Below are 57,107 nucleotides of genomic sequence, written 5' to 3' on the forward strand. Positions count from 1 at the left end.
GACGATTTTGCCCAGCGCGGTCTTGCCGCCAGCGCCCAGACGACCTTGCCTTTTGAGGTCAACGGGGCCGACATCTTGCTGCTCGACGATGTGCTTTACACCGGCCGCACCGTGCGCGCCGTGCTCAACGAACTGTACGACTATGGCCGGCCGGCGCGGGTTCGTCTGGCGGTGCTGGTAGACCGCGGCGGGCGCGAGCTGCCGGTGCAGGCCGACTATGCCGCGGCGCGCATTTCCCTGCCCGCCACCCAGGCGCTGGCGCTCGCGCGCAGCCCGGATGGTGCGTTTGACTTCGAACTGCGGGAGGTGGCGCCGTGCTGAATCCGCGCAACCCGCAACTCAACCAGAACGGCGAGCTGGTGCACCTGCTCTCGGTCGAGGGCCTGCCGCGCGACATCGTCACGCACATCCTCGATACGGCGGCCAGCTTCGTCTCGGTCAACGACCGCGAGGTCAAGAAGGTGCCGCTGCTGCGCGGCAAGAGCGTCTTCAACCTGTTTTTCGAGAACAGCACGCGCACCCGCACCACCTTCGAGATCGCCGCCAAGCGCCTGTCGGCCGATGTGTTCAATCTGGACATCGCGCGCTCGTCAGCCAGCAAGGGGGAATCCTTGCTCGACACCATCGCCAACCTCTCGGCCATGGCGGCCGATCTGTTCGTGGTGCGGCACAGTGAATCGGGCGCGCCGTACCTGATCGCGCAACACGTGGCGCCCCATGTGCATGTGGTGAATGCCGGCGACGGGCGGCATTCGCACCCCACGCAGGGGCTGCTGGATATGCTGACGATCCGGCACTACAAGAAAGACTTCACCAACCTCACCGTCGCCATCGTCGGTGACGTGCTGCATTCACGCGTGGCGCGCTCGGATATCCACGGCCTCACCACGCTGGGATGCCCGGAGGTGCGTGTGGTCGGCCCGCGAACGCTGGTGCCGACCGACATGGCGCCCATGGGCGTGCGCGTGTGCCATACGCTGGAAGAGGGTCTGAAGGACGCCGACGTGGTCATTACCCTGCGCCTGCAAAACGAGCGCATGAGTGGCGCCTTGCTACCGTCGAGTCAAGAGTATTTCAAGAGCTTTGGTCTCACACCCGAGCGCCTGCGGCTGGCCAAACCGGATGCCATCGTGATGCATCCCGGGCCCATCAACCGGGGCGTGGAAATCCATTCGGCGGTGGTCGACGGCCCGCAGAGCGTGATCCTGAAGCAGGTGAGCTTTGGCATCGCAGTGCGCATGGCGGTGATGTCCATCGTGGCCGGAAACACGGCCTAAGGTGGTGCGGACTCTTATTTTTATAGCTGCTAGCGCTTATGGGATAAGCGTTAGAGGCCAATTTTGCTTCAAATCATGAAGATTCTCATCCAGAACGGCCGCGTGATCGACCCTGCCAGTGGCTTTGATCAGAAGGGTGACGTAGCGCTGGCTGCGGGACGGATCGTCGGTGTGGGGCGCGTTCCGTCTGGCTTTGCCCCGGCGCGCGTGATCGACGCCACCGGGTGTCTGGTCATTCCCGGCTTGGTGGACCTTGCCGCCCGGCTGCGTGAGCCTGGTTACGAGCATGAGGGCATGCTCGAATCTGAGATCGCCGCAGCCGTGGCTGGGGGCGTGACCAGCCTCGTCTGTCCGCCCGATACCGACCCTGTGCTCGACGAGCCCGGCTTGGTCGAAATGCTCAAGTTTCGGGCCGAGAAATTGCACCAGTCGCGCCTTTTTCCTTTGGGGGCTCTCACGCGCGGCCTTGCCGGCGAGGTGCTGACCGAGATGGCTGCGCTGACCGACTCAGGCTGTGTCGGCTTTGGCCAGGCGGATGTCGGTTTGGCGAGCAACCAGGTTTTGCAGCGCGCGCTGCAATATGCGGCGACCTTTGGCTACGCCGTGTGGCTGCGGCCGCAGGATGCGAGCCTCGGAAAAGGCGTGGCTGCCAGTGGCGCTCTGGCCACCCGACTGGGGCTTGTTGGCATCCCGGTGGCCGCCGAAACCATTGCGCTGCACTCCATTTTCGAATTGATGCGCGGCACCGAGGCGCGTGTGCACCTGTGCCGCATCAGCAGTGCGGCAGGCATCGCCTTGGTGCGCCGGGCCAAGGCGGAAGGCCTGGCCGTCAGTTGCGACATCAGCATCAACAGCCTGCACCTGACCGAGAACGATATTGGCTTCTTTGACAGCCGCGCCCGGCTCTCGCCCCCGCTGCGCCAGCAGCGCGACCGCGACGCCCTGGCCGAGGCATTGCGCGATGGCACGGTGGATGCGCTGGTGTCGGACCACAACCCTGTCGATGAAGATGCCAAGACGCTGCCTTTTGCGGAGGCCGAGTCGGGCGCAACGGGCCTGGAGCTCCTGCTGAGTCTTGCCCTCAAGTGGTCGCAAGACGGGAACGTGCCCCTCGCCCGTGCGTTGGCCGTGGTCACCAGCGAGCCGGCGCGTGTGCTCGGCAGCGCCTTGGGCACCCTGGCCGCAAGCGTGGGCCAACTGGTGGAGGGCGGCGTGGGGGACCTGTGCATCGTCGATGAGACCGCGCGCTGGACCGTTGCGCCAGCGACCCTGCGCAGCCAGGGAAAGTACACGCCCTTTGGTGGCTACGAGCTTCCAGGCATGGTGCGGTGGACGCTGGTGGGCGGTCAGGTGGCGTTCGAGCGCGACTGAGAACACCTCGAACCACTCCTTGCGGCGTGCGAGAAGTGGGACAGGACCTCCTTGAGCGCTGGATGAATCGCCGAGAGCCAGAAGGCCGATCAGAGCGTAGGTGGCAGAGCCCGAAGCGGACATATTCCACGCTTTGGCCGCACAAAGGCAGCCGGGACTTGCCCCGCAGGATGTCCGCGTTTATGGTTCGCCCTGTCGCTGGTCCGCCGTTGGCGGGCCGCTATGACTGGGAGGACACCATGAACATCGTCGAGCGCGCCAAATCCATCCTGCTTGCCCCCCGGCCGACATGGCAGGTGATTGACACCGAACCAGCCGATACCGCAAGCCTCTACACCGGCTACCTCATGCTGCTGGCCGCCATTCCAGCGGTCTGCGGGTTTATCGGCATGTCTCTCATCGGCATGGGAATGTTTGGCGTGTCGATGCGCGTCCCTTTCCTCTGGGGCCTGGTCAACATGGTGGTGTCGTACGTGCTGAGCCTGGTGGGTGTGTACGTGCTGGCGCTGATCATCGACCTGCTCGCGCCACGCTTTGGCGGCGCGAGCAGCCGCATTCAGGCGCTGAAAGTGGCGGTGTATGCCAGCACTGCCGCCATGTTGGGAGGGGTGTTTGCGCTGCTTCCCATGCTGTCAATGCTGGGCCTGCTGGCAGGGCTGTACTCCATTTACCTGCTCTACACCGGCCTGCCGATCCTGATGAAAAGTGCCCAGGAGAAGTCGGCCGCCTATACGGCGGTAGTCATCGTCGCTGCCATTGTGCTGGGCCTGGTCGTAGGCGCCGCCAATGCGCTGTTCATGCCGCGCGGTGCCAGCCACTGGGCGGGCGGAGACGCCGCGACGGTCTCGGTGCGCACACCGGGTGGCGAAGTCACCATTGACAGTGCCGGCATTGCGGCAGCGCAGAAAAAAATGGAGCAGGCGGCGCGCAGCATGGAGCGGGCGCGCAGCCAGAACGACCCGACGGCCATGGCCGCTGCCACGCGCGAGGCTACCGCCGCGGCGGCCGGCATGCTGGGCGGTGGCCAGGCACTGGAAGCCCAAACGCTCAAGGCGGCGCTGCCCGAGCAGCTTGGCGGCTTGGCACGCACTGCGTTCGAGGTGCAGGACGGCGCGGCCCTCGGCCTGCCCACCAGCCAGGCGAGTGCCAAGTACGGTAGCGGTGCGCGCGCGGTGCGCGTGGAAATCATGGACCTGGGTGGGCTTGGTGCAATGGCGGCTGCGGCCATTGGCATGGTGCAAGGCGAAAAGGAAGACCAGACGCACGCCGAGAAGACATGGCAGGAAGGTGGGCGTACCCTGCACGAGAGCTATGCCAAAGACGGCAGCTCGGCGGAGCGCAAGGTGGCGCTCAAGAATGGTGTGTTGGTGAGCGTATCGGCCGACCATATGGACATTGCCGTTCTGCGCAGCATGGCAGACCAGCTTGATTTGACATCGCTGGAACGTCTTGAGCGCAAGAACCCGTGAACGTTTGCACAGCCCGGGCTGCTGCAATCACTTCGGCCGATAAAATCGGCGGCTGTCTTCCCACCGGGCTCCTGCCATGAATAGCACTCTTTCCCCGCCTGTCGGCGCCGCGTTTTCAGGCATGGCGGTAGAGGCGCAAGTGGTGCAGGACACGGGGCGCTGGCTGGAGCGCGCCGTCATCGGTCTCAATCTGTGTCCGTTTGCCAAGAGCGTGTATGGCAAGGGGCAGATTCACTACGTGGTGTGCAGCGCTACGGGTATCGCCGAGGTGCTGAGGTGCTTGGAAACTGAGTTGCTTGCGCTTGCTGCACTGCCCGCTGCAGAACGCGATACCACCTTGATCATGCTCCGAGCGTGTCTCGGTAATTTTCTCGATTTCAACGATTTTCTTGACGAGAGCGATGCACTGCTCGAATCGCTGGAGCTTGCGGGCGTTCTGCAGATCGCCAGTTTTCACCCGCAGTTCCGGTTTGCCGGAACGGGCGATGACGACGTCTCGAATTGCACCAACCGCGCCCCATGGCCCACCTTGCATCTTTTGCGTGAAGAAAGCCTGAACCGCGCCGTCGAGGCTTTCCCCGATGCCGAGGCTATTTTCGGCCGCAACGTAGAACGGCTTGAGGCGCTGGGCGCAGCTGGCTGGACGGCCCTGGATGTGGGTGCGCGGGCGCTGCCTCAAGGTGGTTTACCCGGCGAAGTGGCGCTGGCAACCGGTGAAGACGCATGAAGCCGCGCGAGCGCGCAGCTGGCCAGGACAAAGGCGCCGTGGCCGATCTGCCCGAGCTGCGGCCTGGGCAGTCAGTGGAGTTGCTGAAGGAACTGCACATCCTGACCCGCGATGGCCGGCTCAATCAGGATTCGCGCCGCAAACTCAAGCAGGTCAGCCATCTGTTCCAGTTCATCGAGCCTTTGCTGGAAGAGATGGCGGCCGATGGTCACGCACCGTTGCTGGCCGACCATGGCGCGGGCAAGTCCTATCTCGGCTTCATCCTCTACGACCTGTATTTCAAGGCGCTGGGGCGTGGGCACATCTACGGCATCGAAACGCGCGCCGAGCTGGTGGAAAAATCGCGTGCGCTGGCCAAACGGCTTGGGTTCGAGCGCATGTCCTTCCTGAACCTGTCGGTTGCGCAATCGCAAGACGCTGCAGAGCTGCCTGAGCGTATCGACCTTGTGACCGCATTGCACGCCTGTGACACCGCGACGGATGACGCCATTGCCTTTGGGCTGCAAAAGCATGCCCGTGCCATGGTGCTGGTGCCCTGCTGTCAGGCGGAGGTCGCTGCCTGCCTGCGTGCCGGCAAGGCGTTGCAACTCTCCCGCACCCCATTGGCCGAGTTGTGGCGCCACCCCTTGCACACCCGCGAGCTGGGCAGCCAGATCACCAACGTGCTGCGTTGCCTGCATCTGGAAGCCAGTGGCTACCAGGTGACTGTCACCGAGCTCGTGGGTTGGGAGCACAGCATGAAGAACGAACTCATCATCGCGCGCTACACCGGCCAGAAAAAGCACAGCGCCACGGAGCGCCTGCGCGCCATCCTCCAGCAATTCGGACTGGAATCCAGTCTGGGCCCCCGTTTCGGGCTCACAGCATAATTGGGGTCAGACCCCTTTTCTGCCTTTGGAGGATCGCCATGGCCCGGTTGCCACGTCTCACGGTTCCGCACTATGCCCACCACGTGATCCAGCGGGGCAACAACCGGCAGGCCATCTTTCACGACCAGCGTGATTACGAGCGCATGCTGGACACCCTGGCCGAATATGCGGAGAAGTTCCAGGTCGCCGTGCACGGTTACGTGCTCATGCCTAACCATTTGCACCTGTTGGCAACACCTGTGACTGTCGACGGCTTGCCGCAGATGATGCAGGCGGTGGGGCGCAGTTACGTGCGGTGGTTCAACCAACGCCACACACGCACCGGCACCTTGTGGGAAGGGCGGTACCGCTCAACCCTGATCGAGACCGAACGCTATCTGCTGGCGTGCATGGTCTATATCGACCTGAATCCGGAGCGGGCGGGGTTGGTGCGCAGCCCAGCGGAATGGGCCTGGTCGAGTTGTGCGAGCCATCTTGGTCTGCACACCGACCGCTTGGTGACGCCGCATGCCTTGCAGTGGGCCATGGGCAATACACCTTTCGCACGAGAGGCCGCGTACCGTGAGCTCTTGCAAGTGGGGATCGACCGCAAGCAACGCGAAGCGCTGACGGAGGCCACGCTTCGCGGATGGGCGCTTGGCGGGCCTGAATTTGTTGCTGGTTTGCACGCGCATACCGATCGCCGGGCTATCAAGTCGGCTGCCGGTCGGCCACGGCTTGAGCGGAAAAATAAGTAAATAAAACCCCATTTCCCTTAGGATGCAAATGAGATAAATGCTATCAATTTTGATATGTCCCTAAATTAATTCAAGAACCTGGTTTTTAAAAATAATTGGAATCTGACCCCAATTATTTAACTTGCACAAAGTTGCTGCAATGCACTAATCTTGGCGTCCCTGCGAAAACAATGAGGAATGCGCCATGACCACGGCCGCCGAAATCGAGCATCTGAAACAACATGGTCTGTACTCGTCTTCGAACGAGCACGACGCCTGCGGCCTGGGCTTTGTGGCCCATATCAAAGGGGCCAAGCGCCACGATATCGTCACCCAGTCGCTCAAGATTCTGGAGAACATCGACCACCGTGGCGCTGTCGGTGCCGACAAGCTCATGGGCGATGGCGCGGGCATCCTGATCCAGATCCCTGATGCGCTGTACCGTGAGGAAATGGCGCGGGCTGGGGCTGCCCCAGACGGTTCTGTCGGCGTCACCCTGCCTCCGGCAGGTGAATACGGCGTGGGCATGATCTTCTTGCCCAAGGAGCATGCTTCGCGCCTGGCCTGCGAGCAGGAGATGGAGCGCGCCATCAAGGCCGAGGGCCAGGTGTTGCTGGGCTGGCGCGATGTGCCGGTGAACCGCGATATGCCCATGTCGCCCACGGTGCGCGCCAAGGAGCCCATTCTTCGGCAGGTGTTCATTGGCCGTGGCAATGACGTCATCGTGCAGGATGCCCTGGAGCGCAAGCTCTACGTCATCCGCAAGACCGCCAGCGCTGCCATTCAGGCGCTGGGGCTCAAGCACAGCAAAGAGTATTACGTGCCGAGCATGAGCAGCCGCACGGTCATCTACAAGGGTCTGCTGCTGGCTGCCCAGGTGGGCACTTATTACCTCGATTTGCAGGATGCACGCTGCGTCTCAGCCATTGGTCTCGTGCACCAGCGCTTTTCGACCAACACCTTCCCTGAGTGGCCGTTGGCCCACCCGTACCGTTACGTCGCCCACAACGGCGAAATCAACACCGTCAAGGGCAACTACAACTGGATGAAGGCGCGCGAGGGCGTGATGGCCTCGCCCGTGCTGGCGGCCGACCTGCAAAAGCTCTACCCCATCAGCTTCGCCGACCAGTCCGACACCGCAACGTTCGACAATTGCCTGGAACTGCTGACCATGGCGGGCTACCCGATCAGCCAGGCCGTGATGATGATGATCCCCGAACCCTGGGAGCAGCACACCACCATGGACCCGCGCCGGCGCGCGTTCTATGAATACCACGCTGCGATGCTCGAGCCCTGGGACGGTCCCGCTTCCATCGTATTTACCGATGGCCGCCAGATTGGCGCCACGCTGGACCGCAACGGCCTGCGGCCCTCGCGCTACTGCGTTACCGACGACGATCTGGTGATCCTGGCGTCCGAGTCCGGCGTGCTGCCGGTGCCGGAAAACCGCATCGTGCGCAAGTGGCGTTTGCAGCCCGGCAAGATGCTGCTGATCGACCTGGAGCAGGGTCGCATGATCGACGACGACGAGCTCAAGGCCAACATCGTCAACACCAAGCCGTATCAACAGTGGATCGAGAACCTGCGCATCAAGCTCGACAGCATTGGGAACGGCGAGGCGTCGGTTCCGCCACTTTCGACGAGCGAGGGCACAGATGGCGCGCAGCAGGTATCGCTGCTCGATCGCCAGCAGGCCTTTGGCTACACCAAGGAAGACATCAAGTTCCTGCTGGCGCCCATGTCGCGAAATGGGGAGGAAGCCATCGGCTCCATGGGCAACGACAGCCCTTTGGCCGTGCTCTCGGGCCGCAACAAGCCGCTGTACAACTACTTCAAGCAGTTGTTCGCCCAGGTGACCAACCCGCCGATCGACCCGATCCGCGAGGCCATCGTGATGTCACTCAACAGCTTCATCGGCCCCAAGCCGAACCTGCTGGACATCAACCAGGTCAACCCACCGATGCGGCTCGAAGTGAGCCAGCCCATACTCAATGGGGCCGATATGGCCAAGTTGCGCGACATTGCACGGCACACGCAGGGCAAGTTTCGCAGCAGCGTGATCGATGTCACCTACCCGCTGGCCTGGGGCCGTGCGGGTGTGGAGGCCAAGCTGGCCTCGCTGTGCGCGCAGGCGGTGGATGCGATCAAGAGCGGCGCCAACATCCTCATCATCAGCGATCGGGCGATGAACGCCGAACAGGTGGCGATCCCCTCGCTGCTGGCGCTCTCGGCCATCCACCAGCACCTGGTGCACGAGGGCCTGCGCACCACGACTGGCCTGGTGGTCGAGACCGGGACAGCGCGCGAAGTGCACCACTTTGCCGTGCTCGCGGGTTACGGCGCCGAGGCCGTGCACCCCTGGCTGGCCATGGAAACCCTGGCCGACATGCACAAGGACTTGAGCGGTGATTTGTCCGCCGACAAGGCCATCTACAACTACGTCAAGGCCATTGGCAAGGGCCTGTCGAAGATCATGTCGAAGATGGGTGTCTCGACCTACATGAGCTATTGCGGCGCCCAACTGTTCGAAGCCATTGGCATTTCGAGCGCCACGGTGGCCAAATATTTCACCGGCACCGCCAGCCGCGTTGAAGGCATCAGCGTGTTCGAGATCGCCGAGGAAGCCATCCGCATGCACGAAGCTGCGTTCGGCGACAACCCGGTGCTGGAGAACATGCTTGACGCTGGCGGCGAATACGCCTGGCGCACCCGCGGCGAAGAGCATATGTGGACGCCGGACGCCGTCGCCAAGCTCCAGCACAGCACGCGCTCCAACAACTGGAACACCTACAAGGAATACGCCCAGATCATCAACGACCAGAGCAAGCGCCATATGACGCTGCGCGGCCTGTTCGAGTTCAAGTTCGATCCGGCCAAGGCGATCCCGGTGGACGAGGTCGAGCCCGCCAAGGAGATCGTGAAGCGCTTTGCCAGCGGCGCCATGTCGCTTGGCTCCATTTCCACCGAGGCACATGCCACGCTGGCGGTGGCCATGAACCGCCTGGGCGGCAAGAGCAACACCGGCGAGGGCGGTGAAGACTCCGCGCGCTACCGGCAGGAACTCAAGGGCATTCCGATCAAGCAGGGCGACAGCCTGAAAAGCGTGATCGGTGACGAGAACGTCGAAGTCGATTTGCCCCTGAGGGACGGCGATTCGCTCAGGAGCCGTATCAAGCAAGTGGCCTCAGGGCGCTTTGGCGTCACGGCGGAATACCTCTCCAGCGCCGACCAGATTCAGATCAAGATGGCGCAGGGTGCCAAGCCGGGGGAGGGCGGCCAACTGCCCGGCGGTAAGGTCAGCAATTACATCGGCAAGCTGCGCCACAGCGTACCGGGCGTGGGGCTGATCTCGCCCCCACCGCACCACGACATCTACTCTATCGAAGACTTGGCGCAGCTCATTCACGACCTGAAGAACGTCGCGCCGCATGCCAGCATCAGCGTCAAGCTGGTCTCCGAAGTGGGTGTGGGCACAGTGGCCGCGGGCGTCGCCAAGTGCAAGAGCGACCACGTGGTGATTGCCGGGCACGACGGCGGCACGGGCGCGTCGCCCTGGTCGTCCATCAAGCATGCGGGTGGCCCCTGGGAGATTGGTCTTGCAGAAACCCAGCAAACCCTGGTGCTCAACCGCCTGCGCGGTCGCATTCGCGTGCAGGCCGATGGCCAGATGAAGACCGGCCGCGATGTCGCCATCGGGGCGCTGCTGGGCGCCGACGAGTTCGGCTTCGCCACCGCCCCGCTCGTCGTCGAGGGCTGCGTGATGATGCGCAAGTGCCACCTCAACACCTGTCCGGTGGGCGTGGCCACGCAGGACCCGGTGCTGCGCAAGAAGTTCTCGGGCAAGCCCGAGCACGTGGTGAACTACTTTTTCTTCGTCGCCGAGGAACTGCGGCAAATCATGGCGCAGCTGGGTATCCGCAAGTTCGACGATCTGGTGGGCCGCAGCGACCTGCTCGACATGCGCAAAGGCCTGGAGCACTGGAAGGCCAGCGGGCTCGATTTTTCACGCCTGTTCGCACAGCCCCAGGTGCCGGCCGACGTGCCGCGTTTCCATGTCGAGGCGCAAGACCACAACATCGAGCACACCCTGGACCGCAGGCTCATCGAACGCAGCCGCCCCGCCATTGAAAAGGGCGAACGCGTGCGTTTCATCGAGGTGGCGCGCAACGTCAACCGCTCGGTGGGCGCCATGCTCTCGGGCGCGGTCACGCGCGTGCACCCCGAAGGCTTGCCCGACGACAGCATTCACATCCAGCTCGAAGGCACGGGCGGCCAATCGTTTGGCGCATTCCTGTGCCGTGGCATCACGCTGTACCTGATTGGCGACGCCAACGACTACACCGGCAAGGGCCTCTCGGGCGGTCGTATCGTGGTGCGCCCCAGCCTCGATTTCCGCGGCGAGGCGGCGCGCAACACCATCGTCGGCAATACCGTGATGTATGGCGCCACCAGCGGCTCGGCTTACTTCGCCGGTGTCGCGGGCGAGCGCTTTGCGGTACGCCTCTCGGGCGCCACGGCCGTGGTGGAAGGCACGGGCGACCATGGCTGCGAGTACATGACAGGCGGCACCGTGGTGGTGCTGGGCAAGACTGGTCGCAATTTTGCCGCTGGCATGAGCGGCGGTGTGGCCTATGTGTACGACGAGGACGGCCAATTCGACACGCGTTGCAACATGGCCATGGTGACGCTGGAGCGCATCCTGCCGCACGACGAGCAGCAAGCCAGCCATGCGCGCTCCACCTGGCACCAGGGCCAGAGCGATGAAGAGCAGCTCAAGCGCCTGCTCGAAGAGCACAACCGCTACACCGGCAGCAAGCGCGCCCGCGAGCTGCTGGACAACTGGGCGGCGTCGCGCAGCAAATTCGTCAAGGTGTTCCCCACCGAATACAAGCGCGCGCTCTCGGAAATGTACGAACGCCAGGTGCTGGAAGACCCTGCCACACCGTCCGTGGCAGAGCACGAGCCGACCGCCGTGGTTGCCAAGTAAGCCATTGAACCCTCACGAGGACAAGAACATGGGAAAGATCACTGGTTTCATGGAGTACGACCGCATCGAAGAGGGCTACCCGCCCCCGGCCGAGCGCGTCAAGAACTACAAGGAATTTGTCATCGGTATCACCGATGCGCAGGCCAAGGTGCAAGGTGCGCGCTGCATGGACTGCGGCACGCCGTTTTGCGTCAGCGGCTGCCCGGTCAACAATGTCATTCCGGATTTCAACGATCTGGTCTACCAGAGCGACTGGAAGAGCGCGTTCACGGTGCTCGACTCGACCAACAACTTCCCCGAGTTCACCGGCCGCATTTGCCCCGCCCCGTGCGAGGCGGCCTGCGTGCTCAACATTAACGACAATGCGGTAGGCATCAAGAGCATCGAGCACGCCATCATCGACCGCGCCTGGGAGCATGGCTGGGTCGTACCCAAAGTGCCAGAGCACAAGACCGGCAAGCGCATTGCCGTGGTGGGTGCAGGGCCAGCGGGCATGGCCGCAGCGCAGCAGCTTGCGCGTGTGGGCCATGACGTGACGCTGTTCGAAAAGAACGACCGCATCGGCGGCCTGCTGCGCTACGGCATTCCGGATTTCAAGCTCGACAAAGTGCACATCGACAAGCGCGTGGCGCAGATGGAGGCCGAGGGCGTGGTGTTTCGCACCGGCGTTTTTGTCGGCAGTGCGCAGGAGGGCCTTGGCAAGGACTCCAAGGTGAACAACTGGGCCAAGGAAACCATCACGCCCGAGCAACTGCGCCAGGACTTTGACGCCGTGCTGCTGACCGGTGGCGCCGAGCAGTCGCGCGACCTGCCAGTGCCAGGGCGCGACCTCGCCGGCATCCACTTCGCGATGGAATTCCTGCCGCAGCAGAACAAAGTCAACGCTGGCGACAAGCTCAAGGGCCAGATCCGCGCCGATGGCAAGCACGTCATCGTCATCGGTGGCGGCGATACCGGCAGCGACTGCGTGGGCACCAGCAACCGCCACGGCGCGGCCAGCGTCACGCAGTTCGAAGTCATGCCCATGCCGCCCGAGGTCGAGAACCGGCCGCTGACCTGGCCTTACTGGCCGATCAAGCTGCGCACCAGTTCCAGCCACGCTGAAGGCTGCACGCGCGAGTTCGCCATCTCCACCAAGGCGTTCACTGGCGAGAAAGGCAAGGTCAAGGGCCTGACCACCGTGCAGGTGGAATTCAAGGACGGCAAGCTGACCGAGGTGGAAGGCACGGAAAAACACTATACCGCCGACCTGGTTTTGCTCGCCATGGGCTTCGTCAACCCGGTCGCCGCGGTGCTCGACGCCTTTGGCATCGAGAAAGACGGCCGCGGCAACATCCGCGCCAGCACCGAGGAGGGAGGCTACGCTACCAACGTGCCGGGTGTGTTTGCGGCGGGCGATATTCGCCGCGGGCAAAGCCTGGTGGTGTGGGCGATTCGGGAAGGCCGGCAGGCCGCTCGCTCCGTGGACCAGTTCCTGATGGGATCGAGCGAACTGCCCCGCTAAGACGTTCCGGGTTCGGCCTTCTCGAACCGCCCAAGGCGGGAAGGTGTGGACGCGCGCGGCGCGAAGGCCGGCAGGCCGCTCGCTCGGTGGACCAGTTCCTGATGGGATCGAGCGACCTGCCCCGGTAGCATGAGAAATATGGTGAAAATGGCCTCTAGCGCTTATGGAGTAAGCGCTAGCAGCTATGGTTTGGATAGTAAATCCCACCAAACCCCCATAGGCAGCCAACCGTTTTTGGAGTTGCGGGCCGTCCTGTCTGGGACAATCTTGGGTTTTTCCAAGCAGATTCCCCTGACATGAACAAACGTTCCGCCCTGATCGCCCTCTCTCTCAGTGCCTTGCTGGTCGCCTGCGGCAAGCAAGAGGCTGCGCCAAGCGCCACGGCCGCTGCGCCAACGCCGGCAGTGGTGAGCAAAATCGTCGTCGGTTTGGACGACAACTTCCCACCCATGGGGTTTCGCGACGAGAAGAACGAACTGGTGGGGTTTGACATCGACATGGCACGCGAGGCGGCCAAGCGCATGGGCGTGGAAGTGGCGTTCAAGCCTATCGACTGGAGCGCCAAGGAGGCCGAGCTTTCGGCCAAGCGTGTCGATGTGCTCTGGAACGGCCTGACCATTACCGAAGAGCGCAAGAAGAACATTGCCTTCACGGCGCCCTACATGGAGAACCACCAGATCGTGGTGGTGGCCGCGGCCTCGCCCATCAAGACCAAGGCCGATCTGGCTGGCAAGGTGGTGGGCGCGCAGGACGGCAGCAGCGCGGTCGATGCCGTGAAGAAGGACGACGCGGTCTTCAAGTCGTTCAAGGAATTCAAGACCTTTGGCGACAACGTCACCGCGCTGATGGATTTGAGCACCGGTCGGCTTGACGCCGTAGTGGTGGACGAGGTGGTGGGCCGCTACTACGTCGCCAAGAAACCGCAGGACTACGCGGTGCTCGATGAAAACTTCGGCACCGAGGAATACGGTGTCGGCGTGCGCCAGGGCGACACCGACCTGCTCGCCAAGCTCAACCAGTCTCTTGCCGGCATGAAGCAGGACGGCACGGCGGCCCGAATCGCCACCCAGTGGTTCGGCAAGGACATCACCAAATAACCCCCCGCTTGCCCCACGCGCGCCTCGGCGCGTGCTGCGAAGGACTGCATGGATTACCTGCTCTCGATGCTGGCGCCGCTGTGGCAGGGCGCGCAGGTCACGCTCAAGCTCTTTTTCATCACACTGGCGCTGGCTTTGCCGCTGGGCCTGGTGCTGGCGCTGGCACGGCTCTCGCGCTGGGCGCTGCTGCGCACGGCGGTCAGTGGCTATCTGTGGCTGATGCGCGGCACGCCGCTGATGCTGCAGATGCTGTTCATCTACTTTGCGCTGCCTTTCGTGCCGGTGGTGGGCGTTCGCCTGCCCGATTTTCCGGCGGCGGTGCTGGCCTTTGCGCTGAACTACGCCGCCTACTTCGCCGAGATCTTTCGCGCCGGCATCGAGGCGGTGGACCGCGGCCAGTACGAAGCGGCGCGCGTGCTGGGCCTGAACTACCGCCAGACCATGCGCCGCATCGTGCTGCCGCAAATGGTGCGGCGCATCCTGCCGCCCATGAGCAACGAGACCATCACGCTGGTCAAGGACACCTCGCTCATCTACGTGCTGGCGCTCAACGACCTGCTGCGGGCCGCGCGCGGCATCGTGCAGCGCGACTTCACCACCACGCCCTTCATTGTGGCTGCCGCGTTCTATCTGGCCATGACGCTGCTGCTCACCTGGGGCTTTGCGCGCCTGGAAAATCGCTATGCACGGCAAGACGCCTGAGGTCATGATCGAGGCACGCGGCCTGCACAAGCGCTTTGGCAGCGTGCCGGTGCTGCGTGGCGTGTCGCTGGAGATCGCGCGCGGCGAGGTGGTGGCCATCATCGGCCCCTCGGGCTCGGGCAAGAGCACGCTGCTGCGCTGCCTGAACCACCTCGAAACCATCGACAGTGGCAGCATCGCCATCGAAGGCGAAACCCTGGTCAGCACCGACGCGGACGGCCGCTGCAGTTATGCGGCCGAACGCGATCTGCGCCGCATCGGCCGCAAGACCGGCATGGTGTTCCAGCACTTCAACCTGTTTCCGCACCTCACGGTGCTGGAGAACATCACGCTGGCACCAGTCGATGTGCTGGGTCTGGCGAGCGATGTGGCGCGTACGCGGGCTGAGGCGCTCTTGGCGAAGGTCGGGCTCAAGGACAAGGCAGGCAGCTACCCTGCGCGGCTCTCGGGCGGGCAAAAGCAGCGCGTGGCCATTGCCCGCGCGCTGGCGATGGAGCCCGACATCATGCTGTTCGATGAGCCGACCTCGGCGCTTGACCCGGAGCTGACCGGTGAGGTGCTGCGCACCATGCGCCAGCTCGCTGAAGAACGCATGACCATGCTGGTGGTCACGCACGAAATGGGGTTTGCGCGCGAGGTGGCCCACCGCGTGGTCTTCATGGACCAGGGCGAGCTGATCGAGGCGCAGCGCGCAGCTGACTTTTTTGCTCACCCGCAGCACGCACGCACGCGGGCATTTCTGCAGCACATGCTGTAGTCAAATGCTCTTGTTATTGTAGCTGCAGGCGCTTATTGGATAAGCGCTGGAGCCATATTTTGCTTGTGCTCCGGCGCTTTGAACAGACTCTTAGGCAGGAAGCACGGCAACCCTTGGCAGATCCTCTGGGTCCATGGCTTCGGGCAGGCTGCCGCCGCGGTGGATGGGCTGCGCTGGGCGCGCCAGCAAATGGCGCACGAAGTTGGGCTGGGCCAGCAGGGCCTGGTGCACGGCGCCGTTGTAGAGCTGCAAATCCGCCAGCCCACGCTCGGCGATGCGTGCATCGACTGCTGCCGCATCCAGCAGCGCGGGGGCGGTGCTCTCGGACGCCATGGCCATGCACCACAGCGTGCCGTACAGCGGCACGTACTGCAGATAGGGGCGCACGATGGGGAATGCCGCACGCAGCGATGCGGCGATGCGCGCCATCGAGCCAGGCAGGTGGATGGGTGAGCCAAGGTGCAGCGACAGCACGCCGCCGGGCGCAAGCCGCTTGCGGCAGGCCTGGTAGAACTCCACGGTATAAAGGTCCAGCGCCGGGCCAAAAGGGTCCGTCAGATCGAGCACGATCTGGTCGAACCGCTCGCCGCCTGCCTCGATCAACACGCGTGCATCGCCCAGACGAATGTCGACCCGTGGATCGTCCAGCGCGCCGTGGTGGATGCTGCCCAGCCAGGCCCGCGCCATGGCGATCACCTCGGCGTCGAGTTCGGCCAGGACGACACGCTGCATGCCCGGGTGCTTGAGCAGCTCTTCCACAGCGCCGCCGTCACCGCCGCCCACGACCAGCGCGCTGCGCGGCCCGCCGTGGGCGATGGCAGGCAGGTGCACCATGGGCTCGTGGTAGAAGAATTCGTCGCGCTCCGAGGTCATGAAGCAGCCGTCGATGCGCATCACGCGGCCAAACAGCGCGTTGTCGAAGACCTCGATGTGCTGCCACTGCGACTGCACGCGGGCGAGCAATTCACCTTCGCGCAAATAGAAACCGAAGTCGGGCGTCAGCCGCTCGGCTAGGTATCGCGGTTGGGTCATTGCTGTCTAAAAAGGCAAAACCGTTGAAACGAGCGCGCCCAAAAACCAGTGAACGCCGCGCAAGGGCCGCCCCGCCGCGCTGGCGTTGTCCCCCTTCCCGAAGCGCCAAGCGATTCGAAAGAAGGGGGAAGGCGACTCAGGGGGATGCCTCATGTTCACGCCCGCTCGACACGGTGCAGGTGCGGGTCGGCCGGGTTGAACGCGGCTTGGATGTCGTCAAACAACTGCTGCGCCTTGGGCCGGTTGTTGGCCGAATAGTTGCAGACGTATACGTCCAGCGTCACGTAGCCTGCCTCGGGCCAGGTGTGGATCGAGAGGTGCGATTCGGCCAGCACCACCACGCCGGTGACGCCGCCACCCTCGCCAAAACTGTGGAACAAGGCGCCCACTGCGGTCAGACCGGCGGCGGCCACGCGCTCCTTGCAAAATTGTTCAAGGTGCTGGGCGTCGCGCATCAGTTGGCTGTCACACAGGCAGCCATAGAGGTCGCCAATCAGATGCAGGCCACTCGCCTGGCGACCGAGCGGGCGCAGCGTATCCGCGGCAGTGGGTACAGATTGCATGGGGCGGAGGTCCTTATTCTTGCGGATGGCAAAAACCGGCGCGCCGACGAACGCTCGCGCCGTGCACATCGCGCTGGCAGCAGGGAAACGAGGGGGAAAGCGGAGCCTGCGCCCTCGGATCGGCGTGGCGCGCGGGGCGTCGGGGCAAAGACCACTGCGCGGCCCCCTGGGAGCTCGTGAACACGTTCTTGCATGCCTCTTGAATCCACCCAGCACCAGAACCAAAAAGTATAGCCCGCAGCAGTAGGCCTCAGGAAGGATATCCGTAATTCCCCTATGATGGGCGGTTTGCCGCAGCCTTCCATCCTGCCCATTTTTCCATGTCCATGCCGACCACTCCCACTGAAAATGCGCTCGTGGAGCTGCGCGGGGTGCATTTCGGCTATGGGGAGCGTGAGGTGCTCAGCGGCGTGTCGCTGTGCGTTCCACGCGGCAAGATCACGGCCATCATGGGAGCCTCGGGGGGCGGCAAGACGACCGTGCTGCGCCTCATAGGGGGCCAGCAGCGTGCCGGCCAGGGCGCTGTCCTGTTTGATGGCGAGGACGTGGGGGCCATGGACACCGCTGCGCTCTACCGTGCGCGCCGGCGCATGGGCATGCTGTTCCAGTACGGCGCGCTGTTCACCGACCTCACCGTGTTTGACAACGTGGCCTTCCCGCTGCGCGAGCACACCGATCTGTCCGAGGCGCTGGTGCGCGACATTGTGCTGATGAAGCTGCATGCCGTGGGCCTGCGCGGCGCGCGCGATCTCATGCCATCACAGATCTCCGGCGGCATGGCGCGTCGCGTCGCGCTGGCGCGCTCCATTGCCCTGGACCCCGAACTGGTGATGTACGACGAGCCCTTTGCCGGGCTGGACCCGATCTCGCTGGGCACGGCGGCCGAGCTCATTCGCCATCTGAACGACGCCATGGGGCTGACCACTATCCTGGTGTCCCATGATCTGGAGGCTACGTTTCGTTTGGCCGACCACATCGTCATCCTCGGCCCAGGCCGCGTGGCGGCAGAGGGTTCGCCCGACGAGGTGCGTGCCAGCACCGACCCTCTGGTGCACCAGTTCGTGCACGCGCTGCCCACGGGGCCGGTGCCGTTTCATTACCCGGGCCCCGGGATCGAGGAAGACTTTGGCGCGCGCGCCGGGAGGGGCGCATGAGCTGGTTCAAGCCCGCAGACGTAGGTTTTGCGACGCGCGGCCTGCTGGGCCGTATCGGCAGCGCTGCGCGCCTGTTCGTGCGCCTTGTGCTGCTGCTGCCGGCGGTGGCCCGGCGGCCGGCTCTGGTGCGCGACCAGATCCATTTTCTGGGCAACTTTTCACTCGGCATCATTGCCGTCTCGGGCCTGTTTGTGGGCTTTGTGCTGGCGCTGCAGGGCTACTACACCCTGGAAGGGTTCGGCTCCACCGAGGCGCTGGGTCAGTTGGTGGCGCTGAGCCTGCTGCGCGAGCTGGGGCCAGTGATCACCGCGTTGCTGTTTGCTGGCCGTGCCGGCACCTCGCTGACAGCCGAGATCGGCCTGATGCGCGCGGGCGAGCAGCTCAGCGCGATGGAGATGATGGCGGTGGACCCGGTGCGCCGCATTCTCGCGCCGCGTTTCTGGGCTGGCGTGGTCGCCATGCCGGTGCTCGCTGCCGTTTTTAGCGCCATCGGTGTGGTGGGTGGCTGGTGGGTGGCCGTGGGCATGATCGGTATTGACAACGGCTCGTTCTGGAGCCAGATGCAGGGCGGGGTGGATGTCTTCCGCGATGTCGGCAACGGGGTCGTGAAAAGCGTGGTGTTTGGCTTCATCGTCACCTTTGTCGCCCTCCTGCAGGGCTACACCGCAAAGCCGACGCCGGACGGCGTGGCGCGTGCTACCACGCGCACCGTGGTGGTGGCATCGCTCTCGGTGCTGGCGATGGATTTTGTGCTGACGGCGCTGATGTTCAGCCTCTAAAAGCCCCGCAAATCAAGGAATCTTCAATGCAAAAGTCGCGAACAGATGTTTGGGTTGGGCTTTTTGTCCTGCTCGGGGCAGCGGCGCTGGTGTTTCTGGCGCTGCAATCGGCCAATCTGCTGCAGCTCAATTTTCGCAGTGGCTACCAGGTGACCGCCCGTTTTGACAACATTGGCGGGCTCAAGCCCAACGCAGCGGTGCGCAGCGCCGGCGTGGTCGTTGGGCGTGTGGCGTCGATCACGTTTGACGACAAAATTTACCAGGCACGCGTCACGCTTGAGCTGCAGGACCGCTATGCTTTTCCCAAGGACAGTTCGGTCAAGATTCTCACCAGCGGCCTGCTGGGCGAGCAGTACCTGGGCATTGAGGCCGGCGCCGATGAAAAAATGCTGGCCGCAGGCGATCGCATCGTGGCGACGCAATCCGCCGTGGTGCTCGAAAACCTGATCAGCCAGTTCCTCTACAGCAAGGCCGCTGACGGAGCGCCTGCCACCGACAGCACAGCAAAAAAATGAAACACCCTTTTCTTCGCCCTTTGTCTACACCGACGTTGCTTTTGGCATTGTGTGGCAGCCTGATGGCTGGCTGTGCCAGCGGCCCCAACGTGAATCGGGACGATCCGCTGGAGCCCTACAACCGCAGCATGACGAAGTTCAACGACGCCGTCGACAACGCCGTGCTCAAGCCCGTGGCCACCACGTACCAGGAATTGACGCCGATGCTGGTGCGCACCGGGGTGAGCAACTTCTTTGCCAACATTGGTGACTCTTGGTCGTTCGTCAACAACTCGCTGCAGTTGCGCCTGGAGCCGGCTGTCTCCAGCTTCTTCCGTTTTGCCATCAACAGCACCATGGGTCTGGCCGGCATACTCGATGTGGCCAGCGAGATGGGTATTGACCGCTACAAGCAGGATTTCGGCCTCACGCTGGGCCGCTGGGGGGTGCCCACCGGGCCGTATTTCGTGCTGCCCGTTCTTGGTCCCTCGACGATTCGCGACACCGTGGCGCTGCCCGTGGACATGAGCGGCAACCTGCTCACCACCGTGGATCCGGTTTCCGCCCGCAACAGTCTGTATGCGCTGCGCGCAGTGGACGCGCGTGCCAACCTGCTGCGTGCGGGCAGCGTGCTGGACGATGCCGCGCTGGACAAGTACAGCTTTACCCGCGACGTCTACCTGCAGGTGCGCCGTGAAGAAAACGGTCGCCGCCGGCCCAGTGCCTCTCATCCCGTCAACGACGGCCGGCTCCCCCCTGAGCCGGATTGAGATCTGGCGCGTCAGGGCGCAGCCAGAACGCAGCCTGCCCCGCTTGCCTGCATTCGGGCCGTTGGCCGACGCGTTAAGGGTTTACCCGAGATAATCCGTGCCATAGCACCCGCCTGAAGCGGTTTGGAAGGAGTGATTCATGCAAAGACGTTTGATTGGCCGCCTTGCGGCTGTCGTGTTGGCAGCGCTGGCGTTCGGGCCCGCGTTCGCGGCCCAGGAGGCGCCCGATGCCTTGGTGGGCCGGATATCCAATGAGGTACTGGCCGAACTGCGTGCCGACCCTGCGCTGAAAAACGGCAACCTGGACCGCATCATTGCGTTGGTGGACAAGAGCGTGATGCCCAACGTGAACTTTCGCCGCATGACGGCCGCTGCCGTCGGGCCGGCCTGGCGCCGCGCCACAGCGCAGCAGCAACAGCAGCTGGAGCAAGGGTTCAAGACGCTGTTGATCCGGACCTACTCCGGCGCTCTGGCCCAGGTGGGCGACCAGACCGTGGTCGTCAAGCCGCTGCGCGCAGCGCCGGACGATACGGATGTACTGGTGCGCACCGAAGTGCGCGGCCGGGGCGACCCGGTGCAGTTGGATTACCGGCTGGAAAAAACGCCTGGTGAGGGCGCCGGCTGGAAAATCTACAACCTCAACGTGCTCGGCGTATGGCTGGTGGAGACCTACCGCAGCCAGTTTGCCCAGGAAATCAACGCCCACGGCATTGATGGCCTGATTGAAACGCTGGACGCGCGCAACAAGAGCAACGCGGCAAAAGGTTGAACGCCTTGGCCGATGCCCTTTCCCTGCCAAGCGAGCTGACGCTGCGCCAGGCCAGTGGCGCGCTCTTGCGCTTGCTCGCCGCCATTTCCACGCTGGCGTCGGGTGTCCCGGTGCGCATCCAGGCGCAGGGCATGCAGGTGTTTGATTCGTCTGCCCTCGCCGTGCTGCTTGAATGCCGCCGTGCTGCGCTTGCCAGCGGCCGGGCGTTTGCGGTCGCCGGGCTGCCGTCTGCCCTCAGGGGCCTGGCCGCTTTGTACGGCGTGGACACCTTGCTGACCGACGCAGACGGCCACGCCGCACCGGCCGGCTAAAATAGCCGGCTTCCATGGCAGCAGTCTCCTTTCAGTCCGTCACCAAGACCTATTCGACCCCTCAAGGCCCCTTCCGGGCGCTGGATGCGGTGTCACTGGACATTGAGGAAGGCGAGTTTTTCGGCCTTCTTGGCCCCAACGGCGCGGGGAAAACCACCCTTATCAGCATTCTCGCGGGCCTGGCGCGCGCGACTTCCGGGCGCGTGCTGGTGCAGGGCGCTGATGTGCAAAGCGACTACGCCAACGCGCGCCGCAAACTCGGCGTGGTGCCGCAAGAACTGGTGTTCGACCCATTTTTCAGCGTGCGGGAAGCACTGCGCTTTCAGTCGGGCTACTTCGGCGTGGAGCACAACGACGCCTGGATCGATGAATTGCTGCACAGCCTGGGCCTGGCCGACAAGGCGCAGGCCAACATGCGCCAGCTCTCCGGTGGCATGAAGCGGCGTGTGCTGGTGGCCCAGGCGCTGGTCCACAAACCGCCCATCATCGTGCTGGACGAGCCCACTGCCGGCGTCGACGTCGAGCTGCGCCAAACACTGTGGCAGTTCATCGCCAAACTGAACAAGCAGGGCCACACCGTGCTGCTGACCACGCACTATCTGGAAGAAGCCGAAGCCCTGTGCAACCGCATTGCCATGCTGCAACGCGGCCATGTGGTGGCCCTGGACCGCACCTCGAACTTGCTCAAATCGGCCTCGGGCAACGTGCTGGTGTTCAAAACCGACGCGCCCTTGCCGGCGGCGCTGGCGCCGCTTGCGCGCGTCACTGGGCGCGTGGTGCAAATGGTTGCGCAGGATGTCCAGGAGGTCGAACACTTTCTGGCGCAGTTGCGCCAGGCGGGCGTGGAGGTGCAGGACATCGAGATTCGCCGCGCCGATCTGGAGGATGTGTTCCTCAAGGTCATGGCCGGCAACGCGCCGGCGGACTGGGAGGCCAAGGTGCCCAGTTTTCCCAGGCCCGCCGAGGCAGCAGCATGAGCGCAGCCAGGCAAGCGCACGCCCTGGTGCGTGCTACGGAGGTTTTGCAGTGACTGGCTGGCACACGCTGTTCTACAAGGAAATTTTGCGTTTCTGGAAAGTGGGTTTCCAGACCGTGGCCGCGCCGGTGCTCACTTCCATGCTGTACCTGCTGATCTTCGGGCATGTGCTCGAAGACCATGTGAAGGTGTACGACCGCATCGGCTACACCGCGTTTCTGGTGCCCGGCTTGGTGATGATGAGCGTGCTGCAGAATGCATTTGCCAACAGTTCTTCTAGCTTGGTGCAGAGCAAGATCATGGGCAGCCTGGTGTTTCAGCTGTTGACGCCGCTGTCCCCCTTCGCCTGGTTTGTGGCCTATGTGGGCTCTTCGGTGGTGCGTGGGCTGGCTGTTGGACTGGGCGTATTGGTGGTTTCGTTGTACTTTGCCGTGCCGCAGTTCGCCGCACCCCTGTGGATTGTGGTGTTTGCCGTGCTGGGCGCCACGCTGCTCGCTTCACTGGGCATCGTTGCCGGCCTGTGGGCCGACAAGTTCGACCAGATGGCGTCGTTCCAGAACTTCATCATCGTGCCGATGACCTTTCTCTCGGGCGTGTTCTATTCGGTAGGCTCGCTGCCGCCGTTCTGGAGGGCGGTGAGTCTGTTCAACCCATTTTTCTACATGATCGACGGTTTCCGCCACGGCTTTTTTGGCCAGAGCGACGCCTCGCCCTGGCTGAGCCTGGCCATTGTCGGAAGTGCCTGCCTGTGCGTGAGCCTGCTGGCCCTGCACCTGCTGCGCATCGGGTACAAGATAAGGTCATGAAGAAGCACCCCCTGAGTCGCGGCGCGCCTTCCCCCTCAAGGGGGACGCCGCCCGTGCGGCGGGGCGGCCCTTGCACGGCGGCCGCTGGCCTGGGCTGCGTCAGTTTCATGGCCCGGCGCACGCTTATCAACCTCCTGGAATAAACCAAATGACTGCCGACCAAATCAAAGACCTCATCAGCGCCGGCCTGCCGTGCGAATACATCACGCTCGAAGGCGACGGCCGGCATTGGTATGCGACCATCGTCTCGCCGGCCTTCGAGGGCCTGCGCGCCATTCAGCGCCACCAGCGCGTGTACGGCACGCTGGGCGGCAAGATGCTGAGCGACGAAGTGCATGCGCTCTCGATGAAGACCTTCACCCCGGCAGAGTGGGCGCAGGCACAGGCGTAAGCCAAATAGAAACCAGATTGCTCACCAAATAATAGCTTTAAGCGCTTGATGCATAAGCGCTAGAGCCATATTTCTTCTAAATTCCTAACGCAAGACAGGCATGGACAAGCTCCTGATTCGCGGTGGCCGCAGCCTGCAGGGCGAGGTTGCCATCTCCGGCGCCAAAAACGCCGCACTGCCCGAGCTGTGCGCCGCGCTGCTGACGGCCGAGCCGGTGCTGCTCGGCAATGTGCCGCACTTGCAGGACGTGGCGACCATGCAGCGGCTGATCGCCAACATGGGCGTGGCCATCGAGCGTACCGAGCAAGGCGGCATGCGCATGGACGCCAGCGGCCTGAACTCGCCTGAAGCACCGTACGAACTGGTCAAGACCATGCGCGCCTCGGTGCTGGCGCTGGGGCCCCTGCTGGCGCGCTTTGGCGAAGCCACGGTATCGCTGCCCGGCGGCTGCGCCATCGGCTCGCGCCCGGTGGACCAGCACATCAAGGGGTTGCAGGCCATGGGGGCCGACATCGTTGTCGAGCACGGCTACATCCTTGCCAAGTTGCCGGCGGGGCGCACGCGGCTCAAGGGTGCGCGCATCACCACCGATATGGTGACCGTCACCGGCACCGAAAACTTCCTCATGGCGGCCACGCTGGCCGAGGGCGAGACGGTGCTGGAAAACGCTGCCCAGGAGCCCGAGATCACCGATCTGGCCGAAATGCTGATTGCCATGGGCGCGCAGATCGAGGGCCACGGCAGCAGCCGTATCCGCATCGTCGGCGTGCCGGCACTGCATGGCTGCACACATGCTGTGGTGGCCGATCGTATCGAAGCCGGCACTTTTCTCTGTGCCGTGGCCGCTGCTGGCGGCGACGTTTTCCTGCGCCATGCCCGCGCGGACCATCTGGACGCCGTGATCGACAAGCTGCGCGAGGCCGGCGTGCAGGTGCTGGCGGAGCGCGGCGGCATTCGCGTCTCCAGTCCCGGCGCGGCGCAACTGCGCGCACAGGGCTTTCGCACCACCGAATACCCCGGTTTCCCCACCGACATGCAGGCGCAGTTCATGGTGCTCAATTGCGTTGCACGGGGCACGGCCACGGTGACCGAGACGATTTTCGAAAACCGCTACATGCACGTCGACGAGCTGGCACGTCTGGGCGCGCGCATTCAGGTCGATGGCCGCGTGGCCGTGGTCGAAGGCTTGGCCGGCAGCAGCACACGCCTGTCGGGCGCGACGGTGATGGCGACCGACTTGCGCGCCTCCGCCAGCTTGGTCATTGCCGGCCTGGTGGCTGAGGGCGAGACCGTGGTGGACCGCATCTACCACCTCGACCGCGGCTACGACTGCATGGAAGCCAAGCTGCGCGGCCTGGGCGCCGACGTTGAAAGGATTTAGTGTGATCACCCTCGCCCTCTCCAAAGGCCGCATCTTCGAAGAAGTGATACCGCTGCTGGCCGCCGCCGGTATTCAGGTGCTGGAAGACCCGGAAAAGTCGCGCAAGCTGATTTTGCCGACCAACCAGCCGGACGTGCGCGTGGTCATCGTGCGCGCCACCGACGTGCCCACCTACGTGCAGTTTGGCGGTGCCGACATCGGCGTCTGCGGCAAGGACACGCTGATCGAGCACAGCGCCGAGTGGGGCGGTTCGGGCAGCGCTGGTTTGTACCTGCCGCTCGATTTGCGCATTGCGCGCTGCCGCGTCAGCGTGGCGGTGCGCGACGGCTTTGACTATGCCCGCGCCGTCCAGCCCGGCGGGCGCCTGAAGGTGGCGACCAAGTACCCCGCCATTGCGCGCGATTTTTTCGCCAGCAAGGGCGTGCATGTCGATTTGATCAAGCTCTACGGCAGCATGGAGCTCGCCCCGCTTACCGGCCTGGCCGACGCCATCGTCGATCTGGTCTCCACCGGCAACACGCTCAAGGCCAACCACCTGGTCGAGGTGGAGCGCATCATGGACATCAGCTCGCACCTGGTGGTGAACCAGTCGGCACTCAAGCTCAAGCAGGCGCCGCTGCGCCGCATCATTGACGCGTTTGCGGGCGCTATCGGCCCGAAGTGAAATGAACACCCCACTGCGTCGCTTCGCGCCTTCTCCCCGCTCTCGCATCGCTGCGCGATGCGGGCAGGGTGACGCCACCGGTGCTGCGGGGCGGCCCTTGCACGGTGGCCGCTGGCTTGTTGTGTGCCACTGCAACTGTCGCGGATGCTGCGACATTCCATGAGACGCTGATTTACTATGAATTTAGTAGCTATACCCGCACGCCTATCAAGCGCTAGCGCCACTTTTGAAGCGGATTTCGCAGCGCGTCTGCACTGGTCTGCCGACCAGGACGCCGCGATCGAGCAGCGCGTCGCCGACATCCTGGCCGACGTGCGCGCGCGCGGCGACGCGGCGCTGCTGGACTACACCGCGCGCTTCGATGGCCTGAATGCCAGCAGCGTGGCGGCGCTGGAGCTCACGCAGGCCGAGCTCAAAGCCGCGTTCGATGCGCTTCCCCCGCCGCAGCGCGAAGCCCTGCAGGCGGCGGCCGCCCGCGTGCGCAGCTACCACGAAGCGCAGAAAAAGGCCTGCGGCGAGAGCTGGAGCTACCACGATGCCGACGGCAGCCTGCTGGGCCAGAAGGTCACGCCGCTCGACCGCGTGGGCATTTACGTGCCCGGCGGCAAGGCCGCCTACCCGAGCAGTGTGCTGATGAACGCCATCCCCGCGCATGTCGCTGGCGTGGGCGAGATCATCATGGTCGTGCCCACGCCGGGCGGCGAGAAGAACCCGCTGGTGCTGGCCGCCGCCTACGTGGCCGGCGTTACCCGCGCCTTCACCCTGGGCGGCGCCCAGGCCGTGGCGGCGCTGGCCTACGGGACGCAAACCGTCCCCAAGGTGGACAAGATCACCGGCCCCGGCAACGCCTACGTGGCCAGCGCCAAGAAGCGCGTGTTCGGCCAAGTGGGCATCGACATGATCGCCGGCCCCAGCGAAATCCTGGTGCTGGCCGACGGCAGCACACCGCCCGACTGGGTAGCCATGGACCTTTTTTCACAGGCCGAGCACGACGAGCTGGCGCAGGCGATCCTGCTGAGCCCGGATGCGGCCTACATCGACGCCGTGCAGCGTGAAATGAACCGGCTGCTGCCCACCATGCCGCGCGCCGCGATCATCGCCAAGAGCCTTGCCGGCCGGGGCGCGCTGATCCATACGCGCAGCATGGAAGAGGCCTGCGAAATTTCCAACCGCATCGCGCCCGAGCACCTCGAAATATCGAGCCGCGAACCGCACCGCTGGGAGCCGTTGCTCAAGCACGCTGGCGCCATCTTTTTGGGCGCCTACACCTCGGAGAGCCTGGGCGACTACTGCGCCGGCCCCAACCACGTACTGCCCACCAGCGGCACGGCCCGCTTTTCATCGCCGCTGGGCGTGTACGACTTCCAGAAGCGCAGCAGCCTGATTGAAGTGAGCGAGGCGGGAGCGCAAATTCTGGGCCCGATTGCCGCCACTCTGGCCTATGGCGAGGGCCTGCAGGCGCACGCGCAGGCGGCTGAATTGCGACTCAAGCCGCGCTGAGGCGGGCGGGTCGTGCACGAAGGCTGCCTGCCTCCTGCATCCAGCGCAGGCGCAGGGGCGCAGCGCCGTCGGCCCCGGCATACAACACGGGAGGGCCTTGCAGGGTGAGGCGCTGGCCGGCCTCCAGAAACAGGTCGTCGCTGCACCCCTGCTGCGTCAGCCACAGCCGGCCTTCCAGCACTTCGAGCGAGGCGCGCTGCCCGGTACGGCAGCGCAGCGGCGTCACCGGTGCGCCGGGCTCCAGGGTGATCTGGAGCATGGGAGCGGTAGGAGAGAGATGGAGCAGGGTTTTCATGCCGCCCACTGTGCGTGCGACGCCGCCCCTGCAACAGCCACAGCGCGCGGCGATGTGGTGCAACACAGATGCCCGGCGCGGGCCATCTGTGTTGCTTGATCTGAAGGGTATCTGTACCGATGGCTCTGGCGTGAACCGATACAGAATGCCATATGGCTCTTGACGATTCACCGCCGCTGTATCTGCAGATCGCCACGCAGATGGCCGAACTCATTCGCAATGGCTCCCTGGGGCGCGGCTCGCGCATGCCCTCGGTACGCGAACTGGCCCGCCAGCGCGGCGTGGCGCAAAGCACGGTGGTGCAGGCCTACCACTGGCTGGAAGATGCGCGCCTGATCACGGCGCGGCCCCGCTCGGGCTATTTCGTCGCCGCGCGGCCAGTGGCGCTGCCCGAACCCAGCGTTTCGCGGGGCCTGCGCCGCCCGCGCGACGTATCGGTGGACTGGCTGGGCCAGCGCATTCTGGGCACGCCGCATCCCGCCGACGTGATTTCGTTCAGCAGTGGCACGCCGGGGCCGGACTTGCTGGACGTGGACCGCGTGCGCCGCGCCGTGACCCGTTCGGCCCAGCGGCACCGGCAACTGCTGTGCACCTATCCTTCATCGAACGGGCATGAAGATGCCCGCCGGGCCATCGCGCGCTATGCCGTGGGGTTGGGATGCAGCCTGAACCCCGAGCGCATCCTCATTACTGGCGGCTGCATGGACAGCATCAGCCTGTGCCTGCGTGCGGTGACGCAGCCGGGGGACGTGGTGGCGCTGGAGTCGCCCACGCATTTTTCGTTTCTGGAGGTGCTGCAGGGCCTGCACCTCAAGGCATTGGAAATCCCCACGCACCCACGGTACGGCATTTCGCTTGATGCCTTGCAGTTGGCGCTGGAGACGCAGCCCGTCAAAGCCCTGCTGGTCGTGCCCACGCTCAGCAACCCGCTGGGCGCCTGCATGCCGCAAGGTGAGCGCCGCCGCTTGGCGCAACTCGCTGCGCAGCATGGCCTGGCCGTGATCGAGGATGCCATTTACAGCGACCTGGCCGAGCAGGACGAGCACCGGCGCTCCGTCAAATCCTATGACGCCACGGGCCATGTGATGCTGTGCGACTCGTTCTCCAAGACGCTGGCCCCTGGTCTGCGCCTGGGCTGGGTCGAGGCAGGACGCTGGACCGAACCCCTGCGCCGCATCAAGGACCTGCAGGCCGGCGGCCAATCGCCGGTGCTGGAACTGGCGCTGGCCGACCTCATAGGGCAGACCGGCCATGCCGCCGCCATGCGCCAGCTGCGCACGGCCATTGCTGCGCGCATGGACGAGGTGCGCCGGGTGATCGCGAGCGCCTTCCCGCCCGGAACGCGGGTCAGCGATCCGCCCGGAGGCTTGCTGTTCTGGCTGGAGTTGCCCCGCGCCGTGGATACCGTGCAATTGCACCAGGCCTTTCTGGACGAACGCATCCTCGTGCCGCCCGGGACGGTATTCGGTACCGGTGGGCGCTTTCGCAATTGCCTGCGCATCGGCGTGGGTGGCGATTGGACGGCCGACCATGTGCGTGCGCTGCGCAGGGTGGGGGAGCTGGCCTGCGCCATGGCGGCGGTGCCGCGCAAGGCGGCTTGAGTTATTTTTATTTTGTCTTGAAGTGACACGAAGTTCGTGCAACACGAAGTTCGTGTAAACTGTGCCGTATGAAAAACGTCACCATCACCATGGACGATGCCGTTGCCGAATGGGTCCGCGTGGAAGCGGCCAAGCGCGGCAGTAGCGTCTCGCGCCTGTTGGGTGAGTGGATGGCCGAAAAGATGCGCCAGGAAGACGCTTACGCCCAGGCCATGCGCGAGGCGCTGGGCTTTGAGACGTGGGGTGCTTCGAGCGGCCCCTATGTGCCGCGCAACACCCTGTTCGAGCGCTGAGCCATGGCAATCGCTCCCATTTTTGTCGACACCGAAGTGCTGCTGGCCAGCGTGGACGAGCGCGATGGTGTGCGCCAGGCGCGCGCCCGCGAATGGCTGCGCTTTTGCTGGGAAACCCGCAGCGGGCGCATCAGCTCACAGGTGCTCAACGAGCTGTACAACCAGGCCATCCAGCGTTTTGACGGCCCCCGGGTGCTGCCGCAGGTGCGTGCCCAGGTGCGGCGCCTGCGCGTCTGGCTGCCGCCGCACCTCGACGCCTATACGGTTGATGGCGCCTGGGACCTGCAGGACCGCTACGGCCTGGGCTACTGGGACGCGCTCATCCTCTCGTCCGCCCACCAGCAGGGCTGCCGCTACCTGCTGACCGAGGCGCTGCCGCACGACCAGCCCCTCGATGCCGTGCGCCCTATCAACCCCTTCCTTGTGGCACCTACTGCACTGGACACCACCGAATGACAACGACTACTGACCAAGCCCTGAACCGCATCCGCCCCGACGTCCGTGCCATGCACGCCTACGTCGTGCAGCCGGCGGAAGGCATGCTGAAGATGGATGCGATGGAAAATCCCTTCACGTTGCCGCCCGAGCTGCAACGTGCGTTGGGCGAACGTCTTGGCGCGCTGGCCTTGAACCGCTATCCCGGCGCGCGCAGCGATGACCTCAAGGCCGCGCTGGCGCAGTATGCGGACATGCCGGCGGGCTGCAGCATGGCGCTGGGCAACGGTTCCGACGAACTCATCGGTCTGGTCACCCAGGCTTGCGCGCAGCCCTGGGACGCCGCCGCGAAGCGCCCGGTGGTGCTTGCGCCGATGCCGGGTTTTGTGATGTACGCGGTGTCGGCACAGCTGCTGGGCCTCGAATTCGTTGGTGTACCGCTGACCGCGGATTTCGAACTGGATGTGCCCGCCATGTTGGCCACCATTGCCGAGTACCGTCCGGCACTCACGCACATCGCCTACCCCAACAACCCCACGGCCACGCTGTGGAACGAAGCGGCGGTGCAGGCCGTGGTCGATGCGGTGGGCGCGCAGGGCGGCATCGTGCTCATCGACGAGGCCTACCAGCCGTTCGCCAGCCGCAGCTGGATAGCGCGCATGCGCGCCGAGCCCGAGCGCAACGCGCATGTGCTGCTCATGCGCACGCTTTCCAAGTTCGGCCTGGCGGGTGTGCGCCTCGGTTACCTGATGGGCCCGGCAGCGCTGGTGGCCGAGATGGACAAGCTGCGCCCGCCCTACAACGTCAGCGTGCTCAACTGCGAGGCGGCGCTGTTTGCGCTGGAACATGCCGACGTGTTTGCCGCGCAGGCCGCCGAACTGCGCGCCCAGCGCGACCCACTGGTGACGCGCCTGCGCGCCCTGCCGGGGGTGGAGCGCGTGTGGGACAGCGAAGCCAATATGGTGCTGGTGCGCGTGCAGGACGCGGCCAAAACCTTTGCCGGTATGCGCGAGCGCAAGGTTCTTATCAAGAACGTTTCTACAATGCATCCCTTGCTGGCCCAGTGCCTGCGGCTCACGGTGGGTACCGCCGACGAGAACGCATGCATGCTGGCCGCCCTTCAGGCTTCGCTATGACCTCTTCTGCCCTCGTTTCCTCCGCCAATGCGGACCGCACTGCGGAAGTCAGCCGCAACACCAGCGAGACGCGCATCACCGTGCGCATCAACCTCGACGGCAGCGGCCAATCGCAACTCTCGACCGGCATCGGGTTTTTTGACCACATGCTTGAGCAGATCGCCCGCCACGGCTTGATCGATCTCGAAGTGCGCGCCGACGGTGACCTGCACATCGACGGCCACCACACGGTCGAAGACGTGGGCATCACGCTTGGTCAGGCCGTGGCACGTGCCATAGGCGACAAAAAGGGCCTGCGCCGCTACGGCCACGCCTATGTGCCGCTGGACGAAGCCCTGACGCGGGTGGTGATTGACCTCTCCGGCCGGCCGGGGCTGGTGCAGAACATCGCTTTCACCAGCGGCATGATTGGTGGCTTCGACACCCAGCTCACACACGAATTTTTTCAGGGCTTTGTCAACCATGCTGGCGCCACGCTGCATATCGACAACCTGCGCGGTGTCAATGCGCACCACCAGTGCGAGACAGCCTTCAAGGCCTTCGGTCGCGCGCTGCGTGCGGCGGTCGAGCGCGATCCGCGCAATGCCGGCAGCGTTCCTTCCACCAAAGGTGTTTTGTAAGTAAAAAGTGCCTCTAGCGCTTATAGAGTAAGCGCTATCAGCTATGAATATAAAAGCAAAAACGGTCGCAGTGGTGGACTATGGCATGGGCAATTTGCGCTCTGTGTCGCAAGCCGTCCAGGCCGCAGCGCAGGACACGGGTTGGGACGTCGTGGTGACCTCCCGGCCCGATGACGTGCACGCTGCCGCGCGCATCGTGCTGCCAGGGCAGGGCGCCATGCCCGACTGCATGCGCGAGCTGCGCGAATCGGGGCTCAAGGAATCGGTGCTCGAAGCGGCTGCCAGCAAGCCTCTGTTTGGCGTGTGTGTCGGCATGCAGATGCTGCTGAGCCACAGCGCCGAGGGGGATACGCCCGGCCTGAACTTGATCCCTGGCGAGGTGCTGCGGTTTGACCTGGCCGGCCGCCTGCAGCAGGACGGCAGCCGTTTCAAGGTGCCGCAAATGGGCTGGAACCAGGTGCGCCAGGTGCCCCATGGCGGCGCCGTGCATGCGCTGTGGCATGGGGTGCCCGACAACAGTTATTTCTATTTCGTGCACAGCTTTTATGCGGCGCCGGCGAATGCCGCGCACTGCGCTGGCGAGGCCGACTACGGCGCGCCCTTTGCAGCGGCCATTGCGCGCGATAACATCTTTGCCACCCAGTTCCATCCCGAGAAGAGTGCCGATCAAGGGTTGCGGCTGTACCGAAATTTTCTGCGCTGGAATCCCTGACCGAGCCGTTTCTTGCTGCATCCTGGCGGATTTTCCCAGGCTGCAACTTTTTCTCCACCTGTCCGGGCCAAGTCTTCGAGCCCACTATCCTTACCCACTTGCCATGCTGCTCATCCCCGCCATTGACCTCAAAGACGGCCACTGTGTTCGCCTCAAGCAGGGCGACATGGACCAATCGACCACTTTTGGTGAAGACCCGGCGGCCATGGCCAGGCGCTGGGTGGATGCCGGCGCGCGCCGCTTGCACCTGGTGGACTTGAACGGTGCCTTCGCGGGCAAGCCCAAGAACTACGCCGCCGTCAAAAGCATCTTGCGCGAAGTGGGCGACGAGATCCCGGTGCAGCTCGGGGGCGGCATTCGGGACCTGGATACCATTGAAAAATACATTGATGGCGGCCTGCGCTACGTCATCATCGGCACTGCAGCCGTGAAAAACCCAGGGTTTTTGAAGGACGCCTGCTCGGCGTTTGGCGGTCACATCATCGTCGGGCTCGACGCCAAGGATGGCAAGGTGGCGACGGATGGCTGGAGCAAGCTCACCGGCCACGAGGTGGTCGATTTGGCCAAGAAATTCGAGGATTGGGGCGTTGAATCCATCGTCTACACCGACATTGGCCGCGACGGCATGCTCTCGGGCATCAACATCGAGGCCACCGTCAAGCTGGCCCAGGCGCTCACCATTCCGGTCATTGCTTCGGGCGGCCTGAGCAACATGCAGGACATCGAGCGGCTTTGCGCTGTCGAGGATGAAGGTGTGGAGGGGGTGATTTGCGGGCGCGCCATCTATTCGGGCGACCTCGATTTTGCCGCTGCACAGAGCCGGGCCGACGCGCTGGCCTGATCTGCGCGCGGGAGCGCGCTAAGGAGCCTCTGCACGAATCGTCGCGCCGTGTGCATCTGCGGCCTCGGGCGATCTGCAGCGTTGCAAATCCTCGCGATAGCTACGGCTATCGCTGCGGTTTGCGCCTTGCAGCTCATCCCGATCCGCAGCGCCCACTTGCCACGCGATTCGTGCGGAGGCTCTCTAAGCGATGGGTTGCCGCCTATTTGTCGGCAAAGTGTTAACGTTGTTGCAATTTGTTCACGATTTGAGGGACTCTTGCGCACGGTCAGATACATTTGTTAAGATATGTGCATCGAGGGTCAGACGGCGCAGATCGTTCCGCCCACGGGGTTCACGCAAGTGGCCCCATTTCATGTGGTGGTGGTCTTGCGCGCTGTCGCATCCCTCCGGGGAGCAGTCTGTGAGGCCCTAGCGACTGACTCCTCGAATGCGCGTTCTTTCAATTTTCGGTACCCGTCCCGAAGCCATCAAGATGGCTCCCCTTGTGGCAGCACTGGGTCGGGAGCCACAGTTACATAGCAGCGTTTGCGTTACTGGGCAGCACCGTGAGATGCTGGCGCAGGTCATGGCGCTGTTTGGTCTGCAGGCCCAGCACGAACTCGATGTCATGCGGCCGAATCAGACGCTCAATGGTCTGTATGCACGGCTGCTGACGGCTGTGGGTGCGGTGCTTGACGCCGAGCAGCCCGATTGCGTGCTGGTGCATGGCGATACCACAACAGCGGCAGCGGCAGCCATGGCTGCGTTTCATCGCCGCATTGCCGTGGGGCATGTGGAAGCCGGCCTGCGCAGCGGCAACATGCATTCGCCTTTTCCCGAGGAGATGAACCGCCGGCTCGTCGATTCGATGAGCACCTGGCTGTTCGCTCCCACGCCGGCGGCACGCGAGGCAGCGCTGCAAGAAAAGGTATCGGGCCATATCTGGGTGACGGGCAACACGGTCATCGATGCGCTCAATGCCACGCTGGCTCGGCTTGACGCCGATGCTGAGCGCCAGCGCGCTCTGGCGCAGCGCTACAGCTGGCTGGATGCCGAGCGAAAACTTGTGTTGGTGACGGGCCACCGCCGAGAAAATTTCGGTGAAGGATTTCGCAATATCTGCGCTGCTTTGGAGGCGCTTGCACAGCGGGACGATGTGCAAATCGTTTACCCGGTGCATTTGAATCCCAACGTGCGGGATGTTGTGCAGCAATCCCTGGCCAGTCAGGCCAATGTCCACTTGATTGAGCCGCTCGACTACGTGGATTTCGTCTGGCTGATGCGGCGCGCCTACCTCATCCTGACCGATTCTGGCGGCGTGCAGGAAGAAGCGCCTGCCCTTGGCAAGCCGGTGCTGGTCATGCGCGATGTGACCGAGCGCCCGGAAGCCGTGGCGGCAGGGACGGTGCGCCTGGTGGGGACCTCGCGCGAGCGCATTGCCGCCGAGGCGACGCGCCTGCTGGACGATGCCTCCCTGCATACCGAGTTTTGCCGCAAAGGCAACCCTTATGGCGACGGACACGCCTGCCAGCGCATCGTCGATGCCTTGTGCGGGCGCGCCTTTGCCGAATTCAGACCCGGGCCGATTGCCCAATCGCAGCCTCTCATGAACGCTTTTATTGCGGAGTCTCACCTATGACAGCCAGCGTCTCTCACCCACGGCGTCTTTCGCGCCTGCTTGCCTTGATCGGCTTGAGTGCGCCTCTTCTGGCATGGGCCAGCCCGGCCGGAGATGCGCTGCAGCGCTTGCAGGGCGACACCTGGGTCAACCGCAGTTTTGCCTTGTCCGATCTGGGTTTTGGTGAGGATGTCCTGCTCAGCGGTTATGACAGCCGACAGGAGTTTTACCTTCCCGTGCCACGCACGCTGCATCTGGCCGATGCCAGCGTCGATTTCCGCGGGCGCTATTACAAGGCTGAGGAGGGTCGCACCTCCATGCTTTTGTTTGTCAATGGCAAACCCGTGCATTCGCGCCGCATCGACACCTCTGAAGGCGATGCCAGCCAGCTCTTGAAGGTCGATGTCAGCAAGCCCGGCAATGGCTTCCTGCGGTTTCGTGTGGATTGGCTGAACAATGTCGGCCAGCGTATTTGCGACGTGGAGCGCTCCACGGGCAACGTGTTGTCTGTGTCGAGCGACACGCGATTCAACTACCGTTTCAGCAGTGCGGCCTTGACCAGTCTTGCGGATGCCTGGCTGACTCTACCTGCCCACCCGACCTTGCTGGTGGCCTCGCGCAGCCTGAACAAAACGGCCTACGACACGGCTTGGCGGCTTGGCGTTGCGCTGGAGCAGGCCAATCGCCGCGTCCAAGTGAAGTCTTTCCCGTCGCCTGGCGATATGGTCGATACGACGGGCTGGCAGTTGCCTTCTGGCCTGGCCAATGTGCCGGCGTTCGCGGCCCTGGGCCAAAATGAGGCCAAGCACGCGCTGAAGGACGAGGCCGAGGTCGGTGCCTTGGTGGTTCTTGGATCGTCGCTGGCAACGGGCGATATTGTTGTTGCCGATCCCGCCCTGCAAAAGCAGGTCGCTGCAGCGCTGGATGCGCTGGGCGCACAGCTTTCCGCCGATCCAGACGCCACTCGCGCATTGGCGACCTGGCGCAGTTTGCAAACGGCGCTGGGCGCAGCGGCGGTGCCCTCGCATAGCGTGCGTCTGGCCACATTGGGAGCGCATCCGGTCATCGTCGTGGCCGAAGACGCCGGAGCCAAAGCGGCAGGCGCCTTTGCAGATGTATGGCGCAACGCTTTGACGGCGCGCAATGTGGTGATCGCCGAGGCCAATGCTCCCGAGGTGATTGACCAGGCGGCACTGCGTCTGACGAACCTGGGCGGCAGTGATGCCAACTTTGACGTGCTGGCGCATGGCGACTGGACGGCCACTTTGCCTCTGGCCGCCGTAGCGGTCAACGGCCGCATGCCCACCGATTTGGTGGTGGATGTGGCTGCGGCACCCGGGGCTTCCTCCACGCGGCCGGTGGCCTCAGTGTTCTGGAACAACGTGTTGCTGTCTGCCAGGCGCTTGCAGGCCGATGGACATCCCGAGCGGCTGGATGCGCGCGTTCCTGGCTATGCCCTTGGCCTCAGTAATGTGGTGCGCGTGTCGTTCCAGCGCCAGCCCTATTCGAACGATTGCAATGAGACGCCGCAGGCCTTTCCCGTGAGTGTGCTGCCTACAAGTTATGTGCGTGGCGGTGATTCCGAGCCTGACGGTACTTTTGTTGGCTTGCTCCCGTTGATGTCCGGTACGCCGGAACTCATCATTCCGCAGGCGTATCTTGCCGATGCGCCGGCTAGCTTGATGCGGGTGGTGCGCATGGCGGTGGCCGCAGGCGTGACGCCCGTGCGGGCCGAGCTGGTCGTTGCTGCGCAAGGCGCCGCTACCACGCCAACCCGGCCCTTCCTCGCCATGGAGGCTCCAGTGGACGGTGCCAAGGCGCGGGTGGAGATCAAGGATGCCCATTTGCGCATCAACGGCAAAAAGACCTCTTGGCTGGATGTCAATGGTTTGGCGCACCTGAGTGCCGTCGAAGTCACACGCGCCCACGATCAGGATGGGCTGTATTGGCAGACGCTGGGCGGCCAGGCACCTGTTCAAGAGAAGCCCTTTGTGCTCAATCGTGGCGATATTGCTTTGATTGGTGCGCAAGGCCCTGTGAGCTGGGTGGACAGCAGCAACCCTTCAGCGAGCCAGCCGCCGCGTGCTGGGGAGGGGGCGTTCTACGAATGGCGTCGGTACTTCTCCTGGGGTGTGCCATTGGTGAGCGCGGCGCTCCTGGTGTTGCTGCTGCTGTTTGTGTGGGCTTATCGCCTCAAGCGGCGCCATTCCCAGCAAAAGAGCCAGTAACGACGCTCTACGTCCTGTCTGGACCGCATGTTCACGCTGTACTGGCCCTATCTGTTTGCCGACTACTACCGCGGTCTCGAAATCGTGACGGCGGTGGTAGGCGTCGTCATCCTGCTCTCTAGTCTGGATGACTTGTTTATTGACGCCTGGTACTGGGTGCGGCAGATCTACCGCACGGTCGTGGTGCGGCGTCGTCAGTACAAGCGGCTGACGGCCGAGCAACTGCGTTCGCATGCTGAGCAACCTATGGCGATCATGGTGCCGGCGTGGCTGGAATACGACGTGATCGCGCCCATGCTCAGCAACATGGTGTCGGTTCTGGACTATACGAACTACACCATCTTCGTGGGAACCTACCGCAACGACGAACGCACCATTGCCGAGGTGGAGCGCATGCGCCGGCGGTACCGGCAACTGGTGCGTGTCGAGGTCCCGCATGATGGGCCGACCTGCAAGGCCGATTGCCTCAACTGGATCGTGCAGGCGGCATTTCTGCACGAACGGGCGGTCTCGCAAGTTTTTGCCGGCTTCGTGTTGCACGACAGCGAAGATGTGCTGCACCCGCTGGAACTCAAGTACTACAACTATCTGCTGCCGCGCATGGATTTCATCCAACTGCCGGTGACATCGCTGGAACGCAGTTGGTTCGAGCTGATCGCGGGGACTTACATGGATGAGTTTGCGGAGTGGCACAGCAAAGATCTGGTGGTGCGCGAGAGCCTCTCCAGCATGGTCCCGTCGGCTGGCGTGGGCACCTGCTTTTCCCATAGCGCGATGCAGGTGCTGACGGCCACGACGAGCAACGAGCCGTTCAATGTAGAGAGCTTGACCGAGGATTACGACATTGGCACGCGCCTCAACCGCATGGGGATGAAGCAGATTTTTGGCAAATTCGACGTGGACTACGTGACGCGGCGCACTTCCTGGTTTGGGCTCGGGCGAGAAAAGATGGGTTCCATCCAGATGCCTTTGGGCGTCCGTGAATTTTTCCCCGACAACTTCCGGGCGGCCTATCGGCAAAAGGCGCGCTGGACCATTGGTATTGGTTTGCAAGGCTGGCAGCAAGTCGGCTGGGCCGGCCCGCTCTCGACCAAGTACCTGTTGTTCCGTGATCGCAAAGGCTTGGTCACTGCTTTCGTGGCCATCCTGGGCTATTTGCTGATGCTCAATTTCCTGGTGTTCTATGCCGCCGATCAACTGGGCTGGTGGACGGTGTACTACCCATCCGTGTTCCGTATCAATGGCTGGTTCATGACCATCATGGGGCTCAATGCCATCGCCCTCCTGCTGCGCGTGGTACAGCGCGCCTACTTTGTTGGCAGCATGTATGGGTGGGAGCATGGACTGCTGTCCATTCCTCGCATGGTGATAGGCAACTTCATCAACGCCATGGCCGCAGCCCGCGCCTGGCGCCTGTTCTTGTCGCACAAATTGCTGGGCACCCGACTGGTCTGGGACAAGACCATGCACGATTTCCCCTCGGCTGACCAACTTGACCGGCATCGCCAGCGTCTTGGCGAAGTGCTGCTGTCCTGGCGTGCCATTGATGCCAGTCACCTTCAGCAGGCACTGGTCATGCAGCGCGACTCGCGCCGTCCGTTAGGTGCCATTTTGTTGGAGCAGGGCTGGCTGGACGAAGGCACGCTGGAAGAAGCCATCTTATTTCAAGAAGCGGAAACCAAGCCCGTGGCCCCGCCGCACCCCGCCATGCAGGATATCGTCGCCGTATGAAGCCGCTGTGCAGCCGCACCCTTTTGGCCATGTCGCTGGCCCTTGCTTGGCCGCTTGCTTCTGCAGGGGCCGCCTCGCAGCACGGGGACACTGAGGCACAGGGCGACGAGATTCCCTTGCATCTCACGATGTCCATGGTGATGACGATGCCCGATCCATCGCGCCCAGCACCCAGGCCGAACGCTCCGCAAGAAGTGCCTCAAGTCGCGCAGTTGCTGCGTGACCCGCGCGAGGTCGTGACTGCACGCTTGAGGCTGGCCCGCGCGTTGACGCTGCATCCGGGTGCTCCAAGGGGGCAGCCAGTGCTGGCAGCAGCGCCACCCGCACCGCTGTCCACCAACCGGCTTGGGCCCGAGTTGATTGCGCATGCTTTGCAGGAGATTGAGCACATGCAGGACAGCTCCTGGAGCGCTGGCCCCGCAGATACCATCACGGACAACGTCTTCCAGCGCGCTTTGATGCGGTACGTCAGGCTGCAAATGCCCGCCTTGCCGGTTTGGCAAGCCCCGCGACCCGATGCGCCGGTGCAACCCGTTCAACCTGTGGCACCTTTCCCCGCGATTGCGCCTCCCGATCAGATCGAGCGTCCACAGCGCGCGGAACCCAACAGCAAGCCAGCAGCACGGGCCAGGCGCAGCAGTGGCGGCCTGCGCGGCCGGGCGTGGCACCTTTCGGATCAAGGCTACAAGGCCTACGCCCGCGGCGACTATGAAACTGCGCTGAAACGTGCAGATGCCGCTTTGGCACTGCGTCCGGATGTAATTCGTTTGTACCAATTGCGCGTGTATGCCTTGCAGAAATTGGGGCGCATTGACGACGCGGTGCATGCTGCCGAGCAGGCCATCACCAACGGTTACACCAGTCCCGAGCTGGAGGCGGCGCTTACGAACCTGAAGTCGGCGCCAGGGGCCGCCGGCACTGTGCCTACGACACCGGAATACCGCAAGGCCTTTCCTATCGCCACGCTCGCGTTCCAGCAGCTGGCCTCCGGAAAGTACGCGGAGGCCGCTTCCAATGCAGAAATTGCCGTGCGCACGGATCCCAGCCAGGGCGATTGGGCACTCCTTTGGCTCAATGCCCTGGAAGATCTACAGCGCTACGAGGACATGATTGCTGCAGGCCAACAAGCTATCGAGCTGGGCGCACCCAACCGCGATGCCATTGGAGCCTTGATGCGCGTGGCCAGTCAGACGATCGCTGTTCAGTACGCTCAGAAGGCTTTCGACGCGATCGCCGCGAACCGTCCCCAGGACGCTGTGCCAGAGGCGCGCGAAGCTGTGCGCCGGGCCCCGGATGTCGCCAGCCATCGTCTGTTGCTCATCAGTGCCTTGCAGGCAACGCAGGACATTGCAGGAGCAGAAGTGGCGGCAAGCGATGCGTTGAAAGACGATGATGAAAATACCACCATTCATCTCCAGCGAGCGTACCTGCGCCAACAATTGGGGCAGGGAGATGCTGCGCAGCAGGATATTGACGCTGTCCTTGCCCAGGACTGGATCGACGAGGCCCTGCGCCGCAACACCCGTTTGATTGGTGCCGACCTTGCGCTTGCCAACGGACAACGGGGGCGGGCGCTGGCGCTGCTGGAGCCGCTACCTGCCGGTGACAGCCAGGCGAAGACTCGCCGCGAGGCAGCGAAGGCTATCGGCAGCTTGTGGAGACCAGCAGACGTACTGCCTGTGACGGCCTATGCCCCATTGCAGCTGTGCCGGGACACGCCCTATGGAACGGTGTGCGAAATGGAGCCGTGGGATGCCCCTGGTACCGACAACCTAGCGGCGCGGGCCTATGCGGCTTACGGCCAGAAGCGCTATCCAGAGGCGATTGCCTTGGCGCGCAAGGCGGTGGCAGAAGACCCTAAAAATGCGGGCAATCAAACGCTGCTGACGACGGCGCTGGCGGCGGGAACTCCGGTGGAGCAGCAGGAGGCCATGGCACGGCTTGACCAGGCATTGGCCGCGCAAGCCAATGACGCCAACCTGCTGCGCCAGCGCGGCTATTTGCGATTGGCCAATGGGAAACCCCTGTTGGCCTTGGAGGATTTTGTCGCGGCGCGCAATACAGGAAACGCACCCGCCACCAACTTGCTCGACGAAGCGTATGCCATGGCCGCAACAGGCCGGCGGTTGCCGGCCGCTGCCATGTTGCGCCAAGCGATTGACGACGCCGATGAAGGCAAACTGCCGCTGGACAAACAGCAGCGCTTCGATACCCGCAGCGCCATTGCCAACTTTTCTCGCGAATGGGGGCTGACGGCGTCGGTCGGCTACCGTGGTGCCCGTGCCCCGTCGAACGGCCTGGTTGGGCAGCCTGTTTCCGTTCCGGGAAATTCCGAGTTCAGCACGGTGGAAGCGTATTGGCGACCGCCGGAGTTTCTTAATTCCAGCAGCAGCACTTTTGATGTCTACGGGCGCTTGTCGAATACGCTGCACAGCGGCACCGATGTCACGGGTGCGCAGAGCGTGCCAGACCCTTGTGGCGGCGGTGCGATAGCTGTCGCGGAGAGCCGCACGCACGCCCCATCGGGCTTTCCCACGACCACGGGCGCGCTTGGTGTCCGCTATACGCCGTGGGCCGAAAAGAACCTCACCTTTGGCCTGGAACGGCAATTCTTCCTCGGCAATGCAACCCGCACAGGGCTTCTCAACCCAAGTTCCAACGCCGTGCGCTGTTTGCTGAACCAGCAGGCCAGTGCGGTGGACTACCGAACCGATGCAGCCGCAGGCGCCTGGCAGGCCTATGTGCTCTACGGTTTCTATGAAGGCACGGGACTGCGCATCGATACCAAGAGCTGGTTCACCATGGAAGGCTACCTGCAGGCGGGCTACACGCTGCTGGATGCGCCTACCGCCTATACCCTGCGCGACAGCACTGGCCAGGTGCTGGGAAGCTCTAACGGCAAGCTCAAGCGTGGCCAGGGTTTTGCCGCTGGTGAGGTGCGTGTAGGCCGCAGTTTCCTCACGGATTACAGCGATCGCCTGGTGTTCTTTCCCCATGTCTCGGTGGCAGCCGACTGGTACTCCAACCGCAACCGCGTGACCGGCTCACCTGTCGCGGGCAATGCGAGCTTTGACCTTACAGGGAGCGGCAGCGACTGGTCGGTGGGTGCAGGCGTGGGCGTCAATGTGCGCTACTGGCTTCAAGGTGACCACTACCGCGCGCAAAGCTCCTATATCGATGGCACCTTGCAGTACCGAGGGCGCCTGGGCGGCGTGACCGACCGTGCCCGAGGGGTCTTTCTGAGTCTGACCTATTCCTATTGAGAGCGCTGGTCGCTGTTGTTGAACTCCCTTCGATCTGTCGATGAAACATTCCGCTCCCTTTTGCGTACTCACCCGCCGAACCCTGCTGGGTTGGCCTCTAGGACTGTGGTTGGCAGGTGCGGCCCACGCGCAGCCGGACATCCTGGCCATCATTGGCAAAGACAACTACCTGTTTCCTGCCTGGGGAACCACGGATGCACCCGATTGGGCGGCGATTGACGCCACCGTGGCGAGGGTGGCGGAGGTACGCCGACGCCTGGCCGCACGGGGCATTGCGCTGGTGGCGCCTGTGATTCCCAGCAAGAAGCTTTTTTATGCCGACAAGCTGGTGGGAGACGACGCGCTGACACCTGAAATGCTCGGCCGCTATGCCGGCATTCGCGACCGGCTGGCTGTGGCCAAGGTTCCGGGATTTGATGCCGAAGCATTGTTCCGTGCACTGCAGGCCAAGGGCGAACAGGTGTACTACCGTACGGATCAGCACTGGACACAGATCGCTGCCGATGCCACGGCGCAGGCCACGGCGGAGCTGATTCACCAATTGGTGCCCCAACTTGCAGGCAAGCCCGGAACCGGCCTTGCGCTGGGCGCTATTACCAAAGAGCGGCGCTACGGCGACCTGGCCGACCGTTTCCTGTCTCCTGAGCAGCGGCGTGCGGCGGGACGTGAAATCTTTACGGTGCGACGAGCGACGGAACAAACGGGGCTTCTCGATAGTGCGCCAGCTCCGGTGCACGTCACGGGAAACAGCATGGTGCAGCCGTATTTCGGTTTTCCGCAAAAATTGTCCAACCTGCTTGACCGGCCGGTGTCTGTCAATTGGAAACCGGGTGACGTAGGATTTTGGATCGTACTGATGGAGTACCTGGAATCCTCGGCATTTCGGACGCAGCCACCACAGGTCGTCGTCTGGCAGTTGTTCGAACCCAATTTGCATTTGGGTCCGAATGCAAAGGGTCTTTGGGACAGCGCATCGCTCATTTCCGAGCAGGATTGGAGCCAAAGGCTCGCAGCCGCGCTGCCGGCGTAGCTGCCATGGCAATGCCGCTACCGTCGGATGCACCGTACCGTGAAGGACACCGGCGTACTGCCTTCGCCGTAGCCATCGCTCTTGCCGCTGCGTTCGGCTGGGGCGCCCTGCGCCTGGCGCAGTTGCGTTTTGCTCCAAGCGAATGGCAGCCGTCCACCTGGGTGGATGGGCACGCGGGCAAACTCGTCAACACCGCCTTGGGGACGCTGCCTGGCCAGGCCCGCATGGACCGTTGGTCGGCTGCACTGCGCTACCGCCTGCTGGGCGACCTTGGGCGGCAGGTGCGTGAAGGCTGCCCTGGCTGGCTGTTTTACCGCGACGGTTTGCGCCCACCGCCGACTCGGGCGCACGTGCTGTCACAGCGGATCGACCTGATGCGCCGCTGGGCCTCGCGTCTTGAACAAGCCGGAGTGCGCCTGGTGGTTGCCACCGTACCCGATAAGTCGCGGATCGAGTCAAAACACTTGTGCGGCCTGCACCAGGCACCCCTCATGCACGCCCGCTGGAATACGTGGCAGGCCGCACTCGCGACAGCAGGCGTCCCGTTGATTGACTTGCGGCCCCCCTTGGTGTCGCTGCCCCAGGCCTTCTATCGCACCGACGTGCACATGGCACCCGCTGGCGCACAGGTGGCGGCGGATCGCATAGGCGATGCACTGCTTCCGCTGTTGGGTGGCAAAGGCGAGACGCAGTTCGTCGAAAGTGCAGGTCCCAAGCCTGAGGTGCGCATGGGTGATCTGCTAGTGCTGGCTGATCTGGCGCAGGCACCCATCGGTTGGCGCCCGCCTGTGGAGCAGTTCCTTCCCACGCACCTGGAAGCGCAGCGCCGCGGGGGCTTGCTGGACGATGTGGCGCCAGTCGAGGTGCTGTTGGTGGGCGATTCCAATGGCCTGCGCAGTGAATTTGCCGATCGCCTGGGCCGCAGTCTGGGTCGCGAGGTGTGGAATTTAAGCCAGGACGGCGGCTATTTCTCCGGTGCCATGCTTGACGCGCTGGCGCGCCAGGACCGCTGGCCCCACAGCCTCAAGGTGGCGGTGTGGGTGTTCTCGGAACTCTCGTTGTCACTACCGCTGTCCGCACAAGAGCAGCGCGCGTGGGCCGCCATGCACTGAGGCAGCCTTGCTTTTCAACTCTTACCTCTTTTTGTTTCTGTTCCTGCCCGTGGCGCTGGGCGGCTATTACCTGCTGGGATCGATTCGCTTGAAGTGGGCGGCAATTTGGCTATGCCTTGCCTCGTTTGTGTTTTACGGGTGGTGGAACCCACGCTTTGTCGTGCTCCTTGTCACCTCGATTCTTTTCAACTATGTGGTCAGCCTCTACGTGCTGCGCCATGCTGGACAGAAAAAACGCCAGGGCTGGATAGTGGCCTTCGGCGTGGCATGCAATTTGTTGCTGCTTATTTATTACAAGTACCTCGTGAGTCTGATCGCAGCACTGCAGGGCTTTGGTCTGTACACGAATTCGCCGGACAGCATCTTGTTGCCCCTCGGGATTTCGTTTTTTACCTTCACACAGATTGGCTATCTGCTTGATTGCCGGGCTGGCCTGGTGGCATCCCCCAGCTTGCTCAAGCACACCCTTTTCGTCACGTTCTTCCCGCATCTGATTGCCGGGCCGGTGTTGCACCACAAGGAAATGATGCCGCAGTTTGCCGAACCCGAAAACTATCGGTTCAGGGCAGAAAATCTGTCCATTGGCGGCGCCTTATTTCTTATGGGGCTTGCGAAGAAAGTGCTGTTTGCGGACAGCATTGCACCGTATGCCGACGCAGGTTTCATGGCTCCAGAAGGCCTTCAGTTCTGGGGTGCCTGGGCTACGAGTCTGGCGTATGCCATGCAGCTGTATTTCGACTTTTCGGGCTACTCCGACATGGCACTCGGACTGGCCAAGATGTTTGGCATTCGTTTTCCATTGAACTTCAATTCGCCGTACAAGGCCGTGTGCATCATCGATTACTGGGCACGCTGGCATATGACGCTGACGCGCTACCTGACCGCCTACCTGTACTACCCCATGGCAATGCAGATCTCGCGTTGGCGCAGCCGCCGGGGTCTGGCGGTCGGGTCTGTGGGCAGCCGGACACCCACAGGTTTTGCGCTCATGGTTGCCGCGCCAACCCTCTACACCATGGCGCTGGCCGGTGTGTGGCACGGCGCTGGCCTGCAGTTCTTTATTTACGGCGTGCTGCATGGCGCCTACCTGTGCGTGAACCATGGCTGGCGTATTGCGGTGGGTAGCCGCCTGAAACTGCAGCGCGCCTGGACACAGTGGCTGTGGCGCAGCACCTGTGTGCTGCTGACCTTTGTTGCCGTGGTGGCTGCCTTTGCGTTTTTCCGTGCCGCGGGCGTGCACGACGCCGTGGCGTTGCTGCAGGGCATGGCCGGCTTGCAGGGGTTTGAAGCCTGGCAGTGGCCAGGTGGCCTCCTGCGTGAGGTGGGAGGAATAGAGGGTTGGCGATTGCTGCTGGGGCGGAACTTGCTGGCTGTTTACTTGGTGCTGTTGCTGCTCATCGTATGGCTGGCGCCCAATACCCACCAGATTCTGGGGCGTTTCTCGCCAGCGCTCGCACGCACGGATGAGGCGCGGGTGCGCTGGCTGCGCTGGAAGCCGAGCCTCCCTTGGCTGGGGGTGCTGCTGGTGACGCTCTTTTTCTGCCTGATCCATCTCCACCGGGAAACCCGGTTTCTCTACTTCCAATTCTGATGTTTTGCTTTACTAAAAAAACTCGTTTTTTTGATCGGGTGCACCATGCCCTTGTGCTGGTGTTGATTGCCGCCTGCGGTCGGGCAGCGGCGCAGGAGGGGGTTTTGTCGCAGCTTTACGCAGCGCGTCCGCCGGCTGGGTCGTCCTATGTGCGGGTGGTGAATCCAGAAGCGCCAGCGCTCGCCGTGCGCGTGGCCAAAGGCTCCGTGCAGAGCATTGGCGGCCAAACCCCCGCAGGAAGCTATGCCATCGTGCACGGCGGGCAGGATTTTTCAGTACAGGTTGGGGATACAGAAATCACCGGGCTGCAGGTACGGCCCGATAGTTTTCATACCTTGGTACTGCGCCGTAGCGGCAAGCGCTATGCGGTTACCCCCGTGGACGATACGACCGATACCGAAGACGCGCTAAAGGCAGAACTGCGCTTCTACAACCTGGCGCGTGCGTGTCCGGAGGCTGCGCTGTCGCTCTCGCCGTCGGGCACGCCGGTGTTTCGATCGGTCGCGGCCAACGGTTCGGCGGCGCGCTCGGTCAACCCGGTGCGTGCAGCCGTTGCTGCCCAGTGTGGACAGGTCAGCACGCCAGCGCAGCAACTCCCCGCACTGCAGCCGGGGGACCATCTGAGCCTGTTCCTTTTGGGAACGGCACAGGCGCCGGTTTTGGTCATTCAGACCAACCGCACCGATGTCTTCAAGCGTTGAGCGACTGGTAGAGCGCAGCAAGCTGCTTGCGGTCCACCTTGTAGTTCACGGAGACAGGCAGACGCTCGCAAGCCAGCAGTTCTGTCGGCAGCATGTAGTGCGGAATCTTGCTGGCGAGCAGCGTTTTCCAGTCAGCCAACTCTGGTGGCAGGTTGGGGCCATCAGAGCCGATCTCTACAAAAGCGACCAAGCGCGCAACGGCTCCATCGGCACGGCGTAGGGCGATGGCGGCGGCAGGGCGTGCGCCCGGTAGCGTGGCCAGGGCGGCGTCTACCTCCAGCAACTCCAGGCGGTAACCGTGCAGTTTGATTTGGTCGTCGATACGGCCTTGGCAGTACAGCATGCCGTCTTCGGATTCGGCGCCCAAGTCTCCCGTGCGAAAGCCGCGCTCGCCATTGCGCTCGAACATTCGAGTGGCATTCAGATCGGGCCGGTTGAGGTAGCCCCGCATGACGTGCGGCCCCGCAATGCACAGCTCTCCACCGTCGCAGTACACGGCGCTGCCGCGCTTGGCACGCCCTATGGGCATAACGGCGTCGTTGGCGAGGTGGACGTCTTCGACGCGCAGCAATGTTGTGGCCACCGTCGCCTCCGTGGGGCCGTAGGTATTGAGGATGGGCAGATCTGGAAAGCGTTTGCGCAGTGCACGCGCCAACGGAACCGGCAGTGGCTCCCCGCAAAACAGCAGCGTTCGCAGCGACGGCAGCGCTGTTTGGTTGAAGCCTGGATTGGGGAGTTGCTGTTGGGCGAAGGAGGGCGTGGACACCCAGGTCGTGACCTGGTGCTCTTCCATGAGCGCAGCGACCTTCAGCGGTGACGCCGCCGTATCGCGGTCCAGCATCATGATGCTGCCGCCCATGGCAAGCGTGCCGAACACGTCGTAGAGCGATACGTCGAAGCTGAAGACCGTGTGGTTGAGAAAAACGGGGCGCGCTCCCAGATCGAAATCCAGGCGCATCCATTCGATGAACGTTTGCACGCTCTCTCGGCCAATCTGCACCCCCTTGGGTTGCCCGGTCGTGCCCGAAGTGAACATGATGTAGCACAAGGCCTTCTCTTCCATCACGGGCGCGGGCCCGGGGCGAACGACCTCGAATTGAGCACTGGCGGTGTCGTAAAGCAGGCTGGCGTCGAGGATGTCCAGGATGCTTTGCAGACGTTTTTGCGGATATACGGCATCCACTGGCACAAACGGCGCCCGCAGCATCAGCGCCCCGGTGAGCGCCACGAAAAAGGCCGACTGCTTGTGGCCACGGATGACGATGGGGGTGTCGGCATTCAGGCCCAAGGCACGTGCCTGTGCGCACCAGGCCAGGGCCTCTGATTGAAGTTCACGCCAGCTGAGGTGCCGATCGTGGGCAATGACGGCAGTTGCGTCCGGTCGAATTTCCAGGTCAACGAAACTGCCAGAATCAAAATCGAAATGCATGGGAGCCGATGATTTCAGCAGTGCGCCGCCACGTAGGTGGACAGAGTGCGAAGTGAGTGCAGGTGCTCCTCCACTTCCGTCAGTGGCACGGTACAGCCAAAGCGCCCCTCGATGGCCAGCATCAGATCGACGGCAGCGACAGAGTCGAGCAGTCCAGATTCCAGCAGCAAGGTGTCAGGGTCAACTTTTTTCAGAATGGTCGCGTGGATCATGTCGGCCAGCTGGGCTTCGATTTCGGAGGAGGTCATGGGCAGTGAGATGGGTGGTGGGGTGGTGTTCAGACGTTGCGTGTGATGGGCACGCCGAGCACCACGCTGGCGAGGCTGCCGAGAATGCGGTCGTCGTTGACCATCACCATTGCAGAGTGGGCGTCACGGATATGGCGACTGAGATAAAACTCGCCTTCTTCCATGTAGCCCTGGATACCGCAAATGCGCAGCGCGACATCGGTGATGCGCACTACCAACTCGGATGCGCCGACCTTCAGCGTGTTGTAGCTGACCATGCGGTCGGTGGCCGAAGCGCTGCAACTTGCGCCTTCGTACAGATCCAGATTCGCCGCAATCATGGCGCGCATTTGCTGCACCAGTGCTTCGCCCTCGGCAAGGCGCAGATTGGCGATCGGGTTGAGCGGCACGCCTGCGCGATTGCGTGCGCGCAGGAATGCCTGTGCGCGCGCCAGTGCGGAGGATGCAATGCCCAGCCAGACGGCGCCCAGCAAGATGTGCGAGGTAGGCAAAAGCGTTTGCGACATGGCGTGCGCGAAGAGGTCTGGGAAAACCTGCTCTTGGCTACAGTGGGAATGTAGATTAAAGCGCTGGGTGCAGGCGCCGCGCATGCCAATGGGGTTCCATGTATTGGTGCTGGCGAGCGTGGTTTGCTCGCGCAAGGTAGCTACCAATTGTTGATCTGATGCCGCAGCCTCTGGTGAGCGCCGGGCGGAGATCAGGAAAATGTCGGCCGCATGCGCGTAGGAAATGACGGAGCCGAATTTGTCCAGATGCAGCCCATCTTCGCGCGCATCAAGAAAGCAGGCACTGTGGCGGATAGCGCCACCCGTTGCGCCTTCCGTCGTTGCCGACGCGATCAGGCATTGCTCGCGGGCCATGCGCTCAAGAAGGTGGTGGTGCCACTCACTGTCCTGGGCATGGCCAATGGCCACGGCAGCTTGCGACTGGTGCATTGCAAAGATCAGCCCGGTAGAGCTGCAAGCTTCGGCCAAGCGCCTGCACACATTCGTAACCTCACGCAGCGACAGGCCTGGTCCACCATAGCGGTGCGGCACCAATAGCCCGAGCAGGCCTTCCGCACGGAGGGAGTCCAGTGCATGGTGTGGCAACTGTCCTGCCCTGTCGACTGCGTCGGCGTGTTCCGCTGCGATGGCGGCGGTGGTGGCGGCAGCAGAGGCTGCGAATGCTGTTGGAGACTCTGCGGTGGTGGAACTCATGCAAATAGTGCTTAGGGAAAGTTGCGGCATTCTCCCTGGGTGACCAAAGATCGGCAAGACTGCGTCTAGACATTGAGGCCGCTTACCATCGGGCAGCGACCGTGATGGCTAGACCTGCGCGCCCCAGGAATAGGGAAACGTTACCTCGTTATCGGAAGTCGTGATCAACCAGGGATCAATGGCAAAGGCTACGATTCGGTCTGCGCCATAGGAGCGTGCGATGGCCATTTGTGCGTTGATGCGATCGCCCGAAGCGGCCTTGGCGCGAAAGGCATTGTTGGTATTGGGCAAGGGCGGCAGTTGCTCGAATAATTCGACGATCAGGTCAAAGGGGATGGCACGCTCGCGCAACAGGACGCGCAAGGGCTCCAATCCCGCGTAATTGCCAAGGCCTGCCACGCCAACGCCATCCTGCAGCATGGGGCGCAATGCCACTTGATCCAGGATGTCGGTCCACAGCCCCGCCAAAGTGCCAGTGGTTGGCAAGGTGCTGTAAAAAGTGGACAACGCAAGTGGTTGTGTGGAGCTCTTGCTGGACGCGGCAGCAATGGCGCTCAGCCACGGAAGGAGCAACGCCCTTCGCTCGGGTGTCGCCCAGTTGTACTGGTCCAGTTCGTAAGGGAGGTACCAGCCACGGAATCCCGCTTGCGCTGGCCACCGACTTTCCTCCAGAGTCTGAACGCAACGCGCCTGGGTGCTGGCGAGGAAGTCGGGCAAACTCTGTGCGTTATCGCTGCGCAGGGCATTCCACCAGCCCTCGTCGTACGGCAGGCCGACCCGAATGCCAATGCCATTACTGCCGCCTTCGTCAAACAGCAATTGGATCAGTGCGTCTGGCATGGCCCATGGGTAGCTGCCGCCATAAATCGCGCTCCATTGCAAGATGATTTCGCTGCACCCCAGGTCGTGCATGATTTTGAGGCGCCGTTGCCACTCCGCGAGGGACAGCGTTTCATAGTTTTGCCATGGCTGAAGAAAGGTGGCCTGGAACTTCTCTGCAGTACCACCACCACTGCTGCAGGCCGCAAGCAGCGAGGTGGCAGCCATTGCCAGCCAGGTGCGGCGATTCAATTGCGTGTCGGGATCTATCAAAGGGGTGGTGTAATTGGGCATCTAGATTGCGTATCAGAGGCAAGATCGCTCAGCATAGCCACATCTTGTGCGACCTGCTGGGCGTTGCCTTGTTGACTCTGCCTTGTGAAGTTTGAAATTCCGTTTGGGCGCTGTTGGTGGAAGCCATTCGACAGGGCGAACGGGGCGGCCCCCTTGGCGCCTGATCAATGAAGGTGCACAGTCGTCAGTCCCATGCTGCGCCGCGTGCTATCTTGCGCGCCTCGCTTTCAACCGCCAGAGTTATCCCGCCATGCTTGCCAAACGCATCATTCCCTGCCTGGACGTCACCGGTGGCCGCGTCGTCAAGGGTGTCAACTTCGTCGAACTGCGCGACGCCGGCGATCCGGTGGAGATTGCTGCGCGCTACAACGCCCAGGGGGCAGATGAACTGACCTTCCTCGATATCACCGCCACCAGCGACGATCGCGACCTGATCCTGCACATTATTGAGGCTGTGGCCAGCCAGGTGTTCATTCCGCTCACCGTAGGGGGCGGCGTGCGCACGGTGGAAGATGTGCGCCGGCTGCTCAATGCCGGTGCCGACAAGACGAGCTTCAACTCCGCCGCCATTGCCAACCCGGACGTCATCAATGCGGTGTCCGACCGCTACGGCGCGCAGTGCATCGTGGTGGCCATTGACGCCAAACGCCGCCAGGGCGAAGACCTGGCCGCGCGCGGCGCTGGCTGGGATGTCTACAGCCACGGTGGGCGCAGGAACACCGGGCTTGACGCTGTCGCCTGGGCGCGCGACATGGCCGCACGCGGCGCGGGTGAAATTCTGCTCACCAGCATGGACCGGGACGGCACCAAGGCCGGTTTCGATCTGGAGCTCACCCGTGCGGTGAGCGATGCGGTTTCCGTGCCGGTGATTGCGTCGGGCGGCGTTGGCACCCTGGAACACTTGTGCGATGGCATCCAGATCGGCGGCGCCGACGCGGTGCTGGCCGCGAGCATCTTCCATTACGGCGAGTTCACGGTGCAAGAAGCGAAGCGGGCGATGGCGGCGCGCGGGATTCCGGTTCGTCTGGCGGCATAGCCCGCAGCCAAAATTTCAATAGAAATACGGCCCTAGTGCCGTGAGTTGGAAGTTCGTTTCAGAAAGCTGCCGAGAATCGCCGCCATGCCGCGTTGCAAATCCTCGCGATAGCTTCGGCTATCGCTGTGGTTTGCGCCTTGCCTGACGCCGATTTCGACAGCTTTCACTTTTTCAACCTACTTCCAATTCACGACACTAGCGCTTATGCAGTAAGCGGTAGAAGCTCTACTTTTGATAGCTAACTGCCAGCGATGGCCTCGCGCACGGCAGCCACCTGGCGGCGCGAGACCGGCACCAGGTCGGCCAGGCCCGCCAGGCGCACCGCCCAGCCTTCGCCTTCCTCCGCGTCAAAGTAGCGCTCCAGCGCCCGCACGGCGCTGCGCGCCACCAGCGCATTGCGGTGCACGCGCATCAGGTGTGCGGCGTGGCGCGATTCCAGCTCGGCCAGGGTGCTGTCGAGCACGTAGCTGCGCGCCGCGGTGCGCAGCGTGACGTACTTGAGCTCGGCCTTGCACAGCAACACTTCTGCCAGCGGCACGCGCTCGGTGCGGCCGAGGTCCTGAATCAACAGGCTCTCACCGGGCGCTGCCACGGCAGATGCCGGTGCGTGGCCGGATGGGTTGCGCAGGCGCTGCGCCTTGGCCAGGGCTTGCTGCAGGCGCTCCAGGCGCACGGGTTTGGTGAGGTAATCGAGCGCCTCCAGCTCGAAAGCACTGACGGCGTGCTCGGCATGTGCTGTGACAAAGACAATGGCGGGTGGCCAGGCGAGCGCGCGCAGGCGGTGCGCCAGTGCCAGGCCATCAAGCCCTGGCATGTGGATGTCAAGCAGCACCAGATCGACCCCGCGACCGTCACCTGGCGTGAGCAGTGCCAGGGCCTCGGCGCTGCTGGCTGCCTCAACGACACGGTGCGGCGGCATCGCGCCGCAATCGGCCAGCAGCGTGGCCAGGCGCCGGCGCGCCAGCGCTTCGTCGTCCACGATGAGAATGTTCATGGTGCGCGTCCTGTTTTGGCCGTGCGGGCCTCACCTGTTGGCTGCTTTGGCCGTGCGGGGGGGATTGAAAGCCGCACCTCGTACACAGCGCCGCGTATGCCAGCACTGAATTCGGCCTGCACATCGTGCAGCAGCGCCAGGCGGGCGCGCACATTGGCGAGCGCAATGCCGTGGCCCGGTGCGGCGTCACTTGTGCGCGCGCGCTCGGCAGGCAGAGTGTTGGTGATGCGGATGATCACCCGGCTGCCGCGCAGTTCGGTACAGACGCGCAGGCGCCCGCCCCAGTTGCTGGGCTCGACGCCGTGCTTGACGGCGTTTTCCACCAGCGGCTGCAGCAGAAGTGGCGGCAACAGAGCGCTGCCGGCGCGCGGGTCGATCTGCCACTGCACCTGCAGGCGCTCGCCAAAGCGCACCTGTTCGATGGCGAGGTAGCGCTGCGCCAGCACCAGTTCCTCGGCCAGCGTGACCGATTCGCCTTGTTCGATTAGCGCATGGCGGAACAGATCGCTGAGGTCTTCCAGCAGCGACTCGGCCCTGGACGGATCTTCGCGCACCAAGGCGATGGCGCTGTTGAGTGTGTTGAACAAAAAGTGCGGGCGAATGCGCGACTGCAGCTCGGTCAGCCGCGCGGTGGTCGCCGCTGGCGTGCGCCCGCGAGCGCGCAGCGCCAGGGCCGCCACCAGCAGGGCGGCGAGCAGCGCGCCGCTGGCAGCGCTTGCCCACCACGGTGGCGGTGCGGCGATGCCCACCATGGCCAATATGGTGCAGGCCCACAGGCCGGCGAGCGCACCCAGCAGCACGCCAACCAGGTATTGGACGCGCACCGGCAGGCGGGCCAGCAGCCGTTTGGCGCTGCAGGCGGCTACCAGCCAGGCGAGGGTTGCGGGCAGGGTGCCCCCCGTCAGCAGCGAGAGGCGGGCGAGCCAGTCGATCGGGTTTTGCGCGCCAAACATCACGCCCACGGCGAGCACCAGTTCGACGAACAACACCGCGCGCAGCACCACGCCCAGGTCGCAGGCATCGAAGACCAGCACGCGTGCGTGCTCCCGCGACTTGGGCGCTGGATCGGGCACTCCGGGAAGGGTCGATAAAATTTGCGTCTCGTGCATTGCGGCATCCGGGTGGTCCGGCTGTCGTGGGTGCGCGATTATTGCCCTGCCATGCCCACCAGCCAAGACCAAATCGCGCCTGCCGGCAGCGACTCCGCCCCTTCTGCCAACCAGCTCGACACCAAGGCCCAGGCCTGGTCGGCGCTGTTTTCCGAGCCCATGAGCGATCTGGTCAAACGCTACACCGCCAGCGTATTTTTCGACCAGCGCCTGTGGCGTGCCGACATTGAGGGGAGCCTGGCCCACGCGGAGATGCTGGCCGCGCAAAACATCATTGGCGCCGCCGACCACGCCGACATCGTGCGCGGCATGGCCGCCATTCGCGCTGAAATCGAAGCTGGCCAGTTCGAGTGGAAGCTCGACCTCGAAGACGTGCACCTCAACATCGAGGCGCGCCTGACGCAATTGGTCGGCGACGCCGGCAAGCGCCTGCACACAGGCCGCAGCCGCAACGACCAGGTCGCCACCGACGTGCGCCTGTGGCTGCGCGGCGAGATCGACATGATTGCCGCGCTGCTCGCCGATCTGCAACGCGCCCTGGTTGAAGTTGCTGGCCGCAATGTGGAAGTCATCCTGCCCGGCTTTACGCATCTGCAGGTGGCGCAGCCGGTGAGCTTTGCCCACCACCTGCTGGCCTATGTGGAGATGTTTGCGCGTGATGCCGAGCGCATGCAGGACGTGCGCCGCCGCGTCAACGTGCTGCCGCTGGGCAGCGCGGCGCTCGCCGGCACCACCTACCCGCTGGACCGCGAGCGCGTGGCGCGCACGCTGGGAATGGTCGATGAAAGCGGCGCGGCGCGCGTCTGCCAGAACAGCCTGGACGCCGTGAGTGACCGTGATTTCGCCATTGAATTTGCCGCCGCCGCCAGCCTGGTGATGGTGCACATCAGCCGTCTGTCGGAAGAGCTGGTGCTGTGGATGAGCCAGAACTTCGCCTTCATCCGCATTGCCGACCGCTTCACCACCGGCTCGTCGATCATGCCGCAGAAGAAAAACCCCGACGTGCCCGAACTGGCGCGCGGCAAGGCCGGCCGCGTGGTCGGCCATTTGATGGCGCTGATCACGCTGATGAAAGGCCAGCCGCTGGCCTACAACAAGGACAACCAGGAAGACAAAGAGCCCTTGTTCGACACCGTGGACACGCTCAAGGACACGCTGCGTATCTTTGCCGAAATGATCGGCGGCCAGTTGGATGCGGCCACCGGCGAGAAAAGTGGCGGCATCACCGTCAATGCGCAGCCCATGGAAGACGCGGCACGCAAGGGCTACGCCACGGCCACCGACCTGGCCGACTACCTGGTGAAAAAGGGTTTGCCGTTTCGCGACGCCCACGAAACCGTGGCGCACGCTGTGAAAGCGGCGCAATCCCACGGCTGCGATTTGTCGGAGCTGCCGCTCTCGGTGCTGCAGGGCTTTCACCCCCAAATCGACAAGGATGTGTACGGCGTGCTGAGCCTGCGCGGCTCGCTCGATGCACGCAATACCCTGGGCGGAACGGCGCCCGCACAGGTCAGAATGCAGATTGCGCGGCACCAGGCGCGCCTGGGCTAGGAATTTTGAATGAAATTGGCCTCTAGCGCTTGATGCATAAGCGCTTACAGCTATCAAAACAATAGTTTTTAACGCACGGCTGTCCTAGCGGCAGCGTGTGGCAGCGCCCATTTTTTCCCGCCAAAGGAGTTCCGCCGATGTCCCCGTCTCGCCGCAGCCTGATCTCGCGCGCCTTGCGCACCACCGCCGCCCTGGGCGCCAGCCTGGCCCTGTGCAGCGCGTTCGCGCAGGGTGCCAAACCGATTCGTCTGATGGTCGGCTTCCCGGCCGGCGGCGGCTCGGACGCCATTGCCCGTCTGCTGGCCGCCAAGCTGCGCACGCCGCTGGGCACCGAGGTGCTGGTGGAAAACCGGCCCGGTGCGGGCGGGCAGATTGCGGCGCAGGCGCTCAAGGCCGCGCCGGCGGATGGCAGCGTGCTGTTCCTCTCGCACGACCACACCATTTCCATTCTTCCGCTGGTGGTCAAAAACCCCGGCTACGCGCCCGAGACCGATTTCGTGCCCGTGGCCGGTATCGCCACCTTCGTCAACGCCTTTGCCGTGTCAGGCGGCACGCCGGCCAACAGCTTTGCCGCCTACGTGGATTGGGTCAAAGCGAAGAACGGCGGCAAGGACGCGGTGGGTATTCCGGCGCCTGCTTCCACACCCGAGTTTCTGGTGAAGGTCATTGCCGACAAATACAAGCTCGATCTGGTGTCCGCCCCCTACCGCGGCAGCGCGCCCATGGTGACCGACATGCTCGGCAACCAGATCCATGCGGGCGTGGGTTCGGTGCAGGACTTCATTGAAAACCACCGTGCCGGCAAGATCCGGGTGGTGGCTGTGCTGGGCACCCAGCGCCAGGCGGCGCTGCCGAATGTTCCCACGTTTGACGAGCTCGGCCTCAAGGGGTTTGAAGACCTGCCGTATTACGGTATCTACGCCCCCAAAGGCACGCCGGCCGCCGAGGTCAAGCGGCTCTCGGACAGCGTGGCCAAGGTGCTGGCGCTGCCCGAGGTGCGCACGCAACTCGTCGCGCTGGGCCTGACGGTGGACTACATGACCGGTGCACAACTGGCGGTGCGCGAGCACGCCTACACCAAGGCCTGGACGCGCATCATCCAGACCAGCGGCTTTCAGCCGCAGTAGGTCTGGGCCGGCGGCGGCGGGCGCAGCGTCGCCCGATACCCTATTGCTGCTTCGCCCGTTAGATCGATCTGCGCCAGCGCCAGCCTGGAAAGCCTCAGATGCCCTCGCCTGCCAGCGCAAAAGGTGCGGCCTGGCAGACCTTCATGTAGGCCTCCAGGTCCTGGATGGGAAGCGGCCGGCTGAAGAAGTAGCCCTGGTAGGTCTGGCAGCCGTGCTGCGCCAGAAAATCGCGCTGTTCGGCCTGTTCGACCCCTTCGGCAATAACCTCCAGCCCCAGGCTCTCCGACAAGGCCACGATCATGCGGGCGATGGCGGCATCGTTGGCGTCGGTCAGCACATGGGAGACAAAGCCCTGATCGATTTTCAGTTGGTCCAGGGGCAGGCGCTTGAGGTAGGCTAGCGACGAATAACCCGTGCCGAAATCATCCAGCGAGAAGCACACGCCCCGGGCCTTGAGGGTGCTCATCTTCGCGATCACTTCCTCGATATTGGTGATGAGCAGGCTTTCCGTCAGCTCAAGTTTCAGCCTCTGAGGGTTGGCGCCAGTCTCCTGCAGCACCGTGAGTACCTGGTCGACAAAATCGGCATGGTGGAACTGCCGGGCACTCACATTCACGGCAATGGTCAGGTGCTGGCGGTCGGCATGCTCTGCCCATGCGGCCAGTTGCCTGCAGGCGGTTTCCAGCACCCAGCGGCCCAGGGGCAGGATCAGGCCGGTGTCCTCTGCCAGTGGAATAAAGTCGAGCGGTGAGATCAGGGCGTGCTGCGGATGCTGCCAGCGCACCAGGGCCTCCACGCCCACCATGGCGCCTGCCCCGTTGACCTGGGGCTGGTAGTGCAGAACGAAATCCTGGCGCTGCAGCGCGATGCGCAATTCCTTTTCGAGCGCCACCCGTTCGGCCAGCACGGACTGCATCTGCGGGTCGAAGAAGCACAAGGCATTTCGCCCCGAGGCCTTGGCGCGGTACATTGCGAGATCGGCCTGTTTGAGCAATTCTTCCACCGAGCCCTGGGACTGCCCAAACAGCGTCACGCCAATGCTGGGC

52 protein-coding genes (2 of these 52 cut by a window edge) are annotated in these 57,107 nt (G+C 63.6%); 42 read left to right on the plus strand and 10 right to left on the minus strand.

The features are described 5' to 3' along the window. The 12 genes from pyrR to AC07ZH_RS03835 form a co-directional block, all read left to right on the plus strand. Positions 1-321, plus strand: the 3' portion of a protein-coding gene (gene pyrR / locus AC07ZH_RS03780) for a bifunctional pyr operon transcriptional regulator/uracil phosphoribosyltransferase PyrR (RefSeq protein WP_495198611.1). 216 nt of this gene lie to the left of the window's left edge; only the last 321 of its 537 coding nucleotides appear in the window; its start codon lies beyond the left edge, outside the window; its stop codon occupies positions 319-321. After that, entirely contained in the window at positions 315-1,277 is a 963-nt protein-coding gene (locus AC07ZH_RS03785; RefSeq protein ID WP_119108974.1) for an aspartate carbamoyltransferase catalytic subunit, read from the plus strand. The genes pyrR and AC07ZH_RS03785 overlap by 7 nt, the downstream gene beginning before the upstream one ends. Positions 1,278-1,352: 75 nt before the next feature. Continuing rightward, positions 1,353-2,648, plus strand: coding sequence for a dihydroorotase (locus AC07ZH_RS03790; protein WP_495198612.1), 1,296 nt, complete (start codon positions 1,353-1,355; stop codon positions 2,646-2,648). Positions 2,649-2,887: 239 nt separating this feature from the next. Further along, positions 2,888-4,117, plus strand: coding sequence for a Yip1 family protein (locus AC07ZH_RS03795; protein WP_495198613.1), 1,230 nt, complete (start codon positions 2,888-2,890; stop codon positions 4,115-4,117). 121 nt (positions 4,118-4,238) lie between these two features. After that, positions 4,239-4,844: a DUF1415 domain-containing protein gene (locus tag AC07ZH_RS03800; RefSeq protein WP_495198664.1), complete on the plus strand. Its 606-nt coding sequence runs from the start codon at positions 4,239-4,241 to the stop codon at positions 4,842-4,844. After that, positions 4,841-5,713 carry a class I SAM-dependent methyltransferase gene (locus AC07ZH_RS03805; RefSeq protein ID WP_495198614.1) on the plus strand — a complete coding sequence of 291 codons (873 nt, stop codon included), beginning with the start codon at positions 4,841-4,843 and terminating at the stop codon, positions 5,711-5,713. Before AC07ZH_RS03800 ends, AC07ZH_RS03805 begins: the two co-directional genes overlap by 4 nt. A gap of 38 nt (positions 5,714-5,751) precedes the next feature. Further along, the gene (locus tag AC07ZH_RS03810) at positions 5,752-6,450 is read left to right on the plus strand and encodes a transposase (RefSeq protein WP_495198615.1); all 699 of its coding nucleotides are present in this window, start codon (positions 5,752-5,754) and stop codon (positions 6,448-6,450) included. 184 nt (positions 6,451-6,634) lie between these two features. Then, the gene (locus AC07ZH_RS03815; protein WP_495198616.1) at positions 6,635-11,416 is read left to right on the plus strand and encodes a glutamate synthase-related protein; all 4,782 of its coding nucleotides are present in this window, start codon (positions 6,635-6,637) and stop codon (positions 11,414-11,416) included. A gap of 28 nt (positions 11,417-11,444) precedes the next feature. After that, positions 11,445-12,920 (plus strand): glutamate synthase subunit beta, encoded by a 1,476-nt coding sequence (locus AC07ZH_RS03820; protein WP_495198617.1) that lies wholly within the window; start codon positions 11,445-11,447, stop codon positions 12,918-12,920. A 296-nt stretch (positions 12,921-13,216) separates the two neighbouring features. Next, positions 13,217-14,017 carry an amino acid ABC transporter substrate-binding protein gene (locus tag AC07ZH_RS03825; RefSeq protein WP_495198618.1) on the plus strand — a complete coding sequence of 267 codons (801 nt, stop codon included), beginning with the start codon at positions 13,217-13,219 and terminating at the stop codon, positions 14,015-14,017. A gap of 48 nt (positions 14,018-14,065) precedes the next feature. Beyond that, positions 14,066-14,719: an amino acid ABC transporter permease gene (locus AC07ZH_RS03830; protein ID WP_119108966.1), complete on the plus strand. Its 654-nt coding sequence runs from the start codon at positions 14,066-14,068 to the stop codon at positions 14,717-14,719. Next, on the plus strand, positions 14,700-15,476 hold the full coding sequence (locus AC07ZH_RS03835) for an amino acid ABC transporter ATP-binding protein (RefSeq protein ID WP_495198619.1): 777 nt from the start codon (positions 14,700-14,702) through the stop codon (positions 15,474-15,476). The genes AC07ZH_RS03830 and AC07ZH_RS03835 overlap by 20 nt, the downstream gene beginning before the upstream one ends. A gap of 90 nt (positions 15,477-15,566) precedes the next feature. Here AC07ZH_RS03835 and speE read toward each other — a convergent pair whose 3' ends face one another. Both speE and speD read right to left on the minus strand, forming a co-directional pair. Continuing rightward, positions 15,567-16,508 carry a polyamine aminopropyltransferase gene (speE, locus tag AC07ZH_RS03840; RefSeq protein WP_495198620.1) on the minus strand — a complete coding sequence of 314 codons (942 nt, stop codon included), beginning with the start codon at positions 16,506-16,508 and terminating at the stop codon, positions 15,567-15,569. 155 nt (positions 16,509-16,663) lie between these two features. Further along, positions 16,664-17,071 (minus strand): adenosylmethionine decarboxylase, encoded by a 408-nt coding sequence (speD, locus tag AC07ZH_RS03845; protein ID WP_119109468.1) that lies wholly within the window; start codon positions 17,069-17,071, stop codon positions 16,664-16,666. A 326-nt stretch (positions 17,072-17,397) separates the two neighbouring features. Between speD and AC07ZH_RS03850 the strand changes: the two genes are divergently transcribed. The 12 genes from AC07ZH_RS03850 to hisD all read left to right on the plus strand — a co-directional run bounded on the left by AC07ZH_RS03850 (position 17,398) and on the right by hisD (position 27,066). Then, positions 17,398-18,225 carry an ABC transporter ATP-binding protein gene (locus AC07ZH_RS03850; protein ID WP_495198621.1) on the plus strand — a complete coding sequence of 276 codons (828 nt, stop codon included), beginning with the start codon at positions 17,398-17,400 and terminating at the stop codon, positions 18,223-18,225. Beyond that, positions 18,222-19,004, plus strand: a complete 783-nt coding sequence (mlaE, locus tag AC07ZH_RS03855) for a lipid asymmetry maintenance ABC transporter permease subunit MlaE (protein WP_495198622.1) — start codon at positions 18,222-18,224, stop codon at positions 19,002-19,004. Before AC07ZH_RS03850 ends, mlaE begins: the two co-directional genes overlap by 4 nt. 26 nt (positions 19,005-19,030) lie before the next feature. Continuing rightward, on the plus strand, positions 19,031-19,519 hold the full coding sequence (gene mlaD / locus AC07ZH_RS03860) for an outer membrane lipid asymmetry maintenance protein MlaD (protein WP_119108963.1): 489 nt from the start codon (positions 19,031-19,033) through the stop codon (positions 19,517-19,519). Continuing rightward, the gene (locus tag AC07ZH_RS03865; RefSeq protein WP_495198623.1) at positions 19,516-20,268 is read left to right on the plus strand and encodes an MlaA family lipoprotein; all 753 of its coding nucleotides are present in this window, start codon (positions 19,516-19,518) and stop codon (positions 20,266-20,268) included. Before mlaD ends, AC07ZH_RS03865 begins: the two co-directional genes overlap by 4 nt. 139 nt (positions 20,269-20,407) lie before the next feature. Continuing rightward, on the plus strand, positions 20,408-21,037 hold the full coding sequence (locus tag AC07ZH_RS03870; RefSeq protein ID WP_119108961.1) for an MlaC/ttg2D family ABC transporter substrate-binding protein: 630 nt from the start codon (positions 20,408-20,410) through the stop codon (positions 21,035-21,037). Positions 21,038-21,042: 5 nt separating this feature from the next. Then, on the plus strand, positions 21,043-21,348 hold the full coding sequence (locus tag AC07ZH_RS03875) for an STAS domain-containing protein (RefSeq protein WP_495198624.1): 306 nt from the start codon (positions 21,043-21,045) through the stop codon (positions 21,346-21,348). 14 nt (positions 21,349-21,362) lie between these two features. Beyond that, on the plus strand, positions 21,363-22,325 hold the full coding sequence (locus AC07ZH_RS03880; protein WP_495198625.1) for an ABC transporter ATP-binding protein: 963 nt from the start codon (positions 21,363-21,365) through the stop codon (positions 22,323-22,325). A gap of 49 nt (positions 22,326-22,374) precedes the next feature. Further along, on the plus strand, positions 22,375-23,130 hold the full coding sequence (locus AC07ZH_RS03885; RefSeq protein ID WP_119108959.1) for an ABC transporter permease: 756 nt from the start codon (positions 22,375-22,377) through the stop codon (positions 23,128-23,130). Between the two features lie 148 nt (positions 23,131-23,278). Beyond that, on the plus strand, positions 23,279-23,521 hold the full coding sequence (locus tag AC07ZH_RS03890) for a BolA family protein (RefSeq protein ID WP_119108958.1): 243 nt from the start codon (positions 23,279-23,281) through the stop codon (positions 23,519-23,521). Positions 23,522-23,621: 100 nt separating this feature from the next. Further along, complete coding sequence (gene murA, locus AC07ZH_RS03895; protein ID WP_495198626.1) at positions 23,622-24,902, plus strand: UDP-N-acetylglucosamine 1-carboxyvinyltransferase; 1,281 nt, start codon at positions 23,622-23,624, stop codon at positions 24,900-24,902. A 1-nt stretch (position 24,903) separates the two neighbouring features. Then, positions 24,904-25,566 (plus strand): ATP phosphoribosyltransferase, encoded by a 663-nt coding sequence (gene hisG, locus AC07ZH_RS03900; RefSeq protein ID WP_495198627.1) that lies wholly within the window; start codon positions 24,904-24,906, stop codon positions 25,564-25,566. Between the two features lie 177 nt (positions 25,567-25,743). Continuing rightward, a complete protein-coding gene (gene hisD, locus AC07ZH_RS03905) occupies positions 25,744-27,066 on the plus strand; it encodes a histidinol dehydrogenase (protein ID WP_495198628.1) in 1,323 nt (440 codons plus the stop codon). On the opposite strand, the gene AC07ZH_RS03910 is transcribed toward hisD, so the two are convergent. Next, a complete protein-coding gene (locus AC07ZH_RS03910; RefSeq protein WP_495198629.1) occupies positions 27,053-27,361 on the minus strand; it encodes a DUF2917 domain-containing protein in 309 nt (102 codons plus the stop codon). The two genes, hisD and AC07ZH_RS03910, sit on opposite strands and share 14 nt — an antisense overlap. Before the next feature lie 152 nt (positions 27,362-27,513). On the opposite strand from AC07ZH_RS03910, the gene AC07ZH_RS03915 reads away from it, so the two are divergent. From AC07ZH_RS03915 to AC07ZH_RS03985, 15 genes are all read left to right on the plus strand, one after another. Next, on the plus strand, positions 27,514-28,962 hold the full coding sequence (locus AC07ZH_RS03915; protein ID WP_495198630.1) for an aminotransferase-like domain-containing protein: 1,449 nt from the start codon (positions 27,514-27,516) through the stop codon (positions 28,960-28,962). A 68-nt stretch (positions 28,963-29,030) separates the two neighbouring features. After that, positions 29,031-29,255: a CopG family transcriptional regulator gene (locus AC07ZH_RS03920; RefSeq protein WP_119108952.1), complete on the plus strand. Its 225-nt coding sequence runs from the start codon at positions 29,031-29,033 to the stop codon at positions 29,253-29,255. 3 nt (positions 29,256-29,258) lie between these two features. Next, positions 29,259-29,711, plus strand: a complete 453-nt coding sequence (locus AC07ZH_RS03925) for a PIN domain-containing protein (protein WP_495198631.1) — start codon at positions 29,259-29,261, stop codon at positions 29,709-29,711. Further along, positions 29,708-30,826: a pyridoxal phosphate-dependent aminotransferase gene (locus AC07ZH_RS03930; RefSeq protein WP_495198632.1), complete on the plus strand. Its 1,119-nt coding sequence runs from the start codon at positions 29,708-29,710 to the stop codon at positions 30,824-30,826. The genes AC07ZH_RS03925 and AC07ZH_RS03930 overlap by 4 nt, the downstream gene beginning before the upstream one ends. Continuing rightward, complete coding sequence (gene hisB / locus AC07ZH_RS03935) at positions 30,823-31,446, plus strand: imidazoleglycerol-phosphate dehydratase HisB (RefSeq protein WP_119108949.1); 624 nt, start codon at positions 30,823-30,825, stop codon at positions 31,444-31,446. The genes AC07ZH_RS03930 and hisB overlap by 4 nt, the downstream gene beginning before the upstream one ends. A gap of 43 nt (positions 31,447-31,489) precedes the next feature. Further along, positions 31,490-32,158, plus strand: coding sequence for an imidazole glycerol phosphate synthase subunit HisH (gene hisH, locus AC07ZH_RS03940; RefSeq protein ID WP_119108948.1), 669 nt, complete (start codon positions 31,490-31,492; stop codon positions 32,156-32,158). A 103-nt stretch (positions 32,159-32,261) separates the two neighbouring features. Continuing rightward, positions 32,262-32,999 (plus strand): 1-(5-phosphoribosyl)-5-[(5-phosphoribosylamino)methylideneamino]imidazole-4-carboxamide isomerase, encoded by a 738-nt coding sequence (gene hisA / locus AC07ZH_RS03945; RefSeq protein WP_119108947.1) that lies wholly within the window; start codon positions 32,262-32,264, stop codon positions 32,997-32,999. A gap of 430 nt (positions 33,000-33,429) precedes the next feature. Next, on the plus strand, positions 33,430-34,620 hold the full coding sequence (wecB, locus tag AC07ZH_RS03950) for a non-hydrolyzing UDP-N-acetylglucosamine 2-epimerase (RefSeq protein ID WP_495198633.1): 1,191 nt from the start codon (positions 33,430-33,432) through the stop codon (positions 34,618-34,620). After that, positions 34,617-36,827: a hypothetical protein gene (locus AC07ZH_RS03955; protein WP_495198634.1), complete on the plus strand. Its 2,211-nt coding sequence runs from the start codon at positions 34,617-34,619 to the stop codon at positions 36,825-36,827. Before wecB ends, AC07ZH_RS03955 begins: the two co-directional genes overlap by 4 nt. Positions 36,828-36,854: 27 nt before the next feature. Next, entirely contained in the window at positions 36,855-38,558 is a 1,704-nt protein-coding gene (locus AC07ZH_RS03960) for a glycosyl transferase family protein (RefSeq protein WP_495198635.1), read from the plus strand. A gap of 29 nt (positions 38,559-38,587) precedes the next feature. Next, complete coding sequence (locus AC07ZH_RS03965) at positions 38,588-41,821, plus strand: NfrA family protein (RefSeq protein WP_495198636.1); 3,234 nt, start codon at positions 38,588-38,590, stop codon at positions 41,819-41,821. Between the two features lie 40 nt (positions 41,822-41,861). Further along, positions 41,862-42,851 (plus strand): alginate O-acetyltransferase AlgX-related protein, encoded by a 990-nt coding sequence (locus AC07ZH_RS03970; RefSeq protein ID WP_495198637.1) that lies wholly within the window; start codon positions 41,862-41,864, stop codon positions 42,849-42,851. A 5-nt stretch (positions 42,852-42,856) separates the two neighbouring features. After that, positions 42,857-43,963 (plus strand): alginate O-acetyltransferase AlgX-related protein, encoded by a 1,107-nt coding sequence (locus AC07ZH_RS03975; RefSeq protein ID WP_119109465.1) that lies wholly within the window; start codon positions 42,857-42,859, stop codon positions 43,961-43,963. A gap of 7 nt (positions 43,964-43,970) precedes the next feature. Next, a complete protein-coding gene (locus AC07ZH_RS03980; RefSeq protein ID WP_495198638.1) occupies positions 43,971-45,554 on the plus strand; it encodes an MBOAT family O-acyltransferase in 1,584 nt (527 codons plus the stop codon). A 38-nt stretch (positions 45,555-45,592) separates the two neighbouring features. Further along, positions 45,593-46,255, plus strand: a complete 663-nt coding sequence (locus AC07ZH_RS03985) for an alginate O-acetyltransferase AlgF (RefSeq protein WP_495198639.1) — start codon at positions 45,593-45,595, stop codon at positions 46,253-46,255. On the opposite strand, the gene AC07ZH_RS03990 is transcribed toward AC07ZH_RS03985, so the two are convergent. The 4 genes from AC07ZH_RS03990 to AC07ZH_RS04005 form a co-directional block, all read right to left on the minus strand. Beyond that, positions 46,245-47,684 carry an AMP-binding protein gene (locus AC07ZH_RS03990; protein ID WP_495198640.1) on the minus strand — a complete coding sequence of 480 codons (1,440 nt, stop codon included), beginning with the start codon at positions 47,682-47,684 and terminating at the stop codon, positions 46,245-46,247. The two genes, AC07ZH_RS03985 and AC07ZH_RS03990, sit on opposite strands and share 11 nt — an antisense overlap. Before the next feature lie 14 nt (positions 47,685-47,698). Beyond that, on the minus strand, positions 47,699-47,932 hold the full coding sequence (locus AC07ZH_RS03995; protein ID WP_495198641.1) for an acyl carrier protein: 234 nt from the start codon (positions 47,930-47,932) through the stop codon (positions 47,699-47,701). Positions 47,933-47,961: 29 nt separating this feature from the next. Further along, the gene (locus AC07ZH_RS04000; protein ID WP_495198642.1) at positions 47,962-49,131 is read right to left on the minus strand and encodes an acyl-CoA dehydrogenase family protein; all 1,170 of its coding nucleotides are present in this window, start codon (positions 49,129-49,131) and stop codon (positions 47,962-47,964) included. Positions 49,132-49,239: 108 nt separating this feature from the next. Further along, a complete protein-coding gene (locus AC07ZH_RS04005) occupies positions 49,240-50,244 on the minus strand; it encodes a DUF4434 domain-containing protein (protein ID WP_495198643.1) in 1,005 nt (334 codons plus the stop codon). Between the two features lie 250 nt (positions 50,245-50,494). Between AC07ZH_RS04005 and hisF the strand changes: the two genes are divergently transcribed. Continuing rightward, complete coding sequence (gene hisF / locus AC07ZH_RS04010) at positions 50,495-51,280, plus strand: imidazole glycerol phosphate synthase subunit HisF (protein WP_495198644.1); 786 nt, start codon at positions 50,495-50,497, stop codon at positions 51,278-51,280. A gap of 238 nt (positions 51,281-51,518) precedes the next feature. On the opposite strand, the gene AC07ZH_RS04015 is transcribed toward hisF, so the two are convergent. Then, positions 51,519-52,274: a LytR/AlgR family response regulator transcription factor gene (locus tag AC07ZH_RS04015; protein ID WP_495198645.1), complete on the minus strand. Its 756-nt coding sequence runs from the start codon at positions 52,272-52,274 to the stop codon at positions 51,519-51,521. Further along, on the minus strand, positions 52,271-53,383 hold the full coding sequence (locus AC07ZH_RS04020) for a sensor histidine kinase (RefSeq protein ID WP_495198646.1): 1,113 nt from the start codon (positions 53,381-53,383) through the stop codon (positions 52,271-52,273). Before AC07ZH_RS04020 ends, AC07ZH_RS04015 begins: the two co-directional genes overlap by 4 nt. A gap of 51 nt (positions 53,384-53,434) precedes the next feature. On the opposite strand from AC07ZH_RS04020, the gene argH reads away from it, so the two are divergent. Next, positions 53,435-54,934: an argininosuccinate lyase gene (gene argH / locus AC07ZH_RS04025; RefSeq protein ID WP_495198647.1), complete on the plus strand. Its 1,500-nt coding sequence runs from the start codon at positions 53,435-53,437 to the stop codon at positions 54,932-54,934. A 137-nt stretch (positions 54,935-55,071) separates the two neighbouring features. Continuing rightward, a complete protein-coding gene (locus AC07ZH_RS04030) occupies positions 55,072-56,061 on the plus strand; it encodes a Bug family tripartite tricarboxylate transporter substrate binding protein (RefSeq protein ID WP_119108932.1) in 990 nt (329 codons plus the stop codon). Positions 56,062-56,155: 94 nt separating this feature from the next. Here AC07ZH_RS04030 and AC07ZH_RS04035 read toward each other — a convergent pair whose 3' ends face one another. Then, on the minus strand, positions 56,156-57,107 hold the 3' portion of the coding sequence (locus AC07ZH_RS04035; RefSeq protein WP_495198648.1) for an EAL domain-containing protein. Its footprint extends 2,900 nt past the window's final position; 952 of the gene's 3,852 nt are visible here — the last part of the coding sequence; its start codon lies beyond the right edge, outside the window; its stop codon occupies positions 56,156-56,158.

Source organism: Simplicispira sp. GW247-4R2A (genome assembly GCF_059424465.1).

Excerpts from the sequence above, each read along its gene's own strand:
- AC07ZH_RS03790 (WP_495198612.1), top strand. The coding sequence starts at position 1,353 with ATGAAGATTCTCATCCAGAACGGCCGCGTGATCGACCCTGCCAGTGGC.
- AC07ZH_RS03795 (WP_495198613.1), top strand. The coding sequence starts at position 2,888 with ATGAACATCGTCGAGCGCGCCAAATCCATCCTGCTTGCCCCCCGGCCG.
- AC07ZH_RS03800 (WP_495198664.1), top strand. The coding sequence starts at position 4,239 with ATGGCGGTAGAGGCGCAAGTGGTGCAGGACACGGGGCGCTGGCTGGAG.
- AC07ZH_RS03805 (WP_495198614.1), top strand. The coding sequence starts at position 4,841 with ATGAAGCCGCGCGAGCGCGCAGCTGGCCAGGACAAAGGCGCCGTGGCC.
- AC07ZH_RS03810 (WP_495198615.1), top strand. The coding sequence starts at position 5,752 with ATGGCCCGGTTGCCACGTCTCACGGTTCCGCACTATGCCCACCACGTG.
- AC07ZH_RS03815 (WP_495198616.1), top strand. The coding sequence starts at position 6,635 with ATGACCACGGCCGCCGAAATCGAGCATCTGAAACAACATGGTCTGTAC.
- AC07ZH_RS03820 (WP_495198617.1), top strand. The coding sequence starts at position 11,445 with ATGGGAAAGATCACTGGTTTCATGGAGTACGACCGCATCGAAGAGGGC.
- AC07ZH_RS03825 (WP_495198618.1), top strand. The coding sequence starts at position 13,217 with ATGAACAAACGTTCCGCCCTGATCGCCCTCTCTCTCAGTGCCTTGCTG.
- AC07ZH_RS03830 (WP_119108966.1), top strand. The coding sequence starts at position 14,066 with ATGGATTACCTGCTCTCGATGCTGGCGCCGCTGTGGCAGGGCGCGCAG.
- AC07ZH_RS03835 (WP_495198619.1), top strand. The coding sequence starts at position 14,700 with ATGCACGGCAAGACGCCTGAGGTCATGATCGAGGCACGCGGCCTGCAC.
- speE (WP_495198620.1), bottom strand. The coding sequence starts at position 16,508 with ATGACCCAACCGCGATACCTAGCCGAGCGGCTGACGCCCGACTTCGGT.
- speD (WP_119109468.1), bottom strand. The coding sequence starts at position 17,071 with ATGCAATCTGTACCCACTGCCGCGGATACGCTGCGCCCGCTCGGTCGC.
- AC07ZH_RS03850 (WP_495198621.1), top strand. The coding sequence starts at position 17,398 with ATGCCGACCACTCCCACTGAAAATGCGCTCGTGGAGCTGCGCGGGGTG.
- mlaE (WP_495198622.1), top strand. The coding sequence starts at position 18,222 with ATGAGCTGGTTCAAGCCCGCAGACGTAGGTTTTGCGACGCGCGGCCTG.
- mlaD (WP_119108963.1), top strand. The coding sequence starts at position 19,031 with ATGCAAAAGTCGCGAACAGATGTTTGGGTTGGGCTTTTTGTCCTGCTC.
- AC07ZH_RS03865 (WP_495198623.1), top strand. The coding sequence starts at position 19,516 with ATGAAACACCCTTTTCTTCGCCCTTTGTCTACACCGACGTTGCTTTTG.
- AC07ZH_RS03870 (WP_119108961.1), top strand. The coding sequence starts at position 20,408 with ATGCAAAGACGTTTGATTGGCCGCCTTGCGGCTGTCGTGTTGGCAGCG.
- AC07ZH_RS03880 (WP_495198625.1), top strand. The coding sequence starts at position 21,363 with ATGGCAGCAGTCTCCTTTCAGTCCGTCACCAAGACCTATTCGACCCCT.
- AC07ZH_RS03890 (WP_119108958.1), top strand. The coding sequence starts at position 23,279 with ATGACTGCCGACCAAATCAAAGACCTCATCAGCGCCGGCCTGCCGTGC.
- murA (WP_495198626.1), top strand. The coding sequence starts at position 23,622 with ATGGACAAGCTCCTGATTCGCGGTGGCCGCAGCCTGCAGGGCGAGGTT.
- hisD (WP_495198628.1), top strand. The coding sequence starts at position 25,744 with ATGAATTTAGTAGCTATACCCGCACGCCTATCAAGCGCTAGCGCCACT.
- AC07ZH_RS03910 (WP_495198629.1), bottom strand. The coding sequence starts at position 27,361 with ATGAAAACCCTGCTCCATCTCTCTCCTACCGCTCCCATGCTCCAGATC.
- AC07ZH_RS03915 (WP_495198630.1), top strand. The coding sequence starts at position 27,514 with ATGGCTCTTGACGATTCACCGCCGCTGTATCTGCAGATCGCCACGCAG.
- AC07ZH_RS03920 (WP_119108952.1), top strand. The coding sequence starts at position 29,031 with ATGAAAAACGTCACCATCACCATGGACGATGCCGTTGCCGAATGGGTC.
- AC07ZH_RS03925 (WP_495198631.1), top strand. The coding sequence starts at position 29,259 with ATGGCAATCGCTCCCATTTTTGTCGACACCGAAGTGCTGCTGGCCAGC.
- AC07ZH_RS03930 (WP_495198632.1), top strand. The coding sequence starts at position 29,708 with ATGACAACGACTACTGACCAAGCCCTGAACCGCATCCGCCCCGACGTC.
- hisB (WP_119108949.1), top strand. The coding sequence starts at position 30,823 with ATGACCTCTTCTGCCCTCGTTTCCTCCGCCAATGCGGACCGCACTGCG.
- hisH (WP_119108948.1), top strand. The coding sequence starts at position 31,490 with ATGAATATAAAAGCAAAAACGGTCGCAGTGGTGGACTATGGCATGGGC.
- hisA (WP_119108947.1), top strand. The coding sequence starts at position 32,262 with ATGCTGCTCATCCCCGCCATTGACCTCAAAGACGGCCACTGTGTTCGC.
- wecB (WP_495198633.1), top strand. The coding sequence starts at position 33,430 with ATGCGCGTTCTTTCAATTTTCGGTACCCGTCCCGAAGCCATCAAGATG.
- AC07ZH_RS03955 (WP_495198634.1), top strand. The coding sequence starts at position 34,617 with ATGACAGCCAGCGTCTCTCACCCACGGCGTCTTTCGCGCCTGCTTGCC.
- AC07ZH_RS03960 (WP_495198635.1), top strand. The coding sequence starts at position 36,855 with ATGTTCACGCTGTACTGGCCCTATCTGTTTGCCGACTACTACCGCGGT.
- AC07ZH_RS03965 (WP_495198636.1), top strand. The coding sequence starts at position 38,588 with ATGTCGCTGGCCCTTGCTTGGCCGCTTGCTTCTGCAGGGGCCGCCTCG.
- AC07ZH_RS03970 (WP_495198637.1), top strand. The coding sequence starts at position 41,862 with ATGAAACATTCCGCTCCCTTTTGCGTACTCACCCGCCGAACCCTGCTG.
- AC07ZH_RS03975 (WP_119109465.1), top strand. The coding sequence starts at position 42,857 with ATGGCAATGCCGCTACCGTCGGATGCACCGTACCGTGAAGGACACCGG.
- AC07ZH_RS03990 (WP_495198640.1), bottom strand. The coding sequence starts at position 47,684 with ATGCATTTCGATTTTGATTCTGGCAGTTTCGTTGACCTGGAAATTCGA.
- AC07ZH_RS03995 (WP_495198641.1), bottom strand. The coding sequence starts at position 47,932 with ATGACCTCCTCCGAAATCGAAGCCCAGCTGGCCGACATGATCCACGCG.
- AC07ZH_RS04000 (WP_495198642.1), bottom strand. The coding sequence starts at position 49,131 with ATGAGTTCCACCACCGCAGAGTCTCCAACAGCATTCGCAGCCTCTGCT.
- AC07ZH_RS04005 (WP_495198643.1), bottom strand. The coding sequence starts at position 50,244 with ATGCCCAATTACACCACCCCTTTGATAGATCCCGACACGCAATTGAAT.
- hisF (WP_495198644.1), top strand. The coding sequence starts at position 50,495 with ATGCTTGCCAAACGCATCATTCCCTGCCTGGACGTCACCGGTGGCCGC.
- AC07ZH_RS04015 (WP_495198645.1), bottom strand. The coding sequence starts at position 52,274 with ATGAACATTCTCATCGTGGACGACGAAGCGCTGGCGCGCCGGCGCCTG.
- AC07ZH_RS04020 (WP_495198646.1), bottom strand. The coding sequence starts at position 53,383 with ATGCACGAGACGCAAATTTTATCGACCCTTCCCGGAGTGCCCGATCCA.
- argH (WP_495198647.1), top strand. The coding sequence starts at position 53,435 with ATGCCCACCAGCCAAGACCAAATCGCGCCTGCCGGCAGCGACTCCGCC.
- AC07ZH_RS04030 (WP_119108932.1), top strand. The coding sequence starts at position 55,072 with ATGTCCCCGTCTCGCCGCAGCCTGATCTCGCGCGCCTTGCGCACCACC.